Genomic DNA, 57,277 nt, shown 5'->3' on the forward strand with positions numbered 1-57,277 from the left:
TGCAGATGCTTTCGTCCGCCAGTTTCACGTGCATCAATTCGGTATCGGCCGTCGAGTAAACAGCGACGGTCTTGATGTCCAGTTCTTTACAGGCACGCACGATACGCAAAGCAATTTCACCACGGTTGGCGATGACTACTTTTTGCAGTTTTGCGACTTCACTCATTCTGACCTCCGCGTCGCTCAAACAATGTTGAACATGGGCTGGTCGTATTCAACGGGCTGACCGTCTTCGACCATGATTGCCTCAATGACCCTACTGCAGGTTGCCTCCACCGTGTTCATCATTTTCATGGCTTCCACAATGCACAGGACATCGCCTTTTGCCACGGATTGGCCAATCTCAACAAACGCTGCCGAAGTCGCCGAGGCCTTGCGGTAGAACACGCCCACCATCGGCGCCGTGATGAACGTGCCGGCGGGTTTTGGCTCGACCTGTACCGTCTGCGACTCGGATAGTGGCGAGGGAGCGACCGCCTGGGGAGCGGCGGCCGGTTTACGGTCTCGACGAAGACGGACCCGATTGCTGCCTTCTTTGAAATCAATCTCCGCCAAGCCTGATCCTTCGATCAATTTGACCAGTTCTTTTACTTTTTCAATGTCCATGCTGCTGCAACCTTATGCTTGGGTTGGGGGCGTAACGTGGCGTCGAACTATCTAAGGAGGTTGCCCTTGGAGGTTTCACGCAAGGTGAGAATCGCTAATAAGGCACACACTGCCGCGCCTGCCATGAAATAGCCCGGTACCAGTAAATTGCCGGTCTTGGTGATAATCGAGGTGACCACGTAGGGGGTGATGCCGCCGCCCAGGATGGCGCCCAGGTTGATGCTGATCGCCATGGCCGTGTAGCGCACACGTGTCGGGAATTGTTCTGCGTAAGTCGGGTAGCCAACCGATTGAACGATCGGCATAGGCAGGGTCGCGACGAACATGGCCAGTGCGGCGATCCAGAGGCTGCCGCTGTCCATCAGGATCATCATGGGAATCACCAGAATCGCGTAGCCCAGAAAGCCGATACTCAGCGCCTTCCTACGACCGATACGGTCTGACAAACCACCCCAGAACGGCATCATCGCTGCCATGCACAGGCTGATCACTGCAATCACCCAGTAGACTTTGGATTTGTCGAAGTGCAGGTAGGTCGTGAGGTAGATGTTCATGAACACCATCCCGATGAAGTAACCCGCATTCTGTGCAGAGGCAAATACGATGACCCGCAGCAATGCCGGCAGGTTTTTGCTGAATACCTCTTTGACCGGCGCTACCGGTGGCTTTCCCTTCTCAAGGAAAGCTTTGAATTCCGGCGTTTCTTCAACGTTGTGCCGCATATAAAACGAGAACATAACCAGCGGGATGGACAAGAAAAACGGGATGCGCCAGCCCCATGCCTGCAATTGCTCGGCACTGAGCAGCCCGGTGGTGATACCGCAGACAATCGCCCCGGTTGCGCCACCCACGGCAACCCCCAGCGGTGTGAATGAACCGAAGAACCCGCGTCTGCCGTTAGGAGAAGATTCCGCTACAAACGCCGCGGCGCCTACCACTTCGCCACCGGCGAAGAAACCTTGGGACAGTCGCAACAGCACCAGCAGGATAGGGGCGGCCAGTCCGATCTGTGCGGTGGTGGGTAATACCCCAATGAGTGCAGTTGCGGTGCCCATCCCGATCACGGTGCTGAGCAGCACTCGACGTCTACCGATACGATCGGCAAGGCGACCGAGCAGCACGCCGCCGATCGGGCGGATGACAAAGGCAATGCCGAACACCGCCAGTGTGGCGAGGAGGGCAGCGGCAGGGTTGTCACCCGGAAAGAACAGAGGTGCGATGATGGTCGCCATATAGCCGTAGATACTGAACTCATAGTATTCAACGGCGGTGCCGGTGGCCGAGGCCATGGCTGCGCGCTTGGCAATGACGGCTGACTGCGTTGTACCGCTGGTGGCGTGTGCCTCGACGTCGAGGTGCGACGAGTGCGTATTTTCAGAGAGAACACGAGACATAAATACCTTCCACTCTGGCCATTGGCCAAAAGAGTTAAGTGGCAGAGGTTCCTGCCTTGAAAGTGACGTACTGAAAACCGACAGTGCACAGTTCATCCGGGCATGCAGGCGCCCAGACGCATCCGTCATTGACTATTCAGCTCTCAGACGAGGTTTTAAGCTCGGCAGTTAAAACGAGGGGGTTGATTCACGAGGCATGGTTGTTTCCTTTTTATTATGGGTAAACGTTGTGGGTGTCACTCAAATACGCGCACGCGCGGGTTTTTGAATGGTGATGCCTTCTTTGAGCAGGGCTTGCCTGATCGCACTGGCAAACGCTGCAGCGCCATGCTGGTCTCCGTGTAGGCAAAGCGTGTGTGCCGTCACCGGTACCCAGGTCCCTTGGGTGGTGCGCACTTCGCCTAAATGCAGCATGTTCATGACTTGATCGATGGCATCGTGGAGGTTTTCGATCATTGCGCCAGACTGGCTGCGGGGCGTCAGTGTGCCGTCCTCCTGGTAGCTGCGATCGGCAAACACTTCCTGTGCCACGGTTAAACCACAGGCTTGGGCGGCGGTGACCAAGGAGCTACCCGACAATCCGAAAAGAATCAGGCTCGGATCAATGTCTTTTACTGCCCGGCAGATCGCATCGGCAGTGGGGCGGTGCACCGCGGCGAAGTTGTAAAGCGCACCATGGGGTTTGACGTGGCGCAGTTCGACCTTGGCCGCTTTGGTAAAGCCCAGCAACGCACCGACTTGGTAAACGATGAGTTCGTACACTTCATCCTCGGACAGCGTCATCATCCGGCGACCGAAACCTTGCAGGTCGTCAAAGCCTGGATGGGCGCCGATTGCCACACCCAGCTGTGCGGCCAGCGCCACCGTTGAGCGCATCGAGCGCGAATCCCCAGCGTGAAACCCGCAGGCGATATTGGCTGAGGTGAGGTGGGGCAGAATCGCTGCATCGTCGCCTGCGCGATAAATGCCGAAGCCTTCGCCAAGGTCGCTGTTGAAATCTATTTCAGGCATTGAAGGCCTCCATCGCTTTGAGCGTGCGAGCGCGGGTGAGCAGCAAGGTTTCGGCGGCGCTCAAATCTATAAGAGAGAATCGCAACTTATCGCCCGGCAGTAACTGCGCGAGCCTTGGCAGATCGACGCTGGCTACTTGGGCGATACGTGGATATCCGCCGGTCGTTTGTCGGTCGGCCATCAAGATCAGCGGCTTGCCGCTAGGGGGCACCTGGACGGTGCCGAACGTGACACTTTCCGATAGCAGTTCTTTGGGCGAAGACAACGCCAGCGGTGTGCCATCGAGTCGGTAGCCCATGCGGTCCGAGTCACCGCTCAAGGTGTAGTCATGGGTCAAGAAGTGCGCTTGGGACTCGGCGGAAAAGTCCTTCCATTCTCTTCCGGCGATCACTCTTATCTGTTCGCAGGCAACCGCTTCGTACAGCCCAAAGTGGGAGCGGGGGCTGAGGCGTGGCGGGTTGGCAAACGATGAGCAGATGGGGATCAAATCCCCGGCTTGAAGTGCGCGGCCGCGCAGCCCGCCGAACCCGCCCCGGGAGTAAGTGCTGGTGCTGTTCATCAGCGGGGGCAGCAAAAAGCCGCCCCCTACCGCGAGGTAACTGCGGGCGCCCTGTCGCCGTTTGCCGAAACTCAAGGTGCTGCCGGGAGACACCAGGGCAGCCACGCCGGGCTTGAGCGGGATCGCATCCAACTCGGCGCCAAGGTCTGCGCCAGCGAGTGCAATCACGGCTTTGGCCTGAAAATGCAGCGTCGGGCCCTGCAGGGTCATTTCCAACGTGCTGAAGGTGCGAGGGTTGCCGACCAGCAAGTTGCACAGGGCATGCGCATCTTCATCCATCACGCCGGTCACGGGTACGCCCCAATGCTGGAACCCATGGCGACCGGTGTCCTGGAAGGTTGAGAGCATGCCGGGTTTGATTACCTTGATGGTCACTTCGTGTTCTCCCGAGCCAACAGATCAAATTCATGGCGGGTAATGGGTACAAATCGAATCTGGTCGCCGCCCTGTAAAAGACACGGCGGCTGACTCAAGGGAGAAAACATGGGCAGTGGTGTACGCCCGATGAGGTTCCAGCCGCCGGGGAGATCAGCCGGGTAAATCACACTTTGTCGGTTAGCGATGCCGATGCTGCCTTGCTTTACAAGCGTGCGCGGTGTTGCGCGACGCGGCAGCGATAGGGCGCTGTCGTGCATGCCGATGTAAGGATGGCCTGGCGCGAAACCGACCATCAGCACATCCAGCCAGTCGGCCGAGTGAGCGGCGATGACCTCGTTGGTGGTCAGGCCGCAGGCCTGTGCAATGTCTTCAAGATCCGGGGCATATTCCGGGTCGTAGCACACGGGAATATCGAGGCGGGTGACTGTCGTTGCGGCAGCACTGTGCGAGTCTTTGAGACGCTCGGTCACAAGTTTGCAGATCGATTCGTAAGGCGATACGCCGGGGAAAAGACTGGCAATTGACTCAGGAGAGTAATGAACGCCGACGGTCACCATCGCAGAGACAACATCCGTGACGCCCGGCAGTTGACCGTGTGCACCCAGAGTGCGTAATTGGCTGCCGACCGAGGCGGCCTGGCGGTTGAGGTCAATGGAAAATACGCTGCCAAATATAAGGATTACGCAGCGATCACCGCACGGCTCAAAGTGCCATTTCTCGGTGGAGAGCGGCGCTCTTGGCGGCTCATCCAAAATGCAACTGAGGTCGGACATAGTGTTCTCTATCCTCATGCGGCAGGCTAAGCATCGGCCACGCGCGTGCAGCGAGACAGAGAAAGCACGAGCTTTCACAGGTATCCGGCGCAACACAGCAAGGCTTCACGGCTTGAGAGTGCGCCGTCGCTCTAATGGCGACGGTCGCTTGAACAACGTCTTACTTGGCGAACAGCTGGCTCATATCCTTGAACGCCTTGAACTCCAGCGCATTGCCGCATGGGTCGAACAGGAACATGGTGGCCTGCTCGCCGACTTGGCCCTGGAAGCGGATGTAGGGTTCGATCACGAACTTGGTTGCTCGCGCTTTCAAGCGCTCTGCCAGCGCTTCCCATTGCGCCCACTCCAGGATGATGCCGAAGTGCGGAACCGGTACGTCGTGGCCGTCTACCGGGTTGCTGTGGACGCTTTCCTGCGACGCTGTCTTTGGGTGCTCGTGGATGACCAGTTGATGGCCGTAGAAATCGAAGTCTACCCATTGGTCGCTGGAGCGACCTTCGGAAAGACCGAACACCTCACCGTAGAAGTGACGTGTGGCGGCCAGATCGTAGACGGGAATTGCCAGATGGAAAGGGGAGAGGCTCACGGTGATTTCCTATTGATTTGTTTTGATCTGAATCAATTCTCATCCGGAAACACAGTGGGGAAAAGCGCAAATTCTGAGTCCTGAGCACGAATTATTTCGATGAGTAAGTCGGTAGTGCAGGCTTTTGCACCATTGTTGTTCATGCTGCACCACGATAGGTCGTACAAACGCTCAAAAGCTTGCGGTGCCGCGGTTGATTTTCTATCGCTCAGATGAATTCGGAAGGCATCACGCCGCATCAAGGACGCAGGTCCGGAAGATGTTGAACAGCGGTGAATGTTTTTGCCGATACTTTGAGACCAGTACGATCTCCCTGAAAAACGTGAGATGGCGCAACTCCAGCACCCTGACGTCATCCGCATGTTCGAGCCATAGACCCGCCTTGGGTACCAGCGAAACGCCGAGCCCACTGCGTACCATTTTGACAATGGCATCCAGTTCATCCAGCTCCAGTGCCTGATGTACATGGATTTTTTGCTGCTTGAGAAACTGGGTGACCAGCCGCCCGCCAAACGAGCCTCGGTCATACCGCACAAAGGGTTGTTCCGCCAGAATCGCCAGCGGGTCGTCGCCCACTACATCTTTGGACGTGATCAATACGAAAGCCTCGCGCGCGATGACTTCGGCATGCAGATCCTTGGGTAGGGAAAAAGGCGGTCTGATCATGATGGCCAGGTCCAGCTCGCCAGCGTCCACCTGGCTGAGCAGGTTCAACGACACACCCGGCACAAGGTTGGTTTCGATGAAAGGCGCCTGTGACTTCAAAGCCACCAGCGCCTGCGGCAGGATCCCGGTCTGAACCGTGCCGATCGCGCCGATTCGCAGTGCGCCGTGGAAGTCATTGCCGCTGTCTGCGGCACCCATTCGACCGAACAGCCGCAGGATTTCCTCGGCCAGGGGAATGGCACGTTGGCCTGCTGAATTGAGCGTGGCTGAGCGTCCGGTACGATCAAACAGTTTGACGCCCAATGTGTCCTCGAGACTTTTGATCTGGGCGCTGACCGCAGACTGAGTCAAACCCACCTGTTGTCCCGCCGCCGCGAAAGTCCCTCTTTCCGTAACGCAGATGAACGTCTTTAACTCTCTGATCATGTCGCACCTGGATTCGTTATGGGGTGTTGGCGCAGAAGGTCGTCTGGTTCGCTGTGCTTATTGTTGAGCACTTTTTCCAGGTGCTCAACGAACACGCGCACTCTGTGCGGAACATGGTGACGGGTCGGTAGCATCGCCGTGATCGACAGCTGTTCGGGCAGCACATCCTCAAGGTTCACCCTTGTGAGGGAGCCTTCAGCAAGCTCGTTGCGGATGTCCCAATAGGTCAGCATTGCCAGGCCCAGGCCTTGCTTGCTTGCAGTGCGCACCGCCTCGACACTGTTGGCGGAAAACGCTCCTTGAGCGCGAATGGCCACGGCGTTCTCGCCATGGGTGAACGGCCAGTAAGGCATGCTGTGCAATGCGATGCATTGATGATGATTGAGGTCATCCAGCACCGTCGGCGTACCCCATTGCGCCAGGTAGGCCGGGCTTGCGCAGACCACACGCGGATTTGGTGCCAGGGGTGTGGCCACCAACGTTGAGTCGCGCAGTGTGGCGATGCGGATGGCCACATCAATGCCGAGCCCGGCGATGTCGATGATGCTGTCCGATAGCGTCAGGTCGACCTTGAGGGTCGGGTTGTCAGCCAGCAATGCCGGGAGCAACGGCATGATGACGGTTTGGCCAAAGACGCTAGGCGCGGTGACCCTCAATGTGCCGCTGGCACTGCCCGCACTGGTTTTCAACGTGGCCCGCGCAGCTTCGTTGGCCTCAAGCATGGTCTTTGCGTAAGGCAGGTACATTTCGCCTTCCGGCGTGAGTGCGACGGAGCGTGTGGTGCGGTGTACCAGGCGCACACCCAGCTCTTTTTCCAGGGCCGCCAGACGCCGTGAGACGGTCATCGCCGACAGCCCAAGCCGCCGCGCAGCCTCGGACAAACTGCTGCTGATGGCGACGTTAGCGAACACCTCTATCTCGGGAATCTGCATGGTTATAACCGTTTGCGTTAAGGCGCCTTATTGCAAGCGTGCGCTTCTAATGGGCGATTGCCACGCTTATCGTCGTGGCTGGCGAATAATTGAGGGCAAATCATGACAGCACTAAACTCGCGCATTGTAACGCCATTCGATATGGGCGCTCTTAAGCTGAACAATCGCATGGCGCTTGCTCCCATGACACGCGTCAGTGCGAGCGAGAGCGGCAATGCCACACCTGCGATGGCGCGATACTACGAGCGTTTTGCCCGTGGCGGTTTTGGCTTGGTCATCACGGAGGGGATCTACACCGATCGGCAGTATGCCCAGGGCTACCTGAACCAGCCCGGTATCACGGACAGCGAACAGGCGCTTGCCTGGCGCGAGGTAGTCGAGGCGATTCATCGCCATGAGAGCGCAGCAATCGCGCAGATCATGCACGCCGGTGCATTGAGCCAGGCGAACCGTTTTGTTGAGCAATCTGCTGGCCCTTCGGCCATTCGCCCGAAAGGCGAACAGATGAAGTTCTATTACGGCGAGGGGGCGTATCGAGTGCCCCAGGCCATGAGCGATGAAGCTATCGCGGATGCCATTGAGGGGTTTGCCCAGGCGGCTAAACGGGCTGTTGGAATCGCGGGCTTTGACGGCGTTGAGATCCATGGTGCCAACGGCTACTTGCTGGATCAGTTCATGACAGGTTACTCCAATCAACGCGAAGATCGATGGGGCGGTGATGTTCGCCAGCGCTTGAGCCTGACGCTTGAGGTCATTGCAGCGGTGAAGAAGGTGGTCGGGCACTCGCCGGTCGGTGTGCGTATATCCCAGGGCAAGGTCAATGACTTTCAGCACAAATGGGCGGGTGGGGAACATGACGCACAGACGATCTTCGGCAGCTTGGCTGACGCTGGGGTCGACTTCATCCATGTGACGGAGCATCAAGCCTGGCAGCCGGCCTTCAGCGGTAACGAGGCAAGCCTGGTAACGCTGGCTCGCCGTTATGCGCCTGGTGTCGCGTTGATTGCAAATGGCGGAGTGCAGGACTCGAGCAGCGTTGAACAAACCCTGCAGGCTGGCGCAGATATTGTCGCTGTCGGCAAGGCTGCCTTGGCCAATCCGGACCTTGTACAACGGTTGCTGGAGGGACGCGCGCCGGAACCCTTCGATCCGTCGTTGCTTGCGCCGATTGCCCACATCAAGGACAGCGAGCTGAATTAGGTGCAGTGAGTTACAGATCGGCGGGTGGATTCGCTACTATGTACGCCAATCACCGCCACCCGATCCAAGCCTTTGGAGCACCGAATGCCAAGCCAGAAGGACGTGGCCGCCGAAAGCGGCGCGCCGATGATTCCTGAACAGCGTCGCGAGTTGATCTTGCGTCAGTTGCGCAAACAGCATGTGCTGAGTGTTCACCAGTTGATGGAGATGTTCGACTGCTCACACATGACGGTGCGCCGCGATATCGCGTTGCTTGAGCAGGAAGGCCTGGCGTATTCGGTGACGGGCGGTGTGCGCATTGCCAGCCAGCTTCACAGTGAGCCCAGCCACCAGGTCAAGGCCGTGGTTGAGTTGCCGCAGAAGCAAGCGATGGCCAAACTCGCGGCCCGTCTCCTGTTGGCGGACATGACTATTTATTTGGATGCCGGCACCAGCACCCTGGAGATCGTGCCCTATATCAAACTGCTCAGTGGCATGACGGTGGTGACCAATGACTTCGGCGTGGTTCAGGCGTTGATGGATGCACCCCACGTGACGGTGATTCATACCGGTGGGCAGCTGGACCATTCCAATCATTCCTGTGTCGGCGGCCTGGCGGTGGCGACACTGCGTCAGGTGGTGACGGATATCGCGTTTATCTCGACCAGCTCCTGGGACCTGCGACGCGGCATCACCACACCGTCGGCGCTGAAGGTGGAGGTCAAGCAGGTGGCCATGCAATCGGCGTCCCAAGTGGTGCTGGTGGCCAGCAGCTCCAAGTACGGCACGTTCAGCATGTACAAAATTGCCGGGTTGGAGCAGTTCGATGTGATCATCAGTGATGACGCACTGGCGCCTGCGGCGGCGGATGGGATTCGCAAGCAAGGGGTCGAATTGATGTTGCCGTCCGACCCCCAGCCAGCCTAACGCGCCTTTTCAGTCTCTTGCATGAATTGCCCCAGCTCCTTGCTGTAAAACTTCGCCATGCTCGTGGTGCCATGGCCACGGGTGTCGGCACTGGCGGGGATGAGCAGCAGCCGTGCATGCTTGAGCTCTTTCATCGACGCTTCCAACCGTCCGGTTTCCGGAGGGTTGCGCTCATCGTCCGCCGAGTTGATGACCAGCACCGGCGCCTGGATCTTGTTCAGACCGAGGGCTGCGTTGTAGTCGGCGGAGGATTGCCATTGGTAGATGAAGTCATTGGCGTCTGCGGTTTGCGCGGCATTCAAGCGCTCATCCACCAACTTGTCGGCCAGCGCTCGGGTCGGTGCCGCCGCCTGATAGGCGAGGGTGCCGCCGCTGGTGCCAACGCTGAACATCGCGTTTGCCAGGCGCAAGGACGGCGGTTGCGCGCTGTAGTTACCGTTGTTCCAGGCCGGGTCTTGCTTGATCGACTCCACCAGCAAGCGGCGCATCATCCAGTTGCGCGATGACATCTCGGTGGGTTGGGACGCCATGGGCACCAGCGCGTCCATCATCTGCGGCCAAGTCTGGCCCCACATCCAGGTTTGCATTCCGCCCATGGAGTTGCCGATGATCAGCCGCAGGTGCTTGATCCCCAGGCCTTCGGTAACCAATCGATACTGGGCTTGAACCAGGTCGGTGTAGTTGTACTCGGGAAACTTTGCGCGCAGGCCGTCGGAGGGTTTGCTGGACTGGCCCACGCCGATGCCGTCGGTGGAGATGATGTAGTACTTGCTGGCGTCCAGCGGCTGCCCGGGGCCGAACAGTTCGCCGCCAAAATCCTTGCTCAGCACATCGCTGCCGGGCCGGTAGGTGCCATGCAGGTAGAGAATGGCGGGGTTCTTGGGGTTGCCGAGGGTGATGTAGTGCAGTTTGAGGTTGGCGAGTTTTTCACCGGTGTGAAAGGTGAACTGCGGGGCGATCCAATCGCCCTCGGTCGCGGCCGGTAACGACGCGGCGCCGACGGCGGAACTGATCAACGCCAGGGACAACAACAGCCCGACCGCGGGGCGTGGACTGAATCTGTGCATGGGTATTTCCTATTGTTTTTGTTTTAGGAGCCCGTGCGCACCAAGGTATGCAGGGGCTTGATCACTTAGCGCGCTTTCCAGTCCCGCAACCATTGCAGCCCTGCCGAGGTGTCGCTCTTGGGGCGGTATTCGCAACCGACCCAGCCGTCGTAGCCCAACTCGTCAATCAGCTCGAACAGGTAGGGGTAGTTCAATTCACCCAGGTTCGGTTCGTGTCGGTCGGGTACGCCGGCAATCTGAATATGGCCAATGCCGTTGATGTCGCGAAGCAGTTTGACCGCCAAATCACCTTCGACGATCTGGCAGTGATAGCAGTCAAACTGCACCTTCAAATTGCTTGCGCCGACTTCCTTGCAGATCGCGTGTGCCTGGTCCTGTCGGTTGAGGAAAAAACCCGGCATGTCGCGAGTGTTGATCGGTTCCAGCAACACCGTCACGCCAGCCTGACGTGCTTGGGCGGTGGCGTAAGCCAGGTTCTCGAGGTACACCGCGTGATGGCGCTCACGTTGCTGCTCCGAGGGCAGCAGGCCGGCCATCACGTGGATGCGGGTATTGCCTAGCACGGCGGCGTATTCCAGGGCACGGTCGAAGCCGGCGCGAAATTCGCTCTCGCGGCCCGGCAGGGTGGCGATGCCGCGTTCGCCCGCCGCCCAGTCGCCGGGCGGCGCGTTGAACAGGGCTTGAACCAGGCCGTTGTCGCTCAGGTGCTGTTTGAGTACCTGGGCGCTGTATTCGTAGGGGAACAGATACTCCACGGCATCAAAACCATCGGCCGCAGCCGCTGCGAAGCGCTCCAGAAAAGCGTGTTCGGGGTAAAGCATGCTTAGGTTGGCAGCAAAGCGAGGCATGTGAACTCCTGATGAAAAACGATCAGACAAAAGGCCAGATCAACAGGGTGATAAGGAAGCCGAGCGTGCCGAGGAGGGTGGTGATCACCGTCCAGGTCCGCAGGCCGTCTGCCACGTTGAGGCCGGCCAGCTTGGTGAAAATCCAGTAGCCGGCGTCGTTGATGTGCGACATCGCCAGCCCGCCACCGCCCATAGCCAGGCACAGCAGGGCCATGTGGTTGGGCGTCAGGTTAAGCGTGGCGATCAACGGACTGATGATACCTGCGGTGGTTACCAGCGCCACGGTGGTTGAGCCTTGCACGGCGCGCAGCAACATGGTCAGCAAAAAGCCCAGGGCCAGCACCGGCAGCCCGGTGGTACGCAGCAGGTCGGAGACCACCGCGCCGATGCCGGTATCCACCAGTACCTTGCCGAATACGCCACCGGCACCCGCAATCAAAATCACCATGGCCACACCCGGCAGCGCCGAGCCTATTACATCGGAGACCTGGGTACGGCTCCAGCCGCGACGGGAACCGAGCAGCCAGGCACACAGCAAGGTGTCGAGCAGCAGCGCCACCAGGGGCGCACCGAGCACGGTCATGATGCCGCGCAGGGTTGATTCGACAGGCAGCAGTGACGTCGCCAGCGTACCCAGCAAAATCAACACGATCGGCAACAGGATCAAACTGACGATCAAGCCGAAACCCGGCGCAGGGGCGGGTGGCAGCTTGGCCACGATACTGCTGGTGGATTCCTCCAGGCCCATGTGCGAGACGGTCTCTGCACCTTGTTGCGCCTCTTGGGTTTTGCCGTCTTGCCAGGCGCGCAGGTCGTCGTTGGTGACGTGCGGGCCGTAGACTTCGGCGCGGATATCATCGGACATCGGGTAGAAGCGGCGCGTCATGCGCCCCGCCACGCGATAGCCGACGTAGCACAGGAACGCCGTCAGCGGCAGCCCGAACATCAGCACCCGGCCCAGGTCCGCACCCAGTTGGCTGGCGGCGGCGACCGCACCTGGGTGCGGTGGCAGAAATGCATGCACCGTAAGCAGCGCTGCGCACATCGGCAACGCGAACATCAGCAACGGCTTGCGAGCGCGACGGGCCACACCGTAGGCCAGCGGCATGAGGATGATCACCCCCACTTCGAAGAACACCGGCACGCCGATAATGAAACCGGCAATCGTCAAGGCAAGGGGCGTGCGTCGATTACCGAAGCGTTCAATCAGGGTCTTGGCCAGCGCCTCGGCACCGCCCGACAACTCAATGATGCGGCCGATCATCGCGCCCAAGGCAATGATGATCGCAATGTGGCCGAGGGTCTTGCCCATCCCGCCTTCAATGGTGGCGACCAGATCGGCAGGTTTAACTCCCGCCACCAAGGCCACCATAATGCTGACCAACATCAGCGCCACGAACGGCTGGAATTTGTATTTGAGCACTAGGAACAGCAGCAAGGCGATGCCTAGGCCTGCGGTTGCCATCAGGATAAGCGGGCTCATGAGCGCGGCCCTTCATGGAAAACGCAGGATGGTTTTTTGTCGCTGCAAACATCAACACGAAACTTGATAGTGGTCATGCTGGAAGGTCCTGTTGTTTTTATTGTTAAGGGTGTTGCGGGTGGGAGCGGCGCCTACCAGTGCGCGCCGAAAACGCTTTTAAGCTCGGCCAGCGCTGCAGCATCCAGCGGCGCCGGACGCGGGTTGCTCATCAGCCACAGGCGTGCGGTTTCTTCGAGTTCTTCGAGGGCGTAACTGGCCTTGGAAACTGAGCTTTCCCAGACCACCGGGCCCAAGCGCTCGAGCATTACGCCACGCACACTGTTGGCGAGGCGCGCGACCTGGTCCGCCACATCGGGCGCGCCGGGGCGTTGATAGTTGATCAGCGGGATATGCCCGACCTTCATCACCTGGTACGGCGTCAGTGGGGGGAGGATGTCATCCTGGCGCCAAACACCGGCAAGCGTCAGGGCCACCAAATGTGTGGAATGGGTATGCACCACACCACCGACGCCAGGGTTGCGATCGTAAACCTGGCGATGCAAGGCCAGGGTTTTTGACGGTTTGTCGCCAGAGACCCATTTGCCCGTAAGGTCGACCTTGGCGATCAACGCAGGGTCAAGGCGGCCCAGGCACGCATCGGTTGGCGTGATCAGCCAGCCGTCATCCAGGCGCGCGCTGATGTTGCCAGCGCTGCCGACTGTGTACCCTCGCTGATAAAGACTGTGACCGACGATGCAGATCTCTTCGCGCAAGGCGTTTTCGTTGCTCATTGCGCACCTCCTGCCAGTTGCTTAAGTGCTTTGTCGAAAAAGTCTCTACCGCCGAAATTGCCCGACTTGAGGGCCAGCGCCAGCGGTTCGGCAGTGTTGCTGAGGGTCGCGGGAACACCAGGGTCAATCTGCGTGCCAATCTGCAGTAGGCGCACGCCCAGGGCGGTGACTACGGCGCCAGAGGTTTCACCGCCAGCGACCACGAAGCGTCTTACGCCGGCCTGACGTAGGGCTTGGGCAATTTCTCCCAGGGCGTTCTCTACCAATTCGCCTGCGCGCTCGGCGCCCAGTTGCTGTTGCACCGCCTTGAGTTCATCCGCAGGGCTGGTGGCATAGATCAGTACGGTGTGTGGGTTGCTCAGGGCAAACGCCACGGCATCCGCCACTACCGACTCACCCGCCGCCAGGGCTAGAGGGTCGATGCGCAGCGCCGGTCGTCCGGCTTCGATCCACGCGGCGACTTGGCCGTTGGTGGCAATCGACGCGCTCCCTGCCAGCACCACCTCGCCACCGGGTACGGTAGGTAAGGAGGCTGGATCGAAGTCACGAAGTTTGCCGGCCCGGCGGAAGTTGTCGGGAAGGCCCAAGGCCAGGCCGGAGCCGCCGGTTAACAGCGGCAGATCACTGCAGGCGCTGCCGAGGGTGTGCAGGTCTTGGTCACTGAGGGCATCCGCGATGGCCATGCCTATGCCTTGGGCGCGCAGCTCTGCAATCCGTTCGCGCACGTGTGACACACCTTGGGCGATGGTGTCGTAGCGCAGCAGGCCAACCTTTTGTGTGGTTTGTGATTGCAGTACGCGGACCAGGTTGGCGTCGGTCATCGCGGTCAGCGGGTGGTGCTGCATGCCTGACTCATTGAGCAGTTGATCCTGCACAAACAAATGACCGCGGAAAATGGTCCGGCCATTTTCCGGAAACGCCGGGCAGGCCAGGGTGAAATCACTGTCCAGCGCCTTGAGCAGGGCCTCGCTGACCTGGCCGATATTGCCGGCGGCCGTCGAGTCGAAGGTGGAGCAGTACTTGAAGAAAATCTGCTCGCACCCTTGTGCGCGCAGCCATTCAAGGGCTGCCAGGGAGTCGGCTACCGCCTGCGCCGCCGGGACAGTACGCGACTTCAGCGCAATCACGATCGCATCGGCATCCAGTGTCGCAGCGACTTCATCGCTGGGGATACCGATGCTTTGCACAGTACGCATGCCGCCGCGCACCAGCATATTGGCCAGGTCTGTGGCCCCGGTGAAGTCGTCGGCGATGCAGCCCAGCAACGGGCGTGCGCTAGGTAGGTTCATGGGCAATCCTTATTCGGTTTCGGTCTTGGCAGTCGGGAGCTCAATGCCAGGGAAAATCTTGATCACCGCCGAATCGTCCTCACGCCCGAACCCGGCACTGGAGGCCTGCATGAACATCTGGTGAGCGGTGGCTGACAATGGCAGCGGAAACTTGCTGGCCCGTGCGGTATCCAGCACCAGGCCCAGGTCCTTGACGAAAATATCGACGGCCGAGAGCGGCGTGTAATCAGCCTTGAGAATGTGTGGCACGCGGTTCTCGAACATCCAGGAATTGCCCGCGCTGTGGGTGATCACTTCATACAGTGCATCGGCCTCGACGCCTTCACGCAGCCCCAGTGCCATGGCTTCCGCGGCAGCGGCGATATGCACGCCGGCCAGCAGTTGGTTGATGATCTTTACCTTTGAGCCCAGGCCATGGTCATCGCCCAGACGATAGACCTTGCCGGCCATGCCCGTGAGCACGTCATCGGCTTTTGCATAAGCCTCGGCTGGGCCGGAAGTCATCATGGTCATCTCACCGGCCGCCGCTTTGGCTGCACCACCGGAGATCGGTGCATCCAGGTACAGCAACCCTGCGTTGATCAAGCGCTGGCCCAGGTCTACCGCGTAGGTAGGGGCCACCGTGGCGCAACCAATCACCAGGCTGCCAGGGCGCAAGGCGGCGACGGCGCCATGTTCACCAAACAGGACCGTCTCGGTTTGTTCGGCATTGACCACGACGGTGATGATCACATCGCACGCGGCGGCCATCTGGACAGGCGAGCTGCAGGCAACGCCCCCTTCACTGGCGAACTGCTGCGTGACGGTTTCTCGCACATCACAGGCATGCACGTTGAAGCCGCTGCGCAACAACGAGCGGGCAATGCCCAGCCCCATCGCGCCTAAGCCGATAACACCAACATTCTTGTTATTCATGGAGGCTCCGTAGCAAGGCTGTGGGTACGTGGGCGCCGCAGAGGTGCAGGCGATCGTCCAGATACAGGTAAGGGGCGGGAAGCTTATTCGGGGAGGTGTCGAACATCGTTGCCATCCTGTTTTGTTTTTTTGTCAGGGTGTCATGCGGGTTGAATAGATAATCCATCAATGATCAGATTATGTGAAGTTATTTTTTGATTTAACAATATTTAACATCGCCGTGGGTCGCTGCGAGGCTTCAGCGTTGAGAACACAGGCGTTGAAACGCAAAGTGAGCACGGCTTTTGGCGGTGCTCACTGGAAGGCTGTGCGGTGTTACGTCGGGAATTAACGCAAGTAGGTGACTTCTGCGGTCCAGTTCGACGGTTTCTGGTTGTGCAGGTCCCAGAACGCCTTTGCAATGCCAACCGCCTCCTCGGATTCCGGTTCGACGAACGCGCCACAGTGACCGTGGCCACATGCATGTTGTGGGTTTTGGCCGACTCGAAGAGGCCTGTCGTCAATGCACGAATACCGGCCTTACCCAGACTCAATGAAAGATAATCTGCATTCGGTTCGATGCCGAAGAAGCCACCCGTCAGCAGAAGTGTGCCGCTCTGGTGCGCGTACATAAGAATGACTAAATCACAAAGTGCAGGTCTCGCTTCCCGCTCCAGGCATTAAAAAGCCACTCAAGTGAGTGGCTTTTTTTTGCCTGTGATTTAGGGAGTGGACGCTTCGGTGTCTTTTTTATGTGGGGTCAATGTTAGCGACGTGCTGAGTACCCGCAGCTTCATCCCGTCTCTGTCATACCAGCGTCGACGCTTGTATGGAGCCGCCGCTGTTGAGCAATGCGTTGCAATGGCCGAGCGACTGCGCCAACTCGGCGAATGTGCGCTTGGAGGCATTCAAAGAGGGAATGCGCTTCTACTTTGAAACCCTGGTTTCCCGGTTGAGGCTCAGTGCAACGAATTCGTCCTTCCGGTTGATGGGCACCAGGACAGGTCGCATGGGGGGGTCAAAGCTGCGCGTGAGGTGAACCAATAAGCGCGGATAACGATACCCGCGGACTGATTTACTCGACGGGGGCACGCCAGGGCGTGCGACAACGACCCTAACTACCGATGTCACTCAGTGGCAAACCGCTGTCTTTTTATCCGGTACATATCACCGTCTGCATGGCTAAGCAGCGTATCGGCGTCCTCTCCGTCCGCCGGATAGCACGCCACGCCGACACTGCAGGACGGCATTTGTACCCCGTCAAATTCAGCGCTCAACGGCTCGGCCATGACCGCGAGGATTTGCGCCACCCTCTCCGCGATAGCGTCCTTCGACGGCACATCGGTCAGCAGTACGGTGAATTCATCACCGCCCATCCGTGCCACCAAGTCACTCTCGCGTACGCAACGTTCCAACCGTCGAGCAATCACACACAGCACGCGATCTCCCATGGCATGGCCATGCACATCGTTGATGCCCTTGAAGTCATTGATATCCAGAAACAGCAGCGCCAGGGTGCTGTTGTGAGTCTGTGCGGCGTGCAGGGCCTGGTTCAGTTGATCATTGAACAACGACCGGTTGGTCAGCGCTGTCAGTGGGTCATGATGGGCGAGGAAGCGTAGTTCCTCTTCGGCTTTGGTAAGGGCTGTCACGTCCCTGGCGACCCCGATCCGTGCGCCCACCTCCTTGGACCAGAAAGCTGCCCACAGGATGTGCACGATACTGCCGTCCTTGCGGATATAGCGGTTGCGGAAGTCGACATGGGGTTTGCCATTCATCACCCGGACAATCGAGGCCCGCGTGCGTGGCAGGTCTTCAGGGTGCATGTAATGGGTGATCAGAGTGCCGGTCAGTTCTTCTGCACGGTAGCCGAGCAATGCCTCGCAGGCATCGCTCACAAACACAATCTGGTTTTCACTGTCGACGACAAACACCGTATCCAGCATCAGGTGGATAAGTTTGGGATAGAGAGCTTGCAGGTCTACGGGCATGATGCATCGGGTATCCGGTTCATATCTGCCGATCATAGCCCGATCATGAAGGGCGGCGGCGAGCAATTCTGCTAATTTTCAGTTCCCTCTGCGGCTTTTCATCTCACACGGTCATTGCCTTGCGGCACACATCCAAAATTTCATCCGCCAATGGCGAGTCATCGGGACAAGCCCGGGATAACACCACGGCGCCGACCGCATGGGCGAATCGGTTGATCATCTGTTCCCGAGCGTCCTTATCCAGCTCGGCAGCGTCCTGTTGAAGGGCGGCCAATGCGTTTTCAATGCCTTCGGCGAACGTTGCCTTTACCGTTTGCGATTGACGCGCCGCGTCCCCGCACAGGGCCGACATCGTGCAACCCTGGCCGGGGGCATCACGGTGCTCTCTGGATATGTAGCGATTGAAGAACTCATCGGCGCCCAGCCCGGCGCTGTTGGTCAGCGATTGGGACAGCCCGTTTGCGGCGGCTTCAGCCATTAAGTCGGCTTTGGACCCGAAATGCTTGTAGAACCCGCCATGGGTGAACCCGGCTTCTGCCATCAAGTCTGCCACGCCGACACCGTCATAGCCGCGCTCACGGAACAATCTGGAGGCCGTTTCGACGATGTGCGCGCGGTTTAACTGCACTTGTGCCTTGCTGACCCTCATACCTTTACCCTCGCTGGTGACGACTGTTTTCGGTGCTCACTATACATTGATGTCAATCAACATCAAAACCATTGACGGATAAGATTATGATCGACATCATAAAGCCCGCCACACTCAATGATCGTTAATCCAGAGAGCACAGTCATGACGAACGCTTCTTCTATCCTGATTACCGGCGCGTCCAGCGGCATTGGCGCCACCTATGCCGAGCGCTTCGCCCAGCGCGGCCACAACCTGGTACTGGTCGCCCGCGACAAGGCGCGGCTGGAAGCGCTGGCGGCGCGCTTGCGCCAGGAGCACGGTGTGGATGTCGACGTGCTACAGGCCGACCTTACCCAGGAGGCGGACTTGGCTGTGGTCGAAGCGCGCCTGCGCGATGACACGCGCATCGGTGTGCTGATCAACAACGCCGGCGCGGCCCAGACGGGAGATTTCCTGGCGCAGACGGGCGAGAGCATTGAGCAACTGATCGCGCTGAACGTCACCTCGCTGACGCGACTCGCCCGCGCAGTCGCACCGAGGTTGGTGCAGGCCGGCGAGGGGGCAATCGTGAATATTGGCTCGGTGGTTGGTCTGGCGCCGGAGTTGGGAATGACGCTGTATGGCGCGACCAAAGCGTTCGTGCAATTCCTTTCCCAGGGCATGAGCATTGAGCTCTCTGGCAAAGGCGTTTATGTGCAAGCGGTGTTGCCGGCAGCCACCCGTACGGAAATCTGGGAGCGCTCGGGCATCGACATCAACACGCTGCCAGAGGTCATGGATGTGGGTGAACTGGTGGATGCCGCACTGGTCGGTTTTGACCGGCGTGAACTCGTGACCATCCCGCCACTGCATGACGCCGCGCGCTGGGACGGTCTTCAGTCCGCGCGTCAGGGCTTGTTGTCGGAGCTGCGTCAGGCTCGCGCTGCTGAGCGCTATCGCCCACAGTAACGGGTGCGTGTTTGAGTCCACGGCGCAGGCTTTGGCCTATGGGGACGCGGGGCGGGCTAAAGGGAAGGTTGTCGTACAACTGAATGCGCTATGATGGGCATTCATTCGCCAACCGAGATACCTGTTCTTGATGGACAACCCGAACGTCCAGCCCACCGTTCGCCGCCGGCACCGCAGTCTGGCTGAAGAATTGGTCACCGAGCTTTCCCGGCGCATTTGCAGCGGGGAGCTCCCGCGAGCAACCAAGCTGCCTACCGAATCTGAAGTGATGGCCGAGCACGGTGTGAGTCGCACCGTGGTGCGCGAGGCCATTTCGCGTCTGCAAGCGTCTGGCCTGGTGGAAACGCGGCACGGCGTCGGCACGTTTGTGAAGGATATTCCCAGCCCCAGCGGATTTCGAATTGACCCTGACACCATCGTCACCTTGCAGGACGTGCTGGCAGTGCTGGAGTTGCGCATCTGTCTGGAAGTAGAAGCTGCCGGTCTGGCCTGCCTGGGTCGCACCGACCAGCAATTGCAGGTGATGCGCGACTCGCTGGACGCGCTGAATTCGCGGGCGGTGAGTGCCGACTACGCGGTATCGGCGGACTTCCAGTTTCACCAGCAGATCGCGCTGGCCACCGGCAATCGCTACTTCACCGACATCATGTTGCACCTGGGGGTCAACATCCTGCCGCGTACGCGCCTGCACTCAAAACGCTTGGCCAACGCCAACAAGGAACCTTACCTGGAGCGCCTGAGCCGCGAGCACGAGGATATCTACAAAGCCATCCTGCGCCGTGACGCAGACGCCGCTCGCGCCGCGATGCGCCTGCACTTGTCCAACAGTCGCGAGCGTATGCGCCGGGCCTATGAAGCCGCCGCCGCTGAATTGTCGAACGGCCCCGCTGCGGTGAACGCGCCGCCCTGAAGTCGGCCACCGGGCTCATCCGCCGACGGTTGCGGTTGCTGCTCGACCTTGGCGCGAAAGGGTTCCGAGCTGTCCTGCGGCGCAAAGCCCAGGTGCTCGGCGTGCCGATTGCTCCACCAGCGCTCCTTATTGTCCGAAACGCCATACACCACACTGTGCCCCACATCCTTGGCCAGCAGGGCGCGGGCCACCAGGTGATCGAGGTCCGCGTAACTCAGCCAGGTGTGCAGCATCCGCCGGTTGCGCGGTTCGGGGAACGACGAGCCGATGCGCAAGCTCACGGTTTCAATCCCGTATCGATGAAAGTAGAACGCCGCCAGGTCTTCGCCGTACGCCTTGGAAAGCGCGTAGTAACCATCCGGGCGGCGCTGTGCGTGCACATCCAGTTCAACGTCTTGAGGGTAAAAACCGGTGACGTGATTGGAGCTGGCGAACACAACCCGTTTGACGCCCTGTTGTCGCGCCGCCTCGTAAATGTGGAAGGTGCCGCGAATATTGGCGTCGAGAATTTCCTCGAACGGCCGCTCCACTGAAATCCCGCCCAAATGCACGATCGCGTCAACGCCATCGACCAGCGCCGCCACGGCAGCCTTGTCGGCCAGGTTGCACTGGATCACTTCGTCGTGTTCACCCGCGCTGGGCGCCATCGCGCTGATGTCCGAGGCGCGCACGATGTGGGCATGGGCCTGCAAGGTTTCCCGCAGGATATGCCCCAGGCCGCCGGCGGCGCCGGTGAGCAAAATGCGGGTGAAGGGTTTGGGTTGTGTGGTCATGGTCAGGTCTTCCATTGAGCGCTGAATGCAAAGCGATTGCCTGGCGAGCGATGCGCGTTCGCCAGGCAAGTCGCGGGGAGGGGGCTTTACATGAAGTTGTATTGAACGCCCAAGCGCCACCGCGCCTGACGGTCTTCTGAGGTGGAGTTGACCTTCACATCACCAATCTCCATGAACGGGGCCCATTCCTTGGTGAGCTTGTATTTGACGATCAGGTTCTGTTCGTAATCGCTCTTCTTGTTGTCGTAGCGGATGTAGTCAGTCTTGAAATAGATGAACTGATATTCGTACGCCCACTTACTGGCCGGTGTGTAGCCGAGCCAGCCCTCGAAACGATGGGTGGTCTGGTCATCCTTGATGTGATCGGGCAAATCCTCGTTGACCTGATCGCGGTCCAGCTTCTTGGTGTCCAGGCGATAGCGCGTGGCGGCGTAGAAGGCGTCGTTGATCTTGTAGTTGTACTTGAGGCCCAGCTTGTAGGTGGTCGAGTCCTTCGAGCTGTCCATCTGGAACGCGGGGGTCAACGTCGATTGCGGGCTGAGCTTGTAGTTGTAGCTGACGGTGAACTCATGCCCGTTGTTGACCATGTTGTCGTACGCGACATCTTCACGGTCCCCGGCTGTGCGGTATTTCATCTCCGCTTCAAATCCCAGGCCACTGTCCAGACGGTAGTTGAGCTTGATTCGATCAGCGTGGGCGCTGTCTTCCTCGGTGAACTGGTGGCGGTAGTTGATGCTGGCAGAGTCAGCGCTGACGTAGAGCGGCAGGCTGAAGGTCAGGGCAGTAACGAGCGTGCGTAGGGTGGTGTTCATACGGTCTTCTTTTTTGTTTTTGTTAGGGGCGTTTGACGGTTGCTACGGCAATACGTTGTTGCGTGTGGCTCTCATCTAAGGTGCAGATATACGTTATCGTACGACAAGATGACTCGTCTACCGCCCATCGATCGTTTTGAAACACTTTGAAACATATGTCCCCGGCGAATAGGGCTTTACAGCAATCTTCGTTATTCCTTAGTTGTCTTTAAAAATAGGGGGTTTTACGGCGTTTCGCGTGAAAAGCAGTGGATGGCGGGGCACGTTATTGGGTCTTTTCAAGCGTTGTACGATGACCTATGATCGGTCGCAACAGACGACATTCCTGTCTCAAATCCAATAAGAAGGCTTAAGACGTCCATGAGAATCACAGCAGTCAACGTCCAGGTATTTTCCTACCCGACCCGCCGCGCAGTGGACAGCGCCGGCCATGCTCACCCCGGTGATGTCACCCAGGCGCAGATGGCTTTGCTGCGCATCCAGACTGAAGACGGCCAGGAGGGTTTTGCATTCGGTGCCCCTGAATTGATCCGCCCTTATGTGTTGGATGGGTTCGTGCGCAAAGTGCTGGTGGGGCAGAACGCCTTTGATCGCGAAAAGATCTGGCAAGACCTCGCCCATTGGCAGCGTGGCAGTGCCAGCCAACTGACCGACCGCGCCTTGGCCCTGGTTGAGCAGGCTCTGTGGGATTGGGCAGGACGCAAACTCGGCGTGCCAGTGCACAAGTTGATCGGTGGTTTCCGCGACAAGGTGCCGGCCTACGGCTCGACCATGTGTGGCGACGAACTGCCCGGCGGCCTCGCAACCCCCGAAGACTACGGCCGCTTTGCCGAGACCCTGGTGCAGCGTGGCTACAAGGCAATCAAGCTGCACACCTGGATGCCGCCGGTGTCCTTCGCGCCAAGCCCGCGCATCGACGTCAAGGCTTGCGCTGCTGTGCGTGAGGCGGTGGGCCCGGACATCGCGTTGATGCTCGACGGTTACCACTGGTACAGCCGCACCGAGGCGCTGTACATCGGTCGCGAGCTGGAGAAACTCGACTTCGCCTGGTTTGAAGAACCGATGATGGAAGAGTCAGCCGAGTCCTATGCCTGGCTCGCGGGGCAACTGGATATTCCGGTGCTTGGCCCGGAAACCCTGTCCGGCAAACACCTCGCCCGCGCCAGTTGGGTCAAGCACGATGTGTGCGATATCTTGCGTGCCGGTGTCGCGGGCGTCGGTGGTATTGCGCCGTGCCTGAAGGTCGCGCACCTGGCCGAATCGTTTGGCATGGACTGCGAAATTCACGGCAACGGCGCCGCCAACCTGGCGGTGGTCGGTGCGATCAAGAACTGCACCTGGTACGAGCGTGGCCTGCTCCACCCGTACCTGGATTACGACGAAGTACCGGCCTACCTCAATCGCTTGGTGGACCCGATGGACAACGACGGTTTTGTGCACCTGTCCGACTTGCCGGGCCTGGGCGAAGACATCGATTTCAACTACATCGAGACCAATACGCTTAAAAGCTTCTGACGTTTACACGGTCAGTCCGGCATGCGTCGGGCTGATCAAGAGCCCTATAAATATAAAAAAGGCACTCTTGTTATGAGCATTTTCCCTTCGCTGTGGGCGCGGGTGTTCGTCGCCGCGCTGGCCGTTACCGCCGTACCGGCAAGTTTTGCCAAAACGCCGGCCGATCAACTGATCGTCGGCATGAGCATGATCAACCTGTTGTCCCTCGACCCAGCTGCCGCCACGGGTCTGGATGTGTCGGAAATCAACGCCAACCTGTATGACATGTTGCTGGTGCAGGACGTCGCCCAACCAGACCGACTGGTGCCAGCGCTGGCCGAGCGCTGGCAGGTCAGTGAGGACCGCAAGACCCTGACCTTTAACCTGCGCACCGGGGTGAAGTTCCAGTCCGGCAATGACTTGAGCGCCGAAGACGTTGCCTGGTCGCTGCACCGGGTGCTCAAGCTCAACCTCGCACTCGCTTCCACCTGGAAGGCCTACGGCTTCACCGCCGAAAACGTCGAGCGCTACATGCGCGCCACGGACCCCACCACCTTCGTGATCGAACTGCCACGGCCGACCGACCCGCTGCTGGTGCTCAACACCCTGGCGACCTCGCCCAGTGCGTTCATCCTCGACCGCAAAAAAGTCCTTGAACACCAGAAGGGCAGCGACATGGGCGCCGCCTGGCTGGTGACTCACGCGGCCGGCAGTGGCGCATTCGTGCTCAATGACTGGCGTGCCAACGACGTGATCCTGATGACGCGCTTCGATGGTTACTGGGGCGGCCCGGCCAAGCTCAAGCGCATCGTGATGCGCAACATGACCGAGTCGCAGTCATTGCGACTGATGATCGAGCGCGGTGACCTGGATATCGCCAAAGGCATGTCCGCGCCGGACATCGAAGCCCTGCAGAAAAGCGACAAAGTACGCACCCAGACCCTGCAACGCGGCACCTTGTATTACGTGGCCCTGAGTGTGAAGCAGCCAATGTTCGCCGACGCCCGTGTGCGCAAGGCCGTGCGCTCGCTGATCGATTACCAGGGGATCAACCAGACGGTCATGCCCCATTACGGCGTGATCAACCAGCGGCCGCTGCCATTGGGCCTGGCCGCGCGCCTGCCGGACCCGGGCTACAAGCTCAACGTCGAGCAGGCCAAAGCCTTACTGGCTGAAGCCGGTTACCCGAACGGCTTCAAGACCACCATCCGCGTGCTGGCCGAACCGCCGTTTATCAACATCGCCTCCAACCTGCAATCGACCCTGGCCCAGGCCGGCATCGAAGCCAGCATCATCACCGGCACCGGTAACCAGATCTACGGCGCCATGCGCGAGCGCACGTTCGACATCATCGTCGGTCGCGGCGGTGGCGGGGCGGAGCGTCATCCCCATTCCAGCCTGCGCACCCTGGTGTACAACCCGGATAACCGCGATGAAGCCAAGCTCACCAACTTCCAGGGCTGGCGCACGTCGTTCTACAGCCCTGAGTTGAACCAGTTGATTGAGAGCGCGGAAGTCGAGCCGGATGCCGGTAAGCAACTGACTCAGTACCGCGAGATTCAGGAGCAGGTCGATCAACAGGTCGGAGCCATTTTGCCGGTCTCGCAGATGACCGACACCGTGGTGGTGTACACCGACGTGGCCGACTTCCAGGGCCATACCGCTGCGACCACGCGCTACAAAGACGTCTACAAAAAGCGCTGATCGATTTACCAGGAGCTCACTATGTTTGTTATGACTGCCTCTGTCATGGGCGCTCGCGCTTCCAATACCCTGCGGCGCGCCAGCACCGTGTTGGTGACGTTGCTCGGCCTGTTGGCGCTGACCTTTATCATCGGCCGGGTCATGCCGCTTGACCCCGTGCTGGCGGTAGTCGGGCCGGATGCCGACAGCTCCACCTACGACCAGGTGTACCGGTCGATGGGCCTGGACAAGCCGATCTGGACCCAATTCGGCCTTTACCTCAATGACCTGCTCCACGGTGATTTCGGCAACGCGTTGCTGACGGGTCACCCGGTGCTGGATGACATCCTGCGCGTGTTCCCGGCGACCATCGAACTGGCCACTCTGGCGATTCTGTTCGGCGTGTTGATCGGCTTGCCGCTGGGCGTGTGTGCGGCGAGCAACCAAGGGCGGCTCGGCGATCATGTGGCGCGGGTAATCACCTTGTTCGGTTACTCCACGCCGATTTTCTGGCTGGGCATGATGGGCCTGCTCGTGTTCTACGCCTGGCTCGGCTGGGCGGGCGGCGCGGGGCGCATCGACCTGGCCTACGACGGCATGGTGCCCGAAGTCACCGGCCTGTTGCTGATCGACACATCGCTCGCCCGCGACTGGGAAGCCTTCGCCAGCGCCCTGCGGCATATCGTGTTGCCGGCGCTGATTTTGGGCCTGAACTCGGTGGCGTACATCAGCCGCATGACCCGCAGCTTCATGCTGGAGCAATTGTCCCAGGAGTACATCATCACTGCGCGGGTCAAGGGTTTGTCCCGTCGCCAAGTGGTGTGGGGGCATGCGTTTCGCAACATCCTCGTGCAGTTGCTCACCGTGGTTGCACTGGCCTATGGCTCGCTGCTGGAAGGCGCAGTGCTGATCGAAACCGTATTCGCCTGGCCGGGATTCGGCCAATACCTCACCAGCAGCCTGATGCTTGGCGACATGAATGCGGTGATGGGCTGCGTGCTGGTGATCGGCTTGATTTTTGTCGCGCTCAACCTGATCAGCGATGCCTTGTACAAGGTGTTTGATCCGCGCACCCGTTAATGCGTCGCGCAGTACCGATAAAACTATAAGAAGAAGGAATTTTTCATGACATTTTCGAAACTGCACCTTGGCCTGCTGACCGCTGTGCTCGCGCTTGGCCCGATGACCCTGGCCAACGCCAAGACCCCGGCCGATCAACTGATCGTCGGCATGAGCATGGTCAACCTGTTTTCCATCGACCCGGCCAACGCGCCCGGCCTGGATGCGTCCGGCGTCAACGCCAATCTTTACGACACACTGATCAAGCGTGACCAGGGTAACCCGGAAAAACACCTGCCACAGTTGGCCGAACGTTGGGACATCAGCGAGGACGGCAAGCAGGTAACGTTTCATCTGCGCCAGGACGTGAAATTCCATTCGGGCAACCCGCTGACCGCCGAAGACGTGGCGTGGTCGCTGTACCGCGTGATGAAGCTCAACTTCGGCCTGGCCACCACCTGGAAGGCCTACGGCTACAGCGTTGAGAATATCCAATCGCTGATCCGCGCCACGGACGCCCACACCCTGGTCATCGACCTGCCGCAGACCATGGACCCGCTGCTGCTGGTGGACTCTCTGGCGATCTCCCCGAGCGCTGTGGTTGTGGACCGCAAGACCGCCCTGGCCCATGAAAAAAACGGCGACCTCGGCGCCGGTTGGTTGGTGACGAACGAGGCGGGCAGTGGCCCCTTCGTGCTGACCAAATGGAGCGCCAACGATTCCCTGTTACTGACCCGTTTCGACGGCTACTGGGGCGGCGCGGCGAAGCTTAAGCGCGTGGTGGTGCGGCACATGACCGAATCCCAGTCCCTGCGCCTGATGCTAGAACGCGGTGACCTCGACCTGGCCTACGGCATGGCCGCGCCGGACATTCGCGCCATCGACGGCTCGGACAAGATCCAAGTGCAGTCGCTGCCGCGCGGCACCATGTACTACGTCGCCATGAGCATGAAACAACCGGAATTCGCCAAGCCCAAGGTGCGTGAAGCGGTGCGCAACCTGATCGACTACAAGGGCCTGGACCAACAAGTGATGCCTTATTACGGAACGCTCAACCAGCAGCCGATGCAACTGGGTCTGGAAGCACGCCTGCCGGATCCGGGCTATCACATGGACGTGGCCAAGGCGAAAGCCCTGCTGACTGAGGCGGGTTACCCCGAGGGGTTCAACACCACCATCCGCACGCTGTCGGAACCGCCGTTCATTGATATCGCTGCGCGCCTGCAAGCGACCCTGGCCGAGGGCGGGATCAAGGCCAGCATCGTCACCGGCACGGGTAACCAGGTGTACGGCGCGATGCGCGCGCGCAATTTCGAGATCATCGTGGCCAGGGGCGCCGAGCGTTACCCGCACCCGTATTTCAGCCTGCGCACCTTTGCCTACAACCCCAACAACAGCGACGACGCCGGCCTGCCGAACTTCCAGGGCTGGCGCGCTTCGTTCTTCAGCCCGCAGATCAACAGCCTGATCGACCAGGCCGGCGTGACGCGTGATTCGGCGCAGCGGGTCAGCCTGTATCACCAGGCGCAAACCCTCTACGACCAGCAAGTGGGGCCGATCCTGATGATTTCGCAGATGACCGACACCGTGGTCAGCGCTGCCGACGTCAAGGGCTTCACCGGTGACGATGCCGAGGCCACCCGCTACCAGGGTGTCTACAAGCAGCGTTGAGTGCTTCCAGAATTCACACAGAGAAGATGCTTATGAATGCCAATCTGTCTTCCATCGAATCGGCGACGAAGCGCCCGGTGGACCGCTCGCCAGGCTCCAGCTTTGATGCCTTTTGCAAGAGTGGCCTGCGGGTGCTGCGTCACCTGCTGCGTAACCCTATGACCCTGGCGGGCCTGCTGGTAGCGCTGCTGTTGGTGGTGGTCGCGGCCTTTGCACCGTGGATCGCTACCCATGATCCGGTGGTGCAGAACCTCGCCGGCGCGTTGCAGGCACCGGGTTCGGCGCATTGGTTCGGCACCGATGAATATGGCCGGGATATTTTCAGCCGGCTGGTCTACGGCTCGCGGATCACGCTGTACATCATCGCCCTGGTCACAGTGATCGTAGGGCCTATCGGGCTGTTTATCGGCACCGTGTCGGGCTACTTCGGCGGTGCGGTCGATACCGTGTTCATGCGCCTGACCGATATCTTCATCTCCTTCCCCAGCCTGGTCCTGGCACTGGCGTTTATCGCGGCCCTCGGCCCTGGCCTGGAGCACGCGGTGGTGGCGATTGCATTGACCTCCTGGCCGCCGATTGCGCGGCTGGCGCGGGCCGAAACCTTGTCCCTGCGCAACGCTGATTTCGTCGTCGCAGTGGAGCTGCAAGGCGCGTCGCCGGCGCGGATTATCCTGCGCCATATCGTGCCGATGTGCCTGTCCTCGGTGATCATCCGCCTGACCATGAACATGGCCGGGATCATCCTCACCGCTGCCGCTTTGGGCTTTCTCGGCCTGGGTGCCCAGGCGCCGCTGCCGGAGTGGGGCGCCATGATTTCGACCGGCCGTCGCTACATGCTCGAATGCTGGTGGCTGGTGGCGGTTCCAGGGGCAGCGATCATGCTGGTCAGCCTGGCCTTCAACCTGTTGGGCGATGGCCTGCGGGACATCCTTGATCCGCGCAGCGAATAATCGGAGGAACACCTGATGTCCGCCATCAAACTGAATGTCGAAGGGCTTAACGTGCGCTTCGTCAGTGGCCAGAAAGAAACCCACGCCGTGCGCGATGTGTCCTTTACCTTGGGCCGGGAAAAACTCGCGATTGTCGGTGAGTCCGGCTCCGGCAAATCCACCGTGGGTCGCAGCCTGCTGAAGTTGCATCCGCCCAGCGCCAAAATCACCGCCAAGGCCATGGCGTTTGGCGAGGTCGACCTGTTGTCGGCCAGTGAAAAAGCCATGCAGAAGATCCGCGGCCAGCGCATCTCGATGATCATGCAAGACCCCAAGTACTCGCTGAACCCGGTGGTCAAGGTCGGCGATCAGATCGCCGAAGCCTACTTGGCCCACCACAAGGCCAGCCGCAGCGATGCGCGAGAGCGCGTGTTGCAAATGCTGGAGCAGGTGCATATCCGCGACCCGCAGCGCGTTTATAACCTGTATCCCCATGAAGTCTCCGGCGGCATGGGGCAGCGCATCATGATCGCGATGATGGTGATCACCCGACCGGAAGTGATCATCGCCGACGAGCCCACCTCGGCGCTGGATGTCTCGGTGCGCCAGCAAGTGCTCAACGTGCTGGAAGAGTTGGTGGACCAGCAGCAGATGGGGCTGATCTTCGTCAGTCACGACCTCAACCTGGTGCGCAACTACTGCGACCGCGTGCTGGTGATGTACGCCGGACGCGTCGTCGAATCCCTGGCCGCCTGCGACCTGCAGTACGCCGAACATCCCTATACCCGTGGCTTGCTGGCCGCGCTGCCGAGCATGGACAACCGCCGCGTGCACCTGCCGGTGCTCAAGCGCGACCCTCTCTGGCTGACTCAATAAGGAACCTGACCATGCCCATGATCCAAGCGCACGCCTTGAACCTGAGCTTCGGCACAGGCGCTGCCATCAACCAAGTGCTGCACGATGTGAGCCTGAGTGTCGCCGACGGTGAATCGTTCGGTCTGGTGGGGGAGTCCGGCTCGGGCAAGACCACCGTGCTGCGCTGCCTGGCCGGGCAATACCGGCATTGGAGCGGCGAGCTGAGCATTGCCGGCGCGCCGCTGCAGCACAAGATTCCCAAGGAGCATTTTCGCAAAGTGCAGATGGTCTTCCAGGACCCCTACGGCTCGCTGCATCCCAGGCACACCATCGACACCGCGTTGCGCGAGCCGCTGATTATCCATGGGGTAGGGGACAAGGACGACCGCATCAACGAGATCCTGCTCAAGGTCGGCCTGAACGACAGTTTTCGCTTTCGCTATCCGCACCAGCTCTCCGGCGGCCAGCGCCAGCGTGTGGCGATCGCGCGCGCTTTGATTCTGGAGCCGCGGGTACTGCTGCTGGATGAGCCGACCTCGGCGCTGGATGTCTCGGTCCAGGCCGAGATCCTCAACCTGCTGGCGGACCTGCGCCAGCGCGAGAAACTCACCTACCTACTGGTCACCCATGACCTGGGTGTAGTCACTCACTTGTGCGATCGGGTGGCGGTGATGCAGCACGGCAAGATCGTGGAATTGCTCGACTGCCAGGCCCTGAGCCAGGATCAAGCGGCGCACGATTACACGCGCATGCTGGTGCAGGCCAGCCGCGACTTCAGTCAGGAGTCTGAGCGGCGGCGTGTGGGATAAACGCTTAGTCATCGTACAACATGGCTTTTCTCGATTGATGTGATTTTTCAGATAAGTGTCTATTTCATGGGGTTAAATGGCAATTTTCTCAAGGTGGGCACTTATAGGGTAGCTTGACTATTTTTGTAGTTGTACGATGACTTACCTCTTAAGGTATTCCATCCAAATTTCGAACAAAGGTTTGTGAACATGACGCCACAAGAACTAAAAACAGTCCTGTCTTCCGGCTTGCTCTCCTTCCCGGTTACCGACTTTGATGCCGCTGGCGACTTCCGCGCCGACACCTACGCACGCCGCCTGGAATGGCTGGCACCTTACGGCGCCAGTGCGCTGTTCGCGGCAGGGGGGACCGGGGAGTTCTTCTCTCTGGAGCCCAAGGAGTACACGCAGATCATCAAGACCGCCGTGGACACTTGCAAAGGCCAGGTGCCGATCCTCGCCGGTGCCGGTGGCCCTACGCGCCAAGCGATTGCCTACGCCCAAGAAGCTGAGCGCCTGGGCGCTGCCGGCATCTTGCTGATGCCTCATTACCTCACCGAAGCCAGCCAGAAAGGGTTGGTGGCCCATGTTGAGCAGGTGTGCAACTCGGTGGATTTCGGTGTGGTGGTGTACAACCGCAACCTGTGCCGCCTCAACGCCGACAGCCTGGAACAATTGGCCGAGCGCTGCCCGAACCTGATTGGTTTCAAGGACGGCATTGGTGAAGTCGAATCCATGGTCAGCATCCGCCGTCGCCTGGGCGACCGCCTGACCTACCTCGGTGGTCTGCCGACTGCCGAAGTCTATGCCGCCGCCTACAAAGCCCTCGGCGTGCCGGTGTACTCCTCGGCGGTGTTCAACTTCATCCCGAAAACCGCGATGGACTTCTACCGCGCCGTGGCCGCCGACGACCACGCCACCGTAGGCCGTTTGATCGATGATTTCTTCCTGCCGTACCTGGCGATTCGTAACCGCTGTGAAGGCTATGGCGTGAGCATCGTCAAGGCCGGTGCTCGCCTGGTTGGCCACGACGCCGGCCCGGTACGCGCGCCACTGACCGATCTGCTGCCCGATGAAGTGGAACAACTGGCGGTGCTGATCAAGTCCCTCGGCGCTCAATAAAACGTTGGTCGGCGGCGCCCTGATGGCGCCGCTGTCCGGTCTGCCTGCAAGGAGTCCACCATGCCCCATTGCATCATCGACTGCCCCGCGACCTTGGCCCAGCGCGTCGGCGAACAACGTCTGCTCGCCACCGTGCATGACGCCCTCGACGGGTTCGGCGTGTTCAAACCCGGCGACATTAAAGTGCGCCTCAACGGCTTCACCCATTATCGCTGCGGTACCACTCAAGACGACTTCGTGCACGTGGCCCTGTATCTCTTCGCCGGGCGCACGGCCGAACAACAACGCAGCCTCGCCTCGGCGACACTCGCCGCCCTGGTTGAACTGCTGCCACAGGTCGAAGCACTGTCCATGGACGTGCGCGAAATGCCCCGCGAAACCTTCATCAACCGCAGCCAATACCTCGAGGAGTCCGGGCGACCGATGTAGCCCTCAACGTTAATACCGGCAAAAACAAGGAGAACAACATGCCGTATCAACCCTCGCAAAAATCCTCAGCGCGTTGCGCACTGGCCTTCATCGCCCTGGGTTGCAGCCCGCTGTCCTGGGCGCTGCAGGCACCGTCGAAAGTGCAAGTCCCGACCCTGGCTTATGACGACCAGCACATCATCCTGGTCTGGGAAAAACCCGCTGATCATGCCGGCATCAAGGATTACCGGGTGTACGCCAACGGCACCTTGCTGGGCAGTGCCAACGCCAACAACGATCAGGTGTCACCGGCCAAGCCCTACATCGACCAGTTCTACCGCCAAGACACGGCCAATTTCCACCATCGCATCGGCATTCACAGCTACACCGCCCAAGGCCTGAAGCCCGACACGGCCTATCGTTTCACCGTGCGTTCGGTGGATGGCAACGGCAAGGAGTCGGCAGACAGTGCCCCGGTGCAGCAACGCACCACCAAGGTCGCGGCCCTGTTTGACGTGAAAAAGTACGGCGCCAAGGGCGATGGCAATCAACTCGATACCCTGGCAATCCAGAGCGCCATTGATGCCTGCACCCCAGGCTGCAAAGTCCTGCTGCCTAAAGGCACCTACAAAAGCGGTGCGCTCTACCTCAAGAGCAACATGACCCTGGAGATCGCCGAAGGGGCGACCCTGCTCGGCTCAGAGCGCGCCGAAGATTACCCGTTGGCTGGTTACATCCAATACCCGTATTCCACCACCGTACGCCCGGCCTCGCTGATCAACGCGTTGCCCCGCGATCCGCGCCAGCATCAGTCATTTGAAAACATCCGCATCGTCGGTAAGGGAACCCTCGACGGCAATGGCTGGAAGCGCAACGCCGATGTCGTCGATGAGCGTGGCCAGGCACTGCCGTTTTACCTGCCCAGCGACAACACCCGCTATGCCCAGGACGGCCTGCTTGCCAAGGCCCAGGTGGAGCAAGCCGTCGCTCGCGGCATGAATGTGAAGGACGCGTATGGGCAAATGCGCTCCTCGCTGATCACCCTGCGTAACGTCAAGAACGTGTTCTACGGCGGCTTCACCGTGGTGAACCCGGCGTTCCACGGCATCATGAACCTGGAGACCGAAAACGTGGTGCTGGCCAACACCACCCACAAGACCTACGACGCCAACAACGGCGACGGCATCGAATTCGCCAACAGCAAGGGCGCGATGGTCTTCAACAACTTCTTCGACACCGGCGACGACTGCGTCAACTTCGCCGCCGGCACTGGTGCGAATGCCGTGCACCAGCCGCCCCAGGAAGATGCGTGGATTTTCAACAACTACTTCCGCAAGGGCCACGGCATGGTGGTGGCCGGCAGTCATACCGGTGCGTGGATCCAGAACATCCTGGCTGAAGACAACGTCTCCGACGGCACTGATGCCGGGTTGCGTATGAAGAGCACCAACTTCATGGGCGGCGGCGCGCGCAACGTTATCTTCCGGGATTCGGCGATTCGCAACACGGTCAAGCAGGCGTTCATCTTCACCCTCGACTACAACGACCCGAACGCCAAACTCGATTATCAACGCTCCACGATTGCCGGGCAGTTCAGGGACATCCGTGTGAGTGACGTCAGCGTGGAAAATGCCCAGGGCGCGGCGATCGAGGTCAAGGGCGATGCCGCGCACAATGCCTATCATCAGGGGTTGGTGTTCGAGCGTGTGCGCTTCAGCGGCGCGGCCAAGGCGCGTATTGATGGGCTGAAAGATTCACGCTTCGAGCATGTGGTGTTCAGTCAGACCGGTGGTGGCAATCCGTGGCAGGTGAGTGGTAGCCAGGGACTGGTGTTCAAAGACGTGGAGCCGACGCCCTAAGCGTAAGTAGCAGTGTGGGCAACGGGGCGACTCCAGATCAAAAGCAAGAGCGCGGTGGCCTTGGCGCCGACCGGGTTCTTAAACTGAACTCCGTCCAAATGTGGGAGGGGGCTTGCCCCCGATGGCAGTGTGTCAGTCACCGATGATTAGCTGACACTCACTCATCGGGGGCAAGCCCCCTCCCACATTTTGATTTCCGTAGATCAGATAGACCTCGCTTTGCTCAGGCGCTGGCGCGCGGGAGACGAAGAACGAAGCCCGGGCTGCATGCATGAGAAAGCTGCGTTAGTCGTCAGCGGCTGCGCTCAAAGATTGATATCATTGGGCCACTTATTTCGAGTGTTCCTTATGTTTCCTGGCCTTATCCGCGTGTTTGTCCTGGGCCTCATTTTGATGCTGTCGAGCCTGTCCGTCCTGGCGGCCAATACGCCGTGTTCAGGTCGTAAAGGAGGTATCGCCGGTTGTGATGGGGATGTATTCCTGTGCAACGACGGCTCCATAAGCGCCTCTAAAAAAAGTTGCACCGCCTATACGGGCAACCGCCTGGCACGCCCCGCCGTGCAGCCGCTGCAAGGTCGCTCGCAGAGTTGCAGCTGCGGTAGCGGTGCGTACTGTACCGGGCCACGGGGCGGGGTGTTTTGCCTTACGCCTTCCGGGCAGAAAAGTTACCGGCGCCACTAAACAACAGCGAAATGCGTTGCTGTGGCGCAAAAGGGGGACAAAATAGCGGCTTGCCATTCAATTTTCATAAAAGCGTAACAATGCTGATGCAGAGTTCCGGGAGCCCGTAATCACAAGGATTTCCCTGAATGAAACGTCTGATGAAGTCTGCTGCACTCGCCGTTGCGGTTTCTCTAAGTGCCACCTCGGTATTTGCCGCCGAAAACGTCCGTCTGACAGGTTCTGGCGCCAGTTTCCCAGCGCCGATCTATCTCACCTGGTTCAAGGATTTCAGCAAAAAGACCGATGGCGTCACGGTTGACTACCAATCCAAGGGGAGCGGGGCGGGTGTTCAGGACTTCCTGAACAAAACCGTGGACTTCGCCGCCAGTGACTCGGCCATGAAAGATGAAGACATTGCCAAGGTCGCCGAAGGCGTGCAGTTGCTGCCGATGACTGCGGGCGAAATCGTGCTGGCGTTCAACCTGCCAGGCAATCCTAAAGAGCTGAAGTTGCCACGCGATGTGTACTCCAACATCTTCCTGGGCAAGATCACCAAGTGGAACGATCCGCAGATCGTCGCTGCCAACCCTGGCTTGAAACTGCCGGATATGCCGATCACCGTGGTCGTGCGTGCAGACTCCAGCGGTACCACTGCCGTCTTCACCAAGCACTTGGCGGCCATCAACCCACAGTTCCAAAAGGACTTGGGTGAAGGCAACACCGTCAACTGGCCTGCCAGCGACAAATTCATCAAATCGCCGAAGAACGATGGTGTGACCGCCACCGTACGCCAGACCCCAGGCGCGATTGGCTACATCGAATACGGCTTCGCCAAATTGGCCAAGGTTGACTTTGCCCAGCTGCAAAACAAGGCCGGCAAGTACGTGGTTCCTAACGCCGAAAGCGGTGCCGAAGCACTGGCTGCGGTGAAGATGCCGGAAAGCCTGGTGGCCTGGCTGCCGGATCCGGACGGTGCCAAGTCCTACCCGATCACGTCCTACACCTGGATGATCTTCCGCAAAGACAACGGCAACCCGGCCAAGGCCAAGGCCATGCGTGAAATGGTCGAATACAGCCTGACCGAAGGCCAGAAAATCGCTGACTCGATGGGCTATATCCCACTGCCGCCATCGGTAGTCGATCAGGTTCGCAAAGCGTCCGCCAACATCCAGTAACGCCCGTGAGGCCTCTCTCGGCGGGTGCTGTCAGCCTTGCCGGGAGAGTTACCCCCCTGTTCCGGAATTAGCCAATGAACACACCTTTTGTCGTACCGGGTAACCCGGACTCTGCCTGCCAGCCACCTTCTACGAAGGACTTCCTGGTTGATCGCACCTTCCGTGCGCTTGCGCGGATAGGTGTAGTTCTGGTGCTGGCGTTGGTGTTTGCCCTGGTGTTTGAAGTCGGGCGCAAAGCCCTTCCAGGCATGGAAAAGCACGGTTTTGACGTGATTTTCGGAAGCGTCTGGGACGTCAACCAAGGCAAGTACGGCATTCTGCCGGCCATCTGGGGCACGCTTTACAGTGCCTTCATCGCGTTACTGATCGCAGGTGTTTTCGGCGTCAGCATGGCGATTTTCCTTACCCAAGATTTTTTGCCGGCGAAGCTGGCGGCGGTGTTTCGCACCATCGTCGAACTGCTCGCGGCCATTCCCAGCGTCGTTTATGGCCTGTGGGGCATTTACGTGGTGATTCCGGCGATCCGGCCTTTGACCGCTTGGTTGAACACCGAACTCGGCTGGATCCCTTTTTTCGGCACCTCCTTGAGCGGTCCGGGGCTGCTCCCGGCCGCGCTGGTGTTGGCGATCATGATTCTGCCGACCATCGCTGCCGTGTCCCAGGACGCCCTCACCGCCGTGCCGATGAAAACCAAGCAAGCGGCCTACGGTATGGGCACCACTCACTGGGAAGCGATTCTCAAGGTGATGGTGCCGTCCGCCGCTACCGGCATCTTCGGTTCCCTGGTGCTGGGCCTGGGCCGCGCACTCGGTGAAACCATGGCCCTGGCCATGCTGGTGGGCAATGCCAACAACATCTCTCTGTCGCTGTTCGCACCGGCCAATACCCTGGCGGCCTTGCTGGCGCTGAACTTCCCGGAAGCCGGGCCGAACGAGATCGAGGTGCTGATGTACGCCGCACTGGTGCTGATGTTGATCACGCTGATCGTCAACATCTTCGGCTCCATGATCATGATGTACGCCCAACGGGGTAATAAGTGATGACTGATCTCACTGCTGCAACCGACCTGACGTCCCCCGCAGGCGCGATGCCCAGCCTGCAGCGCCGGTTCGAAGGCCGCGCCCTGCGCAGCCTGGTATTGACCACCCTGGTCTGGACAGGCGCGCTACTGGCCAGCGTGCCGCTGATTTCCGTGCTGTACATGCTGATCATGCGCGGCGGCGCGCGCCTGAGCCTTGAAGTGTTCACCGAGCTGCCGCCGACTGGTTTCGAGACTGGCGGTGGTTTCGGCAACGCGATGGCCGGTACCTTCGTGATGGTCGGCATCGCCGCTGCCATCGCCGTGCCGGTCGGCATCATGGCGGCGATCTTCCTCGCTGAACTGGGCCCAGACAGCAAGCTGGCGAACGCCGCGCGTTTTGCCGCGAAGATGCTCACCGGCCTGCCTTCCATCCTGGCCGGTGTATTCGCCTACGCCTTGGTGGTCATGACCACCGGCACCTACTCGGCTCCGGCCGGTGGTGTGGCACTGGCGGTACTGATGCTGCCGATCGTGGTCCTGACCGCTGAAGAATCGATGCGCATGGTGCCCAAGATCATGAAGGACGCCGCCTACGGCATGGGCTGCACCCGCTCCCAGGTGATCTGGAAAATCGTCCTGCCCACCGGCCTGCCGGCAATCCTCACCGGCGTGATGCTTGCCGTGGCTCGCGCCGCAGGCGAAACCGCGCCGCTGTTGTTTACCGCACTGTTCAGCAACTACTGGATCTACCACGACGGCAGCCTGGCGGTGATGAACCCGACGGCCTCGCTGGCCGTGCTGATTTACAACTTCTCCGGCATGCCCTTCGACAACCAGCTTGAACTCGCCTGGGCGGCGTCGCTGGTACTGGTAATGATCGTGCTGGTCGTGAATATCGTGAGCCGTATTTTCGGCAAGCCAAAGTATTGAAAACGGGAGCATCTGAATCTTGAACGTCTCAACTGCGCAAATAGCCGCTCCGTTTGTCACCCAGGCGCCTGTGGTCATGGACTGCAAGCTGGATAAGATCTTCTACGGCAACTTCCTGGCCGTACGTGACAGCCATGTGCCGATCGAAAAGAACAAGATCACTGGCTTCATCGGTCCTTCCGGCTGCGGCAAAAGTACCGTGTTGCGTAGCCTCAACCGCATGAACGACCTGGTCAAAGGTTTCCGCTTTGAGGGCCACGTGCACTTCCTCGGGCAGGACGTCTACGGCAAGGGCGTGGATCCAGTGGTCGTGCGCCGCTATATCGGCATGGTGTTCCAGCAGCCGAACCCGTTCTCGATGAGCATCTTCGACAACGTCGCTTTCGGCCTGCGCCTGAACCGCTACAAAGGCGACCTGGGTGACCGCGTCAAACACGCCCTGCAAGGTGCGGCGTTGTGGGATGAGGTCAAGGACAAACTCAAGGTCAGCGGCCTGTCGCTGTCCGGTGGTCAGCAGCAACGCCTGTGTATCGCCCGTGCCATCGCCACCGAGCCAGAAGTGCTGTTGCTCGATGAGCCCTGCTCGGCACTCGACCCGATTGCCACGCGCCGTGTCGAGGAGTTGATGGTTGAGCTGAAGAAGGACTACACCATTGCCCTGGTGACCCACAACATGCAGCAAGCCATTCGTGTGGCTGACACCACGGCGTTTTTCTCGGTGGATATTTCCCAAGGCACGCGTACCGGCTATCTGGTTGAGATGGGCCCTACGGAGCAGATTTTCCAGAACCCGCGCGAGCAAATGACCGGTGACTACATCACCGGTAAGTTCAGCTGAACCCTGCGCGAGCTCGGACGCTCGCGCATTTTCACCTGTTTATAGGAATGCCAATGCCAGCAACACGACGCCTTGATTTGCCCGCGATTGAACGTGCACTGCGTGAGGTACAGCAGCGCTTTGCCGAGCTCAGTCGGGACTTTACCGAGCCGCGCGATCCGTTGACTGACGAAGTGCTGCATAACGTGCTTGAAGGCTATGCGCTGATTGACGACTACGTGGCGCGGGGCGTCGACCTGTTTGACCTTCAGCAACTGAACCTGATGCTGGAGATCAACGCCACCGTACTCTGTGGCAGCGACCCGACCCGCCGACTGGAATACGCCCAGCACCTGGCGGCGACCGAAGAACACTTCTTCAACAACGTCGAGGGCGGCATCAAGGACTTGTACAACTGGTACTGCGCGTACCGCAGTGAGTCGGTCTGGAAGCGTGCAGCCGGGGTGTACGTACGCATCCTCAGCAAGCCGCAGTTGTTCATCGAAGGCAACAACCGCAGCGGCTCGCTGATTGTCAGCTATTTGCTGATGCGTGCAGGGTTGCCGCCGTTCGTGCTGTCGCTGGAGAACGCCGAAGGCTACTTCAACCCCTCATCAGTCATCCGCAACTCAGCCAAACATGGCGTCAAGGCGTTGTACGAATTGCCCAAGATCAAGAAAAAATACGCAGCCTTCCTCGAAGAACAGGCACCGGATCCAATGAAGTTTTTTCTTAAAGACCAGGCCGTGCCCGTCGCCCAAGGGGGCCATTGATGAGCGATTCTCTCCTGTTCGCCAGGGCAGGGCAGGCCCTCCAGCGCCTTCTCCCGATGCAACTGCTTAAGCGCCCGCGCATCCGCATTTCGTTCGACATAGACGACACCCTGGCCTGCCAGCTCCACCACTGCGACGTCGAGCCGAGCCGGCTGCCGGCCTGCGTGCACCGTTGGCTGGGTGAACCGCTGCGAATCGGCACGCGCTCCCTGACCCGCGAACTACGCCGCCAGGGCTGCAGCATCTGGGTCTATACCTCGTCCGGTCGCACGCCGTCCTATATCCGACGGTGGCTGATGCTGTACGGCATCCGCGTCGACGGCGTGGTCAACAGCGTGCTGCATAACCAGGCGCTGACGGCGCACGGGCTGTCGAATTCACCGTCGAAATTCCCTCCGGCCTTCGACATCGACCTGCATGTGGATGACTCCGAAGGTGTGCGCAGTGAAGGCCATGACCACGGTTTTCGCGTGGTGGTGGTGGACCCTCAGGACGAGCACTGGGCGCAGCGGGTGTTGGAGGCCGTCGCGCAGGTTCAAGCGCAACTCGCCCGTCAGCAACCCCTCAGGCACGCACCAACAACACAGAGCGCGCGCAGGTTTTTTCTGCCTGAGGCGCTCTGAAAATCCTAGGGTTGGCCCGCCTCAACGCATATGCAAAATAATCGGACTGCTGCTCGCAGGGTCCGTATGCCCACGCAGTTTACCCACCGCCTTGGCGTCCACCGCGCCACCCTGATTACCCCAAGTACCGCGCACATACGTCAGCACGTCGGCGATTTCCTGATCAGACAACTGTTCACGAAACGCCGGCATGCGATACGCATCCGGCACGCCAGCGGCGACCACGCGTTGTGCGCCATTGAGGGTGATGTTGATCGCTGACGCCGTCTCCTTGACCAGCGCCGAGGTGGCGCCGGCCAGGGGCGGCATCCACTCGGGCTGGCCTTTGCCATCAGCGCCGTGGCACGAGGCACAGCGGGTTGCGTAGGTGTGGGCGCCGGGTGCGTCCGGGCGCGCGTCGGCGGTCACGTACTGCCAGGGCGTGCCGTCGCGCTGCGGGTCGCCGGGCAGCGACTTGAGGTAGCGGGCGATGGCCGCCAGGTCGTCGTCGGCCATGAACTGGGTGGAGTTGTTGAACGCTTCGGTCATCGAGCCGTAGACCACCGCGTGCTGGTTGCGGCCGGTCTTGAGGAACTGCACGATCTCAGGCTCGCTCCAGCGGCCCAAACCGCTATTGGGGTCCTGGCGCAAGCTGGGGGCGTACCAGCCATCGAGCAGGGCGCCAGCGAGAAACGGCTTGCCGGAGTCATCCAGGGCCTTTTCGTTGAAGGCCAGACCACGCGGCGTGTGACAACTGCCGCAGTGGCCAGGCCCTTGGACGATGTAGGCGCCGCGATTCCACAGCGCGTCCTGGTTGGGGTTGGCGGCGTAGGTGGCCGTGGGGGCGAACAGGCCGTTCCACAGTGCGATGGGCCAGCGCATATTCAGCGGCCAGGGAATATCGCTGGGGATATTCGGCTGGTTGGCCGGTTGCACGCCTTTCATGAAAAACGCGTACATCGCCTGTATATCGTCGTCGCTAAGCTTGGCATACGACGGGTAGGGCATGGCCGGGTACAACCGTCGGCCGCCCGGTGCCACGCCGTGGCGTACCGCTCGGTCGAAGTCGGCGAGGCTGTAAGTGCCGATCCCGTGGGTACGGTCCGGGGTGATGTTGGTGGCGTGAATTGCACCCAGCGGCGTGGCCATTTCCAGGCCACCGGCGAACGGTGCCTTGTCGGGCAGGCTGTGGCAGGCCACGCAGTCGCTGAGGCGGGCGACGTACTCGCCGCGACTAACCAGGGCCGGGTCGAAACTGGCGGCATGTGCCGGTTCAAACGGTGTGGCCGGTTGGCGGGTGACATACCAGGCCATCAGGCCGGCGGCGATGACGCAGGGCAGCGCGAGCCAGCCTACGGTTCTTGCGAATCGACGGTTGTTCATGGGCGGTCTCGCTCGGTTAGCTGAAGGTGTGTCGGCTTAATGGCAGGCTGCGAACACGCTGGCCGGTCAATTGCGCCACCGCGTTGACCACGGCCGGCGCCACAGCGGGGAGCGGAGGCTCACCGATGCCGCCCATCTTTTCACCACTCTCGATGATCTTTACGTGCACCTGCGCCATGCGTGACGGCGGCAGGATCGGGTAAAGGTCGTAATTGCGCGCCCGTGGCTTGCCGTCCACGTACACCGCTTCCTCCAGCAAAGTCTGCGATAAGCCCAGGGCTACCGCGCCGTTGACCTGTGCTTCGACAATCGCCGGGTTGACGATGCTGCCAGGGTCGATGGCTTCCCAGATGTGGTGAACCTTGACCTGGCCGTGTTCAATCGACACCTCGGCGATCACCGCCGCGTGAGAACCGAACGGCGAGGCCATGGCCACGCCACGCGCTCGTCGTGTGCCGTCTTCGGCGGTGTAAGGGCCACGCTTCCAGCCGCCGGACAACTCGGCCACCGCTTTGAGCAAGGTCGTCAACCGTGGGTTGTCCCGCAGCAAATGCAGGCGCAAGTCATACGGGTCGCGTTTGCCTTGGTCCGCCAGTTCATCGAGGAACGCTTCGTAGAAGAAGTCATTGAGCGAGTTACCCACCGACCGCCAGTAGCCGAGCATGGCCGGGCCTTTGACATAGATCTGCGCGATGCGTTTGTTGGGGATGGCGTAGCTCTTGCCGGTTAGGCCTTCGAGGGCCGTGGGGTCGAGTTTTTCGCCCTGTTTGCCGGCGATGGCTTCGCTGGGGCCTTCGGTGGCGCTGACGGCTTCGATGGCAACGGGCAGGCCGTCGGCATCCAGCGCGGCGCGGAACTTGACCACCGCAACCGGGCGCAGTACATCGCGCAGGAACTCTTCTTCACGGCTCCAGATCAGCTTGACCGGACGGCCCACCGCCTTGGCCAGCGCAATGGCCTGCGGGTAAGGGCTGGCCGAGTCATAGAGGAAATGCCGGCCAAAAAAACCGCCCAGTAGCGGTGAGTGCAGATTGATTTGTGCAGGCGCCAGGCCGGTGCGCTTGGCGATGTCAGCGCGGAACATGTCCGGCGCCTGGTTGGGCAGCCAGATGTCCAGGGAACCGTCGGGGTTGAAACGCGCCAGGGCTGAAGGCGGCTCCAACTGGGCGTGATTGACGTACTGGTTGTGGTAGGTGGCCTCGATCTGGGTCTTGGCGTTTTTCAGTGCGCCGGCCACATCGCCTTCGTTTTCATCGTCACGGGCCGGGCCTTGCTGGGTGGCGAGGAAATCGCGGAAGCCATCGCTGGAAAAGTCGGCGGGCATCGCACGGACTTTGGCGTCAGCGGCCGCTTCCAACCAGTCGACCTGGATGGCTTCTACCGCGCGCTTGGCATGCCACCAGCGTTCGGCGACGACCGCCACTGCGCCAGGCAGTTGATGCACCGAGTGCACGCCTGGCATGGCTTCGACCTGCGCCTGGTTACGCAGGCTGCCCACGGTCATGCCCAGGCGCGGCGCATGTTGCACGGCGGCGTGGAGCATGTCGTCGACTTTCAGGTCGATGCTGTACAGCGCCTTGCCGGTGGATTTGTCGTAGGCGTCCACACGCTTGACCGGTTTACCTATCCAGCGGAATTGACTCGGGTCGCGCAGGGTAATGCTCGCGGCATCAGGCACCGGCATGTCCAGGGCGCGGCTGGCCAACTCGCCATAGCCCAGGGAACGACCGGACGCAGCGTGAACCACGCGGCCGGGTTGAGTGGTCAATTGGGCCGCTGGTACACCGAGCTGCTCGGCGCCGGCCTGCAGCAGCATGGCGCGGGCGAGGGCGCCCAGGCGACGCATGGTCGGATAGCTCATGCGCACCGACATGCTGCCGCCGGTGATGCGCATACCGTTGTCCATCACCACATAAGCCTCACCGGGCGGCGCGGCTTCAACGATGAACGTGGCCGGGTCGGCGTCGAGTTCTTCGCCGACAATCTGCGCCATGGCGGTGTGGGTGCCCTGACCGCCTTCCATAAAGGGGCTGAGCAGGCGAACAGTGCCGTCCGGGCGAATCTCCAGAAAGGCCGGCACTTGGGTGCCACGTTCTGTCGTCGCGCCGGTGGCAGCCTGCACCCGGCCCGAGCCGAGCGGCAGGCCGAAACCGATGACCAGCGCCCCCACGGCCGTACTGGCCAGGAAGCGTCGGCGGGACAGGTTGACCGGCTCGTCCAGGGAGAGGCCGGGGATGAGTCCTGGCATATTCATCAGGCAGTCTCCTTCCCGGCGGCCAGGTCGTACATGGCGGTATGGATGGCGTTGTAGGTACCGCAGCGGCACAGGTTGACCATCGCTGCGTCGATCTGCTCTTTGGTGGGAGCGGGGGTGTGCTTGAGCAGCGCGGTGGCTGCCATCACTTGTCCGGACTGGCAGTAACCGCACTGCGCTACCTGGTGCTCGACCCAGGCACTCACGACACGTTTGCCCACGTCATCGGCTTCGATGGCTTCGATGGTGGTGATCTCGCGGCCAACGACCCCGGCTACCGGGGTGACGCACGAACGCACTACATTGCCGTCCACCAGCACCGAGCAGGCGCCGCATTGGGCCAGGCCGCAGCCGTATTTGGTACCGGTCATGCCCAGATTGTCGCGGATTACCCACAGCAATGGCGTGTCGGCTTCGGCCTCGACCTGATAGGCCTTTTGGTTGATACGTAATTCCATGGCTGGCTCACCTGCTGATCATCGGTTGGTGGTGCTGATTTCTTATAGGAGTGGTGCGACGAGAAGTCGCCCATCGTCGAACTCTAGACCACCGCGCAAGGGGTATCTATCTGCTGGCCGCCATATTCAGAGGATCAGGCAAGGATTCAACAGGATTGGGTGACTGACAGCGTTGGAGCCCGGTGGTGGAGTCTGGCCTTTGCGTGGTGATCAGGCTTTCTGTCATGAACAGGTTTCTGTGATGGACGGTCTTTTTGTGGTCGTTAGGGTTTCTGTGGTGCGCGGTCTTTTTGTGGTTGTGAGGTTTTCTGTGGTGCACGGTCTTTTTGTGGTTGTGAGGTTTTCTGTGGTGCACGGTCTTTTTGTGGTTGTGAGATTTTCTGTGGTGCACGGTTTTTTTGTGGTGAGCGGGCTTGCCCCGCGCTGGGCTGCGGAGCAGCCCCAAAACTGCCACCGAGATTTACCGGAAGAAATGCGGTGTTCTTGATGGGGCCGCTTCGCAGCCCAGCGCGGGGCAAGCCCACTCGCCACAGGACACCGGTTCACCACGACAAATCCACTCACCATAGACAGCCTGTTCACCAGGCATAACAACCCATATTTACCGTGGTTGGCATGACCACTGTGATGATCAGGTTTTCTGTGGTGCACAGTCTTTTTGTGGTTGTGAGGTTTTCTGTGGTGCGCGGTCTTTTTGTGGTGAGCGGGCTTGCCCCGCGCTGGGCTGCGGAGCAGCCCCAAAACTGCCACCGAGATTTACCGGAAGAAATGCGGTGTTCTTGATGGGGCTGCTTCGCAGCCCAGCGCGGGGCAAGCCCGCTCACCACAGGACATCCGTTCACCACAACAATCCACCAACCACGGGACATCCGTTCACCACAACAAATCCATTCACCCCATAACATCCATTCACCACAAAAAATCCGCTCACCCCAACAGCAAGAGCACCCCATATCTATCGCTATTCAGGCCCACCCCTCACGCACTGCATTGCGAATCCCTTCCAGCAACATGGCAAATGCCGGGTTGTCGTTGTTTTCACGCCAGATCAGGTGCAATTCGCTCTGCGCGCCTTCGCCCAGGTCGATGTCGCGGAACACCACGTTCTTGAACACTACGCTGCTGGCGCAACGAGGTACCAGGGCCAGGCCCATGCCGGCGTTGACCAGCGCGAGGATGGTCAGGGACGAGCCGAGCCACTGCACATAATCTGGCGCGACGCGGGCCGAGCGCAGCAGGCCGGTGAGCAGTTCGTTGAAGGGCGGGTAGGCGGCGTGGGCGTACATGAGGAAGGGTTGGGCGTCGAGGTCGTGCACGCTGACCGTCTCGGCGTTGGCCAGGCGATGGCTGCTCGGCACCGCCAGCACGAAGGGCTCGCGCACCAGGCATTCGGTGGCGTAGCCCGGTTCCAGCAGGGGCGCGCGGACGATGCCCAGGTCGATGCGTCGGGCGCGCAGGGCTTCGTATTGTTGGTAGGTGTTCATCTCGGCCAGGTCGATCTTGACGTGAGGCTGCTTGAGACGCGCTTCGGCGATCACCTTGGGCAGAAACTCATACACCGCGCTGCCGACGAAGCTGATATTGACCGTGCCGATATCGCCCTCGGCAAACCGTCGCGCGGTCACGGCCGCTTGCTGGGCAAGCTCCAGCAGGTTCTGGGCTTCGATGAAAAACGCGCGGCCGGCAGCGGTGAGCGCGACGCTGCGGGTGGTGCGGGTAAACAGCTCTACGCCCAAGTGGTGTTCGAGCAATTGGATCTGCCGGCTCAGCGGCGGCTGAGTCATGTTCAGCCGTTCCGCAGCGCGGCGGAAATTCAGCTCAGTGGCTACGGTGGTGAAGCAGCGCAGTTGCGTCAGCTCGAACATTGATCTAATCCCGGTATCAATCGGATGCCAAGTTAGATTAGACGGGAACAATTCACGGCGTCCATCATTGATCTGCCCCTAAAAAAACAATGAATGGGAGTTGCCCGTGGAAACCCTCCAGAATCCGCCAGACCCGACCGTGCTTGCTCGCGCGGCCGCCAAGGTCAAGCGTCATGTACTGCCGCTGTTCGTGGTGATGTTCATCGTCAATTACATCGACCGGGTCAATATCGGCTTTGTGCGCAGCCATATGGAGACCGACCTGGGCATTGGTGCGGCGGCCTATGGTTTGGGCGCCGGGTTGTTTTTCATCGGTTACGCGATCTTCGAGGTGCCGTCCAACCTGCTCTTGCAGCGCTACGGCGCGCGGGCCTGGTTGACGCGCATCATGTTCACCTGGGGCGCGGCGGCGATGGCCATGGCCTTTGTTCAGGGCGAAACCAGTTTCTACATCCTGCGCTTTATCCTCGGCGCCGCCGAAGCCGGGTTTTTCCCGGGGATCATCTACTACTTCACTCAATGGCTGCCGGCCGCCGAGCGTGGCAAGGCGATGGCGATTTTCCTCAGTGGCTCGGCGATCGCCTCGGTCATCTCCGGGCCGGTGTCGGGGGCACTGCTCAACGTCAGCGGCCTGAGCCTGCATGGTTGGCAGTGGATGTTCCTGATCGAAGGCTTTGCCTCCATCGTGCTCTGCGGGTTCGTGTGGTTCTGGTTGCAGTCCCATCCCCATCAGGCCACGTGGCTCAGCGACGACGAAAAACACGCGTTGGCCGCTGCCATTGCGCTGGAGCAGCAAGCCCGTGAGGCGAGCCAGAGCGTGCGGCCGTCGATGTTCAAATTGCTTGCCGACAAACAGATCGCACTGTTCTGTTTCATCTACTTCTCCATCGCCCTGACCATCTACGGCGCCACGTTCTGGCTGCCGAGCATGATCAAGAAAATGGGCAACCTGGGAGACTTCCAGGTTGGTCTGTTCAACTCCATTCCCTGGTTGATTTCCATCGTCGCGATGTACGGTTTTGCGTCGTTGGCCAGCAAGTGGAAGCACCAACAGGCGTGGGTGTCACTGATGCTGGTGATAGCCGCATTCGGCATGTTCATGTCCACCACCGGCGGGCCGGTGTTTGCCTTTGTCGCCATCTGTTTTGCCGCGATCGGCTTCAAGGCCGCCTCGGCGTTGTTCTGGCCGATTCCCCAGGGTTACCTGGATGCGCGCATCGCCGCGGCGGTGATCGCCTTGATCAATTCGGTCGGCAACCTGGGCGGCTTTGTTGCGCCCACCACTTTCGGCTTGCTGGAGCAGACCACCGGCTCCATCGAGGGCGGCCTGTATGGCTTGGCGGCCACCTCGCTGGTGGCGGCGGTGGTGGTGTTTTTTGCCCGCACCGCGCCTCGGGGCACTGTGCCGCCTGCGTCCAAATCGTCCACCCATCCTCACGCCTTGCGTTCCGGTCCACAGGGAGCCGCCTCTTGAAAATTGTCCGCGTTACCGTCACCCCGATTGCCTTCCGTGACCCGCCATTGCTCAACGCCAGTGGTATTCACGAACCCTTCGCGCTGCGCTCGATCATCGAGATCGAGAGCGACACCGGCTACATCGGCCTGGGCGAGAGCTACGGCGATGCCCCGGCGTTGGCGATCCAGCAGCAGGTACAGTCACAGTTGATCGGGCTCGACCCCTTCAACCTCAACCAATTGCGCGCCATCGTGCAGGCCACCGTCGCCGCCCATAAACCGGCGAGCCTGGCCGGCGCCGAACTGGCACCGGGCTCCCACGCCAGCAAGGCGGTGAGCAATGCCTATTCGGCATTCGAAGTGGCGTTTCTTGATTTGCAGGCGCACTCACTGAACGTGCCATTGGTGGACCTGCTCGGCGGCGCGATCCGTGACCAGATCCCGTTCAGCGCGTACCTGTTTTTCAAATACGCCAAGCACATTGATTCGCCGTATAAACCCGACAGCTGGGGCGAAGCGCTGAACGAGGAACAGATCGTCGCCCAGGCCCGGCGCATGATCGACACCTACGGCTTCAAAAGCATCAAGCTCAAGGCCGGTGCGCTGCAACCCGAGCACGAGGTGTCATGCATCAAGGCCCTGAAACGGGCCTTCCCCGGCGTGCCGCTGCGCATTGACCCGAACGGCAACTGGTCCCTGGAAACCTCGATCCGCATGGCCGAGTTGCTCGGCGATGACTTGCAATATTACGAAGACCCGACCCCCGGCCTGGACGGCATGGCCGAGCTGCACAAACGCACCGGCTTGCCCCTGGCGACCAATATGGTGGTCACCGACTTTGACGAGTTTCGCCGCAGCGTGGCGCTTAACAGTGTGCAGATCGTACTTGCCGACCACCACTACTGGGGCGGCCTGCGCGACACCCAGGCGCTGGCGAAGATGTGCCAGACCTTCGGCCTGGGCGTGTCGATGCACTCCAATTCGCACTTGGGCATCAGCCTGATGGCCATGGCCCACGTGGCCGCGTCGGTGCCCAACCTCGACTACGCCTGCGACACCCATTACCCGTGGCAAGAGCCGGATGAGGAGGTGATCAAGGGCGGCAAGCTGCCGATTGTCGACGGCTGCGTAAAAATCACCCGCGCACCGGGGCTGGGCCTGGAGCTGGACCATGACCAATTGGGCAAGCTGCATGATCAATACCTTACCTGTGGCATCCGCCAGCGCGACGACGTGAAACAGATGCAGCGCTATCAACCGGAGTGGAAAACCGTCAAACCGCGTTATTGAAGCTGGTCGCTTCGTTTTGCCCGGTGGTGCGCCACCGGGCCTTTTTTTTCGCGGGACGCTGTGCCGCGCTATGTATTCAAGCTGATACGTGAATGCGTAGCTATATCAAATGAGATTTCTTATCAATTAAATTCACTTTGGTTTTTTTATCCCTTAGACTCAGCCCCGCTGGCGTTTGGCTACCTTCAGCCCGCCACAAAAAACAATAACGAAGGGTGCTAGGGGAGCGGGGCGTGAATTTCAAAAAGAACACAATTGCGTTGGCGGTCGGGTCGGTTTGCCTGGCTTCAGGGGCTTGGGCTGCCGAACCCAACACGATGGAAATCGCGCCGATTACGGTGAGTGGCGAGAAAATCAACCGCTCCCTTGAGCAGACCCAATCCAGCGTTGTGGTCGTGACCGAACAACAACTGCGGGACAAGGCCGATCACAGTCTGGTCGATGTGTTCGCGCGCACGCCGGGTGTGTACAGCCAGGCCGGTAACGAAAACTGGGGCATTCGCGGTGTGCCGGTGTCCGGATTCGATGACCAGGGCCCCGCGACCCTCAATGGCGCCGTTTCGGTGTATGTCGATGGTGCCGTGCAACCCAATCGCACCCTGACCCTGAGCCCTACCGGCTTGTGGGACGTGGAACAGGTAGAAGTCTTCCTCGGCCCGCAATCCACCACCCAGGGACGTAACTCCCTGGCCGGCGCCGTAGTAATCCAGACCCGCAACCCGACGTTCCAACCGACTTTTTCGGCGCAAACCAACGTGGGCAACTACGGAGAAAAAGGCGCAGCGGTGGCCGGTGGCGGCAGCATTGTCGATGACAAGATCGCAGGTCGCATCGCCTTGGATTATCAAGATGGCGATGGTTACATCGACAACATCGCCCTCGGCAAGGATGCCAACCCGCACCGCACGAGCAACGCGCGCGGCAAGCTGTTGATCCTGCCCAACGACGATCTCGACGTCTTGCTGACCTACGCCCATAACGAGCACCGCCAGGGTGACAACTCGGTCATCCGCACCCCGGACAAGGTGCGCTATTACAAGGTGTCATCCGATACCCAAGCGTTCGACAACCTCAACCAGGACACCGTCAGCGCCAAGGTCGACTACCGCCTCGATGAGCAATGGTCGCTGACCAGCCTGACCACCAACACCCGGTCCGACTACACCAACCGCCTGGACTTCGACCAGACTGCCGACGCCAATGAAGTCATCCGACGCAAGCAGGATGGCAACCTGTTCGGCCAGGAGCTGCGCCTCAACTACAGCTCGGACACGGTGAAAAGTTTCGTCGGCGCCTATTACGGCCACAACTCCAACAATTTCCACGACCGACTGCTGTTCGATGACGTATTGGCGGTCACGGTGAAAGGCGACACAGTCATCGAAAACAAGGCGCTGTTTGGTGAAGTCGACTGGACCTTCGCACCGCGCTGGACTCTGGTCACCGGCCTGCGCTACGACCACGAAACCAACGACACCGACATCAAGCAGGACGACCTGTCCGACGCGGCGAAGGTCAAAAAGTCGTTCGCGGCCGTGCTGCCAAAACTGGGCATCAACTACGAACTCGCCACCGGCCAGTACCTGGGCTTCATGGTGCAGAAAGGTTATCGCGGCGGTGGCGTGAACGTGCGCTCCGGCAGCGGTCACGAGGCATATGACCCGGAATACACCACCAACTATGAGCTGTCGTACCGCGGTTCATTTCTCGAAGACACCCTGCGTGCACGCGCCAACCTGTATTACACCGACTGGAAAGACCAGCAGGTCAGCGTGCGGCAAGCCAACAGCAATGTCATCAACGTGTACAACGCCGGTCGCAGCGATATCAAGGGCCTGGAAGTGTTCATCGAGAAAGACCTGAGCGAGCAACTGACCCTGACCCTTGGTGGCGCGATCACCGATGGCAAGTACAAGGACTTCATCGTCGGCAACGGCCAGGACCGCAGCGGCGAAGCGTTCTACTACTCGCCCAAGTACAAGGCTTCAGTGGGCGGCATCTATCGCCTCAACGAGCGCCTGACCTTCAACACCGACGTGACGTACCAGAGCAGCGCGCCTTCGGCGTACGAGTTCGATTCAGCGGGCAAGGTCAACGGCGAGCGCAGGAGCGACAACTACGTGTTGGCCAACTTCAGCAGCGAATTCAAAGTCACCAAGAACGTGGCTGTCTCGGGCTTCGTGAAAAACGCCTTCGACAAGCGCTACGTCACCAACAACCGCGATGACGAAATCATCGACGCCGGCGCGCCGCGCACCTTTGGCATGGCGCTGCGTTACGACCTGTAAGCTGCATTCCTGCGTGCCCCGGCGCTGCGGCGCCGGGTTCTGCGTTCAGGAAAAATCCTCCTCGAAATGCTCGTGCTCACCCCGCGCATCCCCTTGGCGACGCACCACCTCCATCTGCCGCAGCTCTACCCGCCGGATCTTGCCGGAAATGGTTTTGGGCAGTTCGCTGACAAATTCGATGCGCCGCACCCGTTTGTACGGGGCGAGGTGTTCGCGGGCAAACGCGAGGATGTGGCGTGCCAGCTCGGCGCTGCCGGGGGCGTCGTGGGCCAGGATCAGGAAGGCTTTGGGCACCGCCAGGCGCAGTGGGTCTGGGCTGGGCACTACGGCCACTTCCATCACCGCCGGGTGTTCGATCAGCGCACTTTCCAGTTCGAACGGGCTGATGCGGTAGTCGGAGGCCTTGAACACGTCATCGGCGCGACCGACGAAGGTGATGTAGCCGTCGCTGTCGATCTGCGCGGTATCGCCGGTGCGGTAGTAACCGTCACGCATCACTTCGGCGGTTTTTTCCGGGCTGTCCTCGTAGCACACCATTAAACCGAGAGGGCGTACATCCAGCGGCAGCGCGACTTCCCCTTTGTTGCCCGGTAGGCCGTCGGCGTCCAACAGCACGACACGATAGCCCGGCAGTGGACGGCCCATGGATCCTGGCTTGAGCACCTGGCCGGGGGTGTTGCCGACCAGGGCGGTGGTCTCCGATTGGCCGAAACCATCGCGCAGCGGCAAGCCCCAGGCCTGCTGGATTTGCTCGATGATTTCCGGGTTCAGGGGTTCGCCCGCACCCACCAATTCACGCAGATTCAGGCGCGCCTTGTGACTGGCCAGGTCTTCCTGGATCAGCATGCGCCACACGGTCGGCGGGGCGCACAGGCTGGTCACACGATATTGTTCCAGCGCTGTCAGCAAGGCCGGCGCGCTGAACCGCGCGACGTTATGGATGAAGATGCACGCGCCGGCATTCCACGGCGCGAACAGGCAGCTCCAGGCGTGCTTGGCCCAGCCTGGAGACGAGATATTCAGGTGCAGGTCGCCGGGCTGCAGGCCGATCCAGTACATCGTCGACAGGTGGCCCACCGGGTAGCTTTGGTGGCTGTGCAGCACCATCTTGGGTTTGGAGGTGGTGCCGGAAGTGAAGTACAGCAGCATGGGGTCGGTGGCCAGGGTGCGGCCTTCGGCTTCGAACTGCTCGGGGTATTCAAATGCGGCGTTGTGCGCGACCCAGCCGCTGGGCGCAGCTCCCACGCAGATGCGGCTACAGCCATCGCCCAGGCCGTCGAACTTGCCGACATGCGCCTCGCCGACCACCAGATGGCGAACCTGGCCACGCTCGATACGGTCGCGCAGATCATCCGGGTTGAGCAGGGCGGTGGCCGGGATCACCACTGCGCCGAGTTTGAATGCGGCGAGCATGGTGTCCCACAACGCCACATCGTTGCCGAGCATCAACAGCACTCGGTCGCCGCGTCGCACGCCGAGGGCACGCAGATGGTTGGCCACCTGGTTTGAGCGCGTCGCCAGTTGCTGGAAGCTGTAGCGCTGCTCGCTGCCGTCTTCTTCGACGATCCACAGCGCGTTGGCCGCATTGCCCTCGGCCATGGCATCGAAGTAGTCCAAGGCCCAGTTGAACGCATCCAGCTGCGGCCAGCGGAAGTCGCGAACGGCGGTGGCGTAATCGGTGCGATGGGCGAGCAGAAAATCCCGCGCGGCCAGGAAGGGATGCGTCATGGTCGGTGTCCTTGATTATTGTTGTAGGGACATTTCTGTGCTGCGGTGACCCACGGTTCAACCGAGAGGCTGAACCGAGTATAGGCACGCATAAATCCAGAGATGAACGCTCAAAAACACCGGTGTGTTGTGCAAAAAAGTCATGGGTGCAGGGGCTGGATTGACGATCAATACATAAAAGTCCAGTATGGAATTATAAGTACAAAAGCTCTTGCTGGATTTTTTCTTCTCTCTTGCCAAACCAACAACAACTTGCGAGATCCCCCATGAAGAAACGCTTGCTTATCACCGCCCTGGCCTTAATCGCTTCCAGCCACGTATGGGCCGCCGAGAAAACCCTGCGTATCGGCATCGAGGCGGCCTACCCGCCGTTTGCCTCCAAGACCCAGGAAGGCACCATCGTCGGCTTCGACTACGACATCGGCAACGCGCTGTGCGCGCAGATGAAGGTCAAGTGCGTGTGGGTTGAAGGTGAGTTCGATGGTCTGATTCCTTCCCTCAAGGTGAAGAAAATCGACATGGCCCTGTCGTCCATGACCATCAACGAAGACCGCAAGAAGTCAGTAGATTTCACCCACAAGTACTACTTCACCTCATCGCGTCTTGTGATGAAAGACGGCGCGGTGGTGGATGACCAGTACGCCAGCCTGAAGGGCAAGACCGTCGGTGTGCAGCGTGCGACCACCACCGACCGTTACGCCACCGAGGTATTTGAGCCCAAGGGCATTAACGTCAAGCGCTACAGCAATAACGAAGAGATCTACATGGACCTGGCGGCAGGGCGCCTGGATGCGATTTTTGCCGACACCATCCCCTTGAATGACTTCCTGCAAATGCCACGGGGCAAGGGCTACGCTTTTGTCGGGCCGGAGCTCAAGGACCCGAAATACGTAGGCGAAGGCGCGGGGATTGCGGTGCGCAAGGGCAACGAGACGCTGGTCAGCGAATTGAACACGGCCATCGACGGCATTCGTGCCAGTGGTGAGTACCAGAAGATTTCGCAGCAGTACTTCAAGGCTGACATTTACGGTGATTGATGCAGCGGGGCTGCTGCTGTTGCGGTGAGTAGCCTTGCTTTTTTGATGAGCAGTCCTGCTGTTGTGGTGAGCTGGCTTGCTTTTGTGGTGAGCAGTTCTGCTGTTGTGGTGAGCGGGCTTGCCCCGCGCTGGGTGGCGAAGCCGCCCCATTATTGACAGTGCATACCTTCAGTTGGAACTGAGGCGTCTGAATTTGGGGCGGCTTCGCCACCCAGCGCGGGGCAAGCCCGCTCACTACAAAATCCTGCTCACCACATAAGACCTGCTCAAGACAAAGAGCCTGTTCACCACATAAGGCCTGCTCAAGACAAAGAGCCTGCTCACCAAAAAAATCATCCAGGGTTGAAGGTTCAGCCCTTTAATTCCTTCAGATGCTTGTAAACCGTTGCCCGCCCCATGCCCAGCACGTTGGCCACATAGTTCGAGGCGCTCTTGCCCTTGAACGCGCCTTCGGCATGCAGTGCCAGCACCAGTTCGCGTTTGTGGTCGCGGGTCAGCAGGTTCAGGCTTAACTGGCGCTCACGCATCCAGGCATGCAGGAAGGTGTTGATGCGTTCCTGCCAGTCATCGCGAAACAGCGCGTCCGGCTGTGGGATCAGCTTGCTTGGCGACAGGAACAGGTCCAATGCCGCCTTGGCATTTTCGAACAGTGAAATATTCAGGTTGATGCACAGCACCGCCAGGGGCCGACCGTTGGCGTCGCGCAGTACGGTGCTCAGGCTGCGAATTTTCTGACCGTCCCAGTTGAGTTTTTCGTAGGGGCCGATATTCACTTCGCTCACGTCATCGCTGAGCATGTCCTCCAGCGCCGAGTCGTCGCCAATCGCGCGTTTCGACAGGTTATTGGCGATGTAATCGACTTTTTGCGTGCGCAGGTCATGCAGCACCGCTTCGGCGTGGGGGAAGAACAGCGTGGCGATGGCATCGGCGATCGCGCGAAAATTCTGCAAGACGTTGTCGGGTTCGACGGTGTTCATCAATGGGGCTCCAGGCGGGCGGGGGAGAGCATACCAGCGTCGAGGCCGAACCGGGTCAGTGCCTCCGGCAGCGGTGCGCCGCGCACCAGTGCCGCACTGGCCTGGCCCATGGCCGGTGAGGTTTGGATGCCGTAACCGCCTTGCGCCGCTACCCAGAACAGCCCTGGCACTCGCGGGTCGAAGCCCGAAAGCAAGTCACCGTCGTGCACAAAACTGCGCAGTCCGGCCCAGGTTCGCGTGGGGCGGCGGATGGTCAGGGTGGTGGCTTCTTCGATCTGGTAGATGCCCATGGCGATGTCCAATTCTTCGGGCTGGATGTCCTGAGGCTCGACCGAGTCTGCGTTGGCAGGTGAACCGAGGAACATGCCGGCGTCTGGCTTCATGTAGAACGCTTCGTCGAGCGCCACCAGCATTGGCCACGCATGGCTGTCCACGCCTTCGGGGCCGGCGAAGATAAACGCCGAGCGGCGCTTGGGTTGCAGGCCAATGGATGCGGCACCGGCCAGCCCACCGATGTGGTCGGCCCAGGCGCCAGCGGCGTTGATAATGATCGGCGCGGTGAAGGTTTCGTGTTGGGTGGTGACGTGCCAAAGACCACCGCTGTCACGGCTCAAGCCCAGCACATGGCTGTCGGTATGCACGTCGCCGCCCTTGCGACGAATACCGCGCAAATAGCCTTGGTGCAGGGCGTCGGTGTCGATGTCGCTGGCAGTGGGATCATAGATCGCACCGTGGACCTTTTCCCGACGCAGGATCGGCAACTTCGCACAGGCTTCGTCGACACTCAGCTGCTCGACCTGGGGCACGGTGGCCTTGGCGCTGAGGTACTGCGCGTTCAACTCGGCCGCATCGCCGGTGAAGTCCACCGTCATCTCGCCGCGCGGTGTGAGCAAGGGATGCTCGCAGAACCCTGCCGGCGGGTGGTCGAAAAACTCCCGGCTGGCCAGGGTCAACGCCCGCACCTGCGGAGTGCCGTAGGCGGCGGTGTAGAGCGCAGCCGAACGCCCGGTGGAGTGATAGGCCGGGTGAGATTCACGTTCCAGCACTCTCACCTTGCCGTGTTGCGACAACCAGAAACCCGTGGACGCACCGGCAATGCCGCCGCCGATGATGATGAAATCTGCGTGGTTCATAGGAGTCTCCAGAGGGCATTGGCCAGTGCGATGTCTTCCAGGCCCAGGCCGATGGAGCGGAAGAATACGTGACGGTCGTAGGACGGGCGCTGCACCTGGTCGCTGAGCAGTTCGGGCAGGTCGCCCATGACTGCGCTTGGGTTCCAGCCATGTTGTTCGGCGGCGATCAGCATCTCGCCCGCCGAGCCTGGCGTGGTTTGGCGGTAGTCGCAGAACACGTCCATTTCGTTCAGTGATTGGGGGGGGACTTCGTGAGCGCGCGGTGCGTTGGTGCTTATGGAGGTGATCAGCGCCGGTTTGCTCAGGCGCGAAGGGTCAATCACCGGGCCGGCGGATGACGTGCACAGTAGGATCACGTCGGCGTCTTCCAGGGCGGCTTCGCAGGTTGGAGCGATGCTCACGCGTGGGTCAAGGCGTTGAAGCGTGGAGTCAGTAGCGGTCAGGCTGGGCGAGAAGAAGTTGATGCTTTGCCAATCCCGCAGGTTTTTCACGTAGTGCAGGTGAGCCTGGGCCACCTTGCCGCTGCCGATGATCGCCAGTCGCCGAGCCGCCTGTGGCGCCAGCGCATCCACCGCCAACGCAGTGGTCGCGGCGGTGCGTGCGGTGGTCAGTTCTGCAGCATCACACAACAGCAGCGGCTGGCCGGTGTGCGTGGACATCAAGAGCGTCCAGGCGGTTACCAATGGCCCTTGCTCACGCACGATGTACGGCGAGGTTTTCATGCCATACACGCCGTCCTGCGCCAGCACGCCCAGGTAGTTGATGAAGTCACCGGCGCCCTGGGGGAATTCCACCCATTGCTGGGGCGGCTGCACCGCATGCCCGGCCGCCAGGTCGCGGAACAGTGCGCGTAGGATCTGCAGCACATCGACTTGGGCCAGCAGTTCGCGGGCCTGGGTTTGGTTGATCACATGCGGGGTGCTGGACATGAATGCCTCTTTTGTTGAACTTATTTGTCCATTATGGACTTTTAGTTCCGTCGAGCAAGAGGCAAACCTTATCCGAGATAACGAAAGCCCCCCGACAGCTTCTCCTTCAGATAACCCACCAACACACTCACCGACTTCGGCACATGGGGCGAATACGGCCTAATCAAGTAGATCTCATTGGCAAATGCGCCCTTGAGCGTCCAGTCCTTGAGCACCTGCACCAGCTTGCCGCTGGTCAGCGCGGCATGGGCGCTGAAGTCTGGGAGCAGGGCGATGCCCAGGTGGTTGAGAGCGGAGTCGCGCAGCGCCTCACTGTTATTGGTGGCGAAGCTGCCGGCGATGGGCACGGTCAGGCGTTCAACGTTTTTACTGCCGCGTTCGAAGGTCCAGGCGGGCTGGTCGGTGCCCCGTGGGTAAAACAGGCAGTTGTGTGCCGACAGCTCGCCGGGTTCGCGGGGCTCTCCGTGGCGTTGCAGGTAATCCTGGGTGGCTACCAGCACCGACCCGGTGTCGCAGAGCTTCCAGGCGACGTGGGTTTCCGGCACCTGGAAACCGTGGCGCACGGCCAGGTCGTAACCTTCGGCTGCCAGGGAACTCAGCGCATCGGACACATCCAGCTGGATACGCACCTGCGGGTAACGCTGCAGGAATTCCGACAGATGCGGCACCAGTTGCTGTCGAGCAAATGCCACCGGCGCGGTAAGGCGCACCAGCCCGCGAATCTCCCCCACAGAGTCACGCACTGACGAGAAGCTGCGGGCGATCTGCGCATAGGCGC

Annotated in this window: 54 protein-coding genes (1 of these 54 cut by a window edge); 26 read left to right on the forward strand and 28 right to left on the reverse strand. The window is 60.3% G+C overall.

The window, feature by feature from the left end:
• The 9 genes from AOA61_RS30195 to AOA61_RS30235 form a co-directional block, all read right to left on the reverse strand.
• Positions 1–166, reverse strand: a 166-nt coding sequence (locus tag AOA61_RS30195; protein ID WP_305886532.1) for a biotin carboxylase N-terminal domain-containing protein, incomplete at its 3' end; no start/stop codon positions are given.
• A gap of 17 nt (positions 167–183) precedes the next feature.
• Positions 184–606 (reverse strand): acetyl-CoA carboxylase biotin carboxyl carrier protein, encoded by a 423-nt coding sequence (accB, locus tag AOA61_RS30200; RefSeq protein ID WP_099603312.1) that lies wholly within the window; start codon positions 604–606, stop codon positions 184–186.
• Between the two features lie 47 nt (positions 607–653).
• Positions 654–2,000: an MFS transporter gene (locus tag AOA61_RS30205; RefSeq protein ID WP_099603313.1), complete on the reverse strand. Its 1,347-nt coding sequence runs from the start codon at positions 1,998–2,000 to the stop codon at positions 654–656.
• Positions 2,001–2,240: 240 nt separating this feature from the next.
• The gene (locus AOA61_RS30210) at positions 2,241–3,011 is read right to left on the reverse strand and encodes a LamB/YcsF family protein (protein ID WP_032885541.1); all 771 of its coding nucleotides are present in this window, start codon (positions 3,009–3,011) and stop codon (positions 2,241–2,243) included.
• A complete protein-coding gene (locus AOA61_RS30215; RefSeq protein WP_095186406.1) occupies positions 3,004–3,945 on the reverse strand; it encodes a biotin-dependent carboxyltransferase family protein in 942 nt (313 codons plus the stop codon). Before AOA61_RS30215 ends, AOA61_RS30210 begins: the two co-directional genes overlap by 8 nt.
• Complete coding sequence (locus tag AOA61_RS30220) at positions 3,942–4,721, reverse strand: allophanate hydrolase subunit 1 (protein WP_099603314.1); 780 nt, start codon at positions 4,719–4,721, stop codon at positions 3,942–3,944. Before AOA61_RS30220 ends, AOA61_RS30215 begins: the two co-directional genes overlap by 4 nt.
• A 160-nt stretch (positions 4,722–4,881) precedes the next feature.
• On the reverse strand, positions 4,882–5,307 hold the full coding sequence (locus AOA61_RS30225; protein WP_034105550.1) for a VOC family protein: 426 nt from the start codon (positions 5,305–5,307) through the stop codon (positions 4,882–4,884).
• Between the two features lie 228 nt (positions 5,308–5,535).
• Positions 5,536–6,399 carry a LysR family transcriptional regulator gene (locus AOA61_RS30230; RefSeq protein WP_099603315.1) on the reverse strand — a complete coding sequence of 288 codons (864 nt, stop codon included), beginning with the start codon at positions 6,397–6,399 and terminating at the stop codon, positions 5,536–5,538.
• Positions 6,396–7,331: a LysR family transcriptional regulator gene (locus AOA61_RS30235; RefSeq protein ID WP_099603316.1), complete on the reverse strand. Its 936-nt coding sequence runs from the start codon at positions 7,329–7,331 to the stop codon at positions 6,396–6,398. Before AOA61_RS30235 ends, AOA61_RS30230 begins: the two co-directional genes overlap by 4 nt.
• 102 nt (positions 7,332–7,433) lie before the next feature.
• On the opposite strand from AOA61_RS30235, the gene AOA61_RS30240 reads away from it, so the two are divergent.
• Both AOA61_RS30240 and AOA61_RS30245 read left to right on the forward strand, forming a co-directional pair.
• Positions 7,434–8,531 (forward strand): tRNA-dihydrouridine synthase, encoded by a 1,098-nt coding sequence (locus AOA61_RS30240; RefSeq protein WP_099603317.1) that lies wholly within the window; start codon positions 7,434–7,436, stop codon positions 8,529–8,531.
• Between the two features lie 84 nt (positions 8,532–8,615).
• The gene (locus AOA61_RS30245; protein WP_032885529.1) at positions 8,616–9,437 is read left to right on the forward strand and encodes a DeoR/GlpR family DNA-binding transcription regulator; all 822 of its coding nucleotides are present in this window, start codon (positions 8,616–8,618) and stop codon (positions 9,435–9,437) included.
• Here AOA61_RS30245 and AOA61_RS30250 read toward each other — a convergent pair.
• The 8 genes from AOA61_RS30250 to AOA61_RS30295 all read right to left on the reverse strand — a co-directional run bounded on the left by AOA61_RS30250 (position 9,434) and on the right by AOA61_RS30295 (position 18,428).
• A complete protein-coding gene (locus AOA61_RS30250; RefSeq protein ID WP_032885523.1) occupies positions 9,434–10,504 on the reverse strand; it encodes an alpha/beta fold hydrolase in 1,071 nt (356 codons plus the stop codon). The genes AOA61_RS30245 and AOA61_RS30250 overlap by 4 nt on opposite strands.
• Before the next feature lie 65 nt (positions 10,505–10,569).
• Entirely contained in the window at positions 10,570–11,352 is a 783-nt protein-coding gene (gene otnI / locus AOA61_RS30255; protein WP_099603318.1) for a 2-oxo-tetronate isomerase, read from the reverse strand.
• Between the two features lie 22 nt (positions 11,353–11,374).
• On the reverse strand, positions 11,375–12,835 hold the full coding sequence (locus AOA61_RS30260) for an SLC13 family permease (RefSeq protein ID WP_032885519.1): 1,461 nt from the start codon (positions 12,833–12,835) through the stop codon (positions 11,375–11,377).
• 131 nt (positions 12,836–12,966) lie between these two features.
• Positions 12,967–13,605 (reverse strand): aldolase, encoded by a 639-nt coding sequence (locus AOA61_RS30265; RefSeq protein WP_032885517.1) that lies wholly within the window; start codon positions 13,603–13,605, stop codon positions 12,967–12,969.
• Complete coding sequence (gene otnK / locus AOA61_RS30270) at positions 13,602–14,894, reverse strand: 3-oxo-tetronate kinase (protein ID WP_032885516.1); 1,293 nt, start codon at positions 14,892–14,894, stop codon at positions 13,602–13,604. The genes AOA61_RS30265 and otnK overlap by 4 nt, the downstream gene beginning before the upstream one ends.
• A 9-nt stretch (positions 14,895–14,903) precedes the next feature.
• Positions 14,904–15,863: an L-threonate dehydrogenase gene (gene ltnD / locus AOA61_RS30275; RefSeq protein WP_256583517.1), complete on the reverse strand. Its 960-nt coding sequence runs from the start codon at positions 15,861–15,863 to the stop codon at positions 14,904–14,906.
• 1,052 nt (positions 15,864–16,915) lie between these two features.
• Positions 16,916–17,779 (reverse strand): sensor domain-containing diguanylate cyclase, encoded by an 864-nt coding sequence (locus tag AOA61_RS30290; RefSeq protein ID WP_032885553.1) that lies wholly within the window; start codon positions 17,777–17,779, stop codon positions 16,916–16,918.
• A gap of 103 nt (positions 17,780–17,882) precedes the next feature.
• Positions 17,883–18,428 carry a TetR/AcrR family transcriptional regulator gene (locus AOA61_RS30295; protein ID WP_095186414.1) on the reverse strand — a complete coding sequence of 182 codons (546 nt, stop codon included), beginning with the start codon at positions 18,426–18,428 and terminating at the stop codon, positions 17,883–17,885.
• 144 nt (positions 18,429–18,572) lie between these two features.
• Here AOA61_RS30295 and AOA61_RS30300 point away from each other — a divergent pair, with 144 nt between their 5' ends.
• Positions 18,573–19,358 (forward strand): SDR family oxidoreductase, encoded by a 786-nt coding sequence (locus AOA61_RS30300; protein WP_099603321.1) that lies wholly within the window; start codon positions 18,573–18,575, stop codon positions 19,356–19,358.
• A 130-nt stretch (positions 19,359–19,488) separates the two neighbouring features.
• Positions 19,489–20,268 carry a FadR/GntR family transcriptional regulator gene (locus AOA61_RS30305; RefSeq protein WP_032885483.1) on the forward strand — a complete coding sequence of 260 codons (780 nt, stop codon included), beginning with the start codon at positions 19,489–19,491 and terminating at the stop codon, positions 20,266–20,268.
• Here AOA61_RS30305 and AOA61_RS30310 read toward each other — a convergent pair.
• On the reverse strand, positions 20,208–21,041 hold the full coding sequence (locus tag AOA61_RS30310; RefSeq protein ID WP_099603355.1) for an NAD(P)-dependent oxidoreductase: 834 nt from the start codon (positions 21,039–21,041) through the stop codon (positions 20,208–20,210). The two genes, AOA61_RS30305 and AOA61_RS30310, sit on opposite strands and share 61 nt — an antisense overlap.
• Before the next feature lie 86 nt (positions 21,042–21,127).
• Complete coding sequence (locus tag AOA61_RS30315) at positions 21,128–21,853, reverse strand: oligogalacturonate-specific porin KdgM family protein (RefSeq protein ID WP_032885482.1); 726 nt, start codon at positions 21,851–21,853, stop codon at positions 21,128–21,130.
• Between the two features lie 360 nt (positions 21,854–22,213).
• On the opposite strand from AOA61_RS30315, the gene AOA61_RS30320 reads away from it, so the two are divergent.
• The 17 genes from AOA61_RS30320 (at position 22,214) to AOA61_RS30400 (ending at position 39,723) form a co-directional block, all read left to right on the forward strand.
• Positions 22,214–23,368, forward strand: a complete 1,155-nt coding sequence (locus AOA61_RS30320; protein ID WP_095186416.1) for a mandelate racemase family protein — start codon at positions 22,214–22,216, stop codon at positions 23,366–23,368.
• Between the two features lie 72 nt (positions 23,369–23,440).
• Positions 23,441–25,051 carry an ABC transporter substrate-binding protein gene (locus AOA61_RS30325; protein ID WP_032885480.1) on the forward strand — a complete coding sequence of 537 codons (1,611 nt, stop codon included), beginning with the start codon at positions 23,441–23,443 and terminating at the stop codon, positions 25,049–25,051.
• 21 nt (positions 25,052–25,072) lie between these two features.
• Positions 25,073–26,110: an ABC transporter permease gene (locus AOA61_RS30330; protein WP_032885479.1), complete on the forward strand. Its 1,038-nt coding sequence runs from the start codon at positions 25,073–25,075 to the stop codon at positions 26,108–26,110.
• A gap of 45 nt (positions 26,111–26,155) precedes the next feature.
• A complete protein-coding gene (locus AOA61_RS30335; protein WP_099603322.1) occupies positions 26,156–27,760 on the forward strand; it encodes an ABC transporter substrate-binding protein in 1,605 nt (534 codons plus the stop codon).
• Positions 27,761–27,792: 32 nt separating this feature from the next.
• A complete protein-coding gene (locus AOA61_RS30340; RefSeq protein WP_122764069.1) occupies positions 27,793–28,710 on the forward strand; it encodes an ABC transporter permease in 918 nt (305 codons plus the stop codon).
• Between the two features lie 15 nt (positions 28,711–28,725).
• Entirely contained in the window at positions 28,726–29,565 is an 840-nt protein-coding gene (locus tag AOA61_RS30345) for an ABC transporter ATP-binding protein (RefSeq protein WP_032885474.1), read from the forward strand.
• An 11-nt stretch (positions 29,566–29,576) separates the two neighbouring features.
• Positions 29,577–30,353, forward strand: coding sequence for an ABC transporter ATP-binding protein (locus tag AOA61_RS30350; RefSeq protein ID WP_032885473.1), 777 nt, complete (start codon positions 29,577–29,579; stop codon positions 30,351–30,353).
• A 189-nt stretch (positions 30,354–30,542) separates the two neighbouring features.
• Positions 30,543–31,454 carry a 5-dehydro-4-deoxyglucarate dehydratase gene (gene kdgD / locus AOA61_RS30355; protein ID WP_032885472.1) on the forward strand — a complete coding sequence of 304 codons (912 nt, stop codon included), beginning with the start codon at positions 30,543–30,545 and terminating at the stop codon, positions 31,452–31,454.
• Between the two features lie 60 nt (positions 31,455–31,514).
• Positions 31,515–31,883 (forward strand): 5-carboxymethyl-2-hydroxymuconate Delta-isomerase, encoded by a 369-nt coding sequence (locus tag AOA61_RS30360; RefSeq protein ID WP_099603323.1) that lies wholly within the window; start codon positions 31,515–31,517, stop codon positions 31,881–31,883.
• Positions 31,884–31,921: 38 nt separating this feature from the next.
• On the forward strand, positions 31,922–33,721 hold the full coding sequence (locus tag AOA61_RS30365; RefSeq protein ID WP_099603324.1) for a glycosyl hydrolase family 28 protein: 1,800 nt from the start codon (positions 31,922–31,924) through the stop codon (positions 33,719–33,721).
• Between the two features lie 348 nt (positions 33,722–34,069).
• On the forward strand, positions 34,070–34,402 hold the full coding sequence (locus tag AOA61_RS32470; protein WP_099603325.1) for a hypothetical protein: 333 nt from the start codon (positions 34,070–34,072) through the stop codon (positions 34,400–34,402).
• Positions 34,403–34,530: 128 nt separating this feature from the next.
• The gene (gene pstS / locus AOA61_RS30375) at positions 34,531–35,559 is read left to right on the forward strand and encodes a phosphate ABC transporter substrate-binding protein PstS (protein ID WP_099603326.1); all 1,029 of its coding nucleotides are present in this window, start codon (positions 34,531–34,533) and stop codon (positions 35,557–35,559) included.
• A gap of 74 nt (positions 35,560–35,633) precedes the next feature.
• Complete coding sequence (gene pstC / locus AOA61_RS30380; RefSeq protein WP_032885468.1) at positions 35,634–36,599, forward strand: phosphate ABC transporter permease subunit PstC; 966 nt, start codon at positions 35,634–35,636, stop codon at positions 36,597–36,599.
• Entirely contained in the window at positions 36,599–37,510 is a 912-nt protein-coding gene (pstA, locus tag AOA61_RS30385; RefSeq protein ID WP_032885467.1) for a phosphate ABC transporter permease PstA, read from the forward strand. Before pstC ends, pstA begins: the two co-directional genes overlap by 1 nt.
• Before the next feature lie 76 nt (positions 37,511–37,586).
• The gene (gene pstB / locus AOA61_RS30390) at positions 37,587–38,348 is read left to right on the forward strand and encodes a phosphate ABC transporter ATP-binding protein PstB (protein ID WP_050442813.1); all 762 of its coding nucleotides are present in this window, start codon (positions 37,587–37,589) and stop codon (positions 38,346–38,348) included.
• Positions 38,349–38,401: 53 nt separating this feature from the next.
• Positions 38,402–39,100, forward strand: coding sequence for a hypothetical protein (locus AOA61_RS30395; protein WP_099603327.1), 699 nt, complete (start codon positions 38,402–38,404; stop codon positions 39,098–39,100).
• Positions 39,100–39,723, forward strand: coding sequence for a hypothetical protein (locus AOA61_RS30400; RefSeq protein ID WP_099603328.1), 624 nt, complete (start codon positions 39,100–39,102; stop codon positions 39,721–39,723). Before AOA61_RS30395 ends, AOA61_RS30400 begins: the two co-directional genes overlap by 1 nt.
• 21 nt (positions 39,724–39,744) lie before the next feature.
• On the opposite strand, the gene AOA61_RS30405 is transcribed toward AOA61_RS30400, so the two are convergent.
• From AOA61_RS30405 to AOA61_RS30415, 3 genes are read right to left on the reverse strand one after another with little or no spacing between them, the layout of a single operon-like run.
• A complete protein-coding gene (locus AOA61_RS30405) occupies positions 39,745–41,085 on the reverse strand; it encodes a cytochrome c (protein WP_099603329.1) in 1,341 nt (446 codons plus the stop codon).
• A 16-nt stretch (positions 41,086–41,101) separates the two neighbouring features.
• Positions 41,102–43,339, reverse strand: a complete 2,238-nt coding sequence (locus AOA61_RS30410; RefSeq protein ID WP_099603330.1) for a molybdopterin cofactor-binding domain-containing protein — start codon at positions 43,337–43,339, stop codon at positions 41,102–41,104.
• Positions 43,339–43,797 carry a (2Fe-2S)-binding protein gene (locus AOA61_RS30415; protein WP_032885461.1) on the reverse strand — a complete coding sequence of 153 codons (459 nt, stop codon included), beginning with the start codon at positions 43,795–43,797 and terminating at the stop codon, positions 43,339–43,341. Before AOA61_RS30415 ends, AOA61_RS30410 begins: the two co-directional genes overlap by 1 nt.
• A gap of 199 nt (positions 43,798–43,996) precedes the next feature.
• Here AOA61_RS30415 and AOA61_RS31020 point away from each other — a divergent pair, with 199 nt between their 5' ends.
• On the forward strand, positions 43,997–44,284 hold the full coding sequence (locus AOA61_RS31020; RefSeq protein ID WP_143521290.1) for a hypothetical protein: 288 nt from the start codon (positions 43,997–43,999) through the stop codon (positions 44,282–44,284).
• 478 nt (positions 44,285–44,762) lie between these two features.
• On the opposite strand, the gene AOA61_RS30420 is transcribed toward AOA61_RS31020, so the two are convergent.
• Positions 44,763–45,662: a LysR family transcriptional regulator gene (locus AOA61_RS30420; protein ID WP_032885460.1), complete on the reverse strand. Its 900-nt coding sequence runs from the start codon at positions 45,660–45,662 to the stop codon at positions 44,763–44,765.
• 106 nt (positions 45,663–45,768) lie between these two features.
• On the opposite strand from AOA61_RS30420, the gene AOA61_RS30425 reads away from it, so the two are divergent.
• The 3 genes from AOA61_RS30425 to AOA61_RS30435 all read left to right on the forward strand — a co-directional run bounded on the left by AOA61_RS30425 (position 45,769) and on the right by AOA61_RS30435 (position 50,695).
• The gene (locus AOA61_RS30425) at positions 45,769–47,136 is read left to right on the forward strand and encodes an MFS transporter (protein WP_099603357.1); all 1,368 of its coding nucleotides are present in this window, start codon (positions 45,769–45,771) and stop codon (positions 47,134–47,136) included.
• Positions 47,133–48,407, forward strand: a complete 1,275-nt coding sequence (locus tag AOA61_RS30430) for a glucarate dehydratase family protein (RefSeq protein ID WP_099603331.1) — start codon at positions 47,133–47,135, stop codon at positions 48,405–48,407. Before AOA61_RS30425 ends, AOA61_RS30430 begins: the two co-directional genes overlap by 4 nt.
• Positions 48,408–48,640: 233 nt before the next feature.
• Positions 48,641–50,695: a TonB-dependent receptor gene (locus tag AOA61_RS30435; protein WP_099603332.1), complete on the forward strand. Its 2,055-nt coding sequence runs from the start codon at positions 48,641–48,643 to the stop codon at positions 50,693–50,695.
• Between the two features lie 45 nt (positions 50,696–50,740).
• Here the strand turns inward: AOA61_RS30435 and AOA61_RS30440 are convergent, their stop codons facing one another.
• Positions 50,741–52,423 (reverse strand): AMP-binding protein, encoded by a 1,683-nt coding sequence (locus tag AOA61_RS30440; protein ID WP_099603333.1) that lies wholly within the window; start codon positions 52,421–52,423, stop codon positions 50,741–50,743.
• 266 nt (positions 52,424–52,689) lie between these two features.
• On the opposite strand from AOA61_RS30440, the gene AOA61_RS30445 reads away from it, so the two are divergent.
• Positions 52,690–53,460 carry an ABC transporter substrate-binding protein gene (locus AOA61_RS30445; RefSeq protein ID WP_099603334.1) on the forward strand — a complete coding sequence of 257 codons (771 nt, stop codon included), beginning with the start codon at positions 52,690–52,692 and terminating at the stop codon, positions 53,458–53,460.
• A gap of 350 nt (positions 53,461–53,810) precedes the next feature.
• Here AOA61_RS30445 and AOA61_RS30450 read toward each other — a convergent pair whose 3' ends face one another.
• The 4 genes from AOA61_RS30450 to AOA61_RS30465 all read right to left on the reverse strand — a co-directional run.
• On the reverse strand, positions 53,811–54,437 hold the full coding sequence (locus AOA61_RS30450) for a transcriptional regulator (protein WP_032885454.1): 627 nt from the start codon (positions 54,435–54,437) through the stop codon (positions 53,811–53,813).
• Positions 54,437–55,570, reverse strand: coding sequence for an FAD-binding oxidoreductase (locus AOA61_RS30455; RefSeq protein WP_099603335.1), 1,134 nt, complete (start codon positions 55,568–55,570; stop codon positions 54,437–54,439). The genes AOA61_RS30450 and AOA61_RS30455 overlap by 1 nt, the downstream gene beginning before the upstream one ends.
• A complete protein-coding gene (locus AOA61_RS30460; protein ID WP_099603336.1) occupies positions 55,567–56,499 on the reverse strand; it encodes an ornithine cyclodeaminase family protein in 933 nt (310 codons plus the stop codon). Before AOA61_RS30460 ends, AOA61_RS30455 begins: the two co-directional genes overlap by 4 nt.
• 68 nt (positions 56,500–56,567) lie before the next feature.
• Positions 56,568–57,277 carry the 3' portion of a LysR family transcriptional regulator gene (locus AOA61_RS30465; RefSeq protein ID WP_032885451.1) on the reverse strand. 229 nt of this gene lie beyond the right edge of the window, so only the last 710 of its 939 coding nucleotides appear in the window; the start codon falls outside the window, past its right edge; the stop codon is at positions 56,568–56,570.

The sequence above is a fragment of the Pseudomonas sp. 2995-1 genome (genome assembly GCF_002742505.1).
GTDB classification, from domain to species: Bacteria; Pseudomonadota; Gammaproteobacteria; order Pseudomonadales; family Pseudomonadaceae; genus Aquipseudomonas; species Aquipseudomonas sivasensis.

Bases quoted from the DNA above. Each gene is read 5' to 3' on its own strand.
- accB (WP_099603312.1), bottom strand. From the start codon at position 606: ATGGACATTGAAAAAGTAAAAGAACTGGTCAAATTGATCGAAGGATCA.
- AOA61_RS30205 (WP_099603313.1), bottom strand. From the start codon at position 2,000: ATGTCTCGTGTTCTCTCTGAAAATACGCACTCGTCGCACCTCGACGTC.
- AOA61_RS30210 (WP_032885541.1), bottom strand. From the start codon at position 3,011: ATGCCTGAAATAGATTTCAACAGCGACCTTGGCGAAGGCTTCGGCATT.
- AOA61_RS30220 (WP_099603314.1), bottom strand. From the start codon at position 4,721: ATGTCCGACCTCAGTTGCATTTTGGATGAGCCGCCAAGAGCGCCGCTC.
- AOA61_RS30230 (WP_099603315.1), bottom strand. From the start codon at position 6,399: ATGATCAGAGAGTTAAAGACGTTCATCTGCGTTACGGAAAGAGGGACT.
- AOA61_RS30235 (WP_099603316.1), bottom strand. From the start codon at position 7,331: ATGCAGATTCCCGAGATAGAGGTGTTCGCTAACGTCGCCATCAGCAGC.
- AOA61_RS30240 (WP_099603317.1), top strand. From the start codon at position 7,434: ATGACAGCACTAAACTCGCGCATTGTAACGCCATTCGATATGGGCGCT.
- AOA61_RS30245 (WP_032885529.1), top strand. From the start codon at position 8,616: ATGCCAAGCCAGAAGGACGTGGCCGCCGAAAGCGGCGCGCCGATGATT.
- AOA61_RS30250 (WP_032885523.1), bottom strand. From the start codon at position 10,504: ATGCACAGATTCAGTCCACGCCCCGCGGTCGGGCTGTTGTTGTCCCTG.
- otnI (WP_099603318.1), bottom strand. From the start codon at position 11,352: ATGCCTCGCTTTGCTGCCAACCTAAGCATGCTTTACCCCGAACACGCT.
- AOA61_RS30260 (WP_032885519.1), bottom strand. From the start codon at position 12,835: ATGAGCCCGCTTATCCTGATGGCAACCGCAGGCCTAGGCATCGCCTTG.
- AOA61_RS30265 (WP_032885517.1), bottom strand. From the start codon at position 13,605: ATGAGCAACGAAAACGCCTTGCGCGAAGAGATCTGCATCGTCGGTCAC.
- otnK (WP_032885516.1), bottom strand. From the start codon at position 14,894: ATGAACCTACCTAGCGCACGCCCGTTGCTGGGCTGCATCGCCGACGAC.
- AOA61_RS30290 (WP_032885553.1), bottom strand. From the start codon at position 17,779: ATGCCCGTAGACCTGCAAGCTCTCTATCCCAAACTTATCCACCTGATG.
- AOA61_RS30295 (WP_095186414.1), bottom strand. From the start codon at position 18,428: ATGAGGGTCAGCAAGGCACAAGTGCAGTTAAACCGCGCGCACATCGTC.
- AOA61_RS30300 (WP_099603321.1), top strand. From the start codon at position 18,573: ATGACGAACGCTTCTTCTATCCTGATTACCGGCGCGTCCAGCGGCATT.
- AOA61_RS30305 (WP_032885483.1), top strand. From the start codon at position 19,489: ATGGACAACCCGAACGTCCAGCCCACCGTTCGCCGCCGGCACCGCAGT.
- AOA61_RS30310 (WP_099603355.1), bottom strand. From the start codon at position 21,041: ATGACCACACAACCCAAACCCTTCACCCGCATTTTGCTCACCGGCGCC.
- AOA61_RS30315 (WP_032885482.1), bottom strand. From the start codon at position 21,853: ATGAACACCACCCTACGCACGCTCGTTACTGCCCTGACCTTCAGCCTG.
- AOA61_RS30320 (WP_095186416.1), top strand. From the start codon at position 22,214: ATGAGAATCACAGCAGTCAACGTCCAGGTATTTTCCTACCCGACCCGC.
- AOA61_RS30325 (WP_032885480.1), top strand. From the start codon at position 23,441: ATGAGCATTTTCCCTTCGCTGTGGGCGCGGGTGTTCGTCGCCGCGCTG.
- AOA61_RS30330 (WP_032885479.1), top strand. From the start codon at position 25,073: ATGTTTGTTATGACTGCCTCTGTCATGGGCGCTCGCGCTTCCAATACC.
- AOA61_RS30335 (WP_099603322.1), top strand. From the start codon at position 26,156: ATGACATTTTCGAAACTGCACCTTGGCCTGCTGACCGCTGTGCTCGCG.
- AOA61_RS30340 (WP_122764069.1), top strand. From the start codon at position 27,793: ATGAATGCCAATCTGTCTTCCATCGAATCGGCGACGAAGCGCCCGGTG.
- AOA61_RS30345 (WP_032885474.1), top strand. From the start codon at position 28,726: ATGTCCGCCATCAAACTGAATGTCGAAGGGCTTAACGTGCGCTTCGTC.
- AOA61_RS30350 (WP_032885473.1), top strand. From the start codon at position 29,577: ATGCCCATGATCCAAGCGCACGCCTTGAACCTGAGCTTCGGCACAGGC.
- kdgD (WP_032885472.1), top strand. From the start codon at position 30,543: ATGACGCCACAAGAACTAAAAACAGTCCTGTCTTCCGGCTTGCTCTCC.
- AOA61_RS30360 (WP_099603323.1), top strand. From the start codon at position 31,515: ATGCCCCATTGCATCATCGACTGCCCCGCGACCTTGGCCCAGCGCGTC.
- AOA61_RS30365 (WP_099603324.1), top strand. From the start codon at position 31,922: ATGCCGTATCAACCCTCGCAAAAATCCTCAGCGCGTTGCGCACTGGCC.
- AOA61_RS32470 (WP_099603325.1), top strand. From the start codon at position 34,070: ATGTTTCCTGGCCTTATCCGCGTGTTTGTCCTGGGCCTCATTTTGATG.
- pstS (WP_099603326.1), top strand. From the start codon at position 34,531: ATGAAACGTCTGATGAAGTCTGCTGCACTCGCCGTTGCGGTTTCTCTA.
- pstC (WP_032885468.1), top strand. From the start codon at position 35,634: ATGAACACACCTTTTGTCGTACCGGGTAACCCGGACTCTGCCTGCCAG.
- pstA (WP_032885467.1), top strand. From the start codon at position 36,599: ATGACTGATCTCACTGCTGCAACCGACCTGACGTCCCCCGCAGGCGCG.
- pstB (WP_050442813.1), top strand. From the start codon at position 37,587: ATGGACTGCAAGCTGGATAAGATCTTCTACGGCAACTTCCTGGCCGTA.
- AOA61_RS30395 (WP_099603327.1), top strand. From the start codon at position 38,402: ATGCCAGCAACACGACGCCTTGATTTGCCCGCGATTGAACGTGCACTG.
- AOA61_RS30400 (WP_099603328.1), top strand. From the start codon at position 39,100: ATGAGCGATTCTCTCCTGTTCGCCAGGGCAGGGCAGGCCCTCCAGCGC.
- AOA61_RS30405 (WP_099603329.1), bottom strand. From the start codon at position 41,085: ATGAACAACCGTCGATTCGCAAGAACCGTAGGCTGGCTCGCGCTGCCC.
- AOA61_RS30410 (WP_099603330.1), bottom strand. From the start codon at position 43,339: ATGAATATGCCAGGACTCATCCCCGGCCTCTCCCTGGACGAGCCGGTC.
- AOA61_RS30415 (WP_032885461.1), bottom strand. From the start codon at position 43,797: ATGGAATTACGTATCAACCAAAAGGCCTATCAGGTCGAGGCCGAAGCC.
- AOA61_RS30420 (WP_032885460.1), bottom strand. From the start codon at position 45,662: ATGTTCGAGCTGACGCAACTGCGCTGCTTCACCACCGTAGCCACTGAG.
- AOA61_RS30440 (WP_099603333.1), bottom strand. From the start codon at position 52,423: ATGACGCATCCCTTCCTGGCCGCGCGGGATTTTCTGCTCGCCCATCGC.
- AOA61_RS30445 (WP_099603334.1), top strand. From the start codon at position 52,690: ATGAAGAAACGCTTGCTTATCACCGCCCTGGCCTTAATCGCTTCCAGC.
- AOA61_RS30450 (WP_032885454.1), bottom strand. From the start codon at position 54,437: ATGAACACCGTCGAACCCGACAACGTCTTGCAGAATTTTCGCGCGATC.
- AOA61_RS30455 (WP_099603335.1), bottom strand. From the start codon at position 55,570: ATGAACCACGCAGATTTCATCATCATCGGCGGCGGCATTGCCGGTGCG.
- AOA61_RS30460 (WP_099603336.1), bottom strand. From the start codon at position 56,499: ATGTCCAGCACCCCGCATGTGATCAACCAAACCCAGGCCCGCGAACTG.